The sequence below is a fragment of the Streptomyces aurantiacus genome (genome assembly GCF_001418335.1).
Taxonomy (GTDB): Bacteria; Actinomycetota; Actinomycetes; order Streptomycetales; family Streptomycetaceae; genus Streptomyces; species Streptomyces aurantiacus.
In genome coordinates this window covers 1-49777 of record NZ_LIPP01000258.1, presented here as the reverse complement: position 1 = coordinate 49777, position 49777 = coordinate 1, and the positions used below count along the sequence as shown (strand labels likewise).

General features: G+C 69.5%; 48 protein-coding genes and 1 tRNA gene. 18 read left to right on the top strand and 31 right to left on the bottom strand.

Going from position 1 to position 49777, the window contains the following annotated elements; all coding sequences use genetic code 11:
- The 4 genes from AOK01_RS29860 to AOK01_RS29845 form a co-directional block, all read right to left on the bottom strand.
- Positions 1 to 513: copper chaperone PCu(A)C (locus AOK01_RS29860; protein WP_063792886.1), on the bottom strand; the 513-nt coding region annotated here is incomplete at its 3' end.
- Positions 510 to 1184: an SCO family protein gene (locus tag AOK01_RS29855; RefSeq protein WP_055517119.1), complete on the bottom strand. Its 675-nt coding sequence runs from the start codon at positions 1182 to 1184 to the stop codon at positions 510 to 512. The genes AOK01_RS29860 and AOK01_RS29855, both read right to left, overlap by 4 nt.
- A gap of 217 nt (positions 1185 to 1401) precedes the next feature.
- A complete protein-coding gene (locus tag AOK01_RS29850) occupies positions 1402 to 2157 on the bottom strand; it encodes a YcnI family copper-binding membrane protein (protein ID WP_055517117.1) in 756 nt (251 codons plus the stop codon).
- A 143-nt stretch (positions 2158 to 2300) separates the two neighbouring features.
- Positions 2301 to 3131: a hypothetical protein gene (locus tag AOK01_RS29845; protein WP_055517116.1), complete on the bottom strand. Its 831-nt coding sequence runs from the start codon at positions 3129 to 3131 to the stop codon at positions 2301 to 2303.
- Positions 3132 to 3355: 224 nt separating this feature from the next.
- On the opposite strand from AOK01_RS29845, the gene AOK01_RS29840 reads away from it, so the two are divergent.
- Together AOK01_RS29840 and AOK01_RS29835 are read left to right on the top strand one after the other, a co-directional pair.
- Positions 3356 to 3811 carry an ATP-binding protein gene (locus AOK01_RS29840; RefSeq protein WP_055517114.1) on the top strand — a complete coding sequence of 152 codons (456 nt, stop codon included), beginning with the start codon at positions 3356 to 3358 and terminating at the stop codon, positions 3809 to 3811.
- 82 nt (positions 3812 to 3893) lie between these two features.
- Positions 3894 to 4787 carry a triphosphoribosyl-dephospho-CoA synthase gene (locus tag AOK01_RS29835; RefSeq protein WP_079103867.1) on the top strand — a complete coding sequence of 298 codons (894 nt, stop codon included), beginning with the start codon at positions 3894 to 3896 and terminating at the stop codon, positions 4785 to 4787.
- 140 nt (positions 4788 to 4927) lie between these two features.
- Here AOK01_RS29835 and AOK01_RS29830 read toward each other — a convergent pair whose 3' ends face one another.
- Together AOK01_RS29830 and AOK01_RS29825 are read right to left on the bottom strand one after the other, a co-directional pair.
- Entirely contained in the window at positions 4928 to 6415 is a 1488-nt protein-coding gene (locus tag AOK01_RS29830) for an aminopeptidase P family protein (RefSeq protein WP_055517112.1), read from the bottom strand.
- Between the two features lie 133 nt (positions 6416 to 6548).
- Positions 6549 to 7997 carry a PP2C family protein-serine/threonine phosphatase gene (locus tag AOK01_RS29825; protein ID WP_079103866.1) on the bottom strand — a complete coding sequence of 483 codons (1449 nt, stop codon included), beginning with the start codon at positions 7995 to 7997 and terminating at the stop codon, positions 6549 to 6551.
- Positions 7998 to 8556: 559 nt separating this feature from the next.
- On the opposite strand from AOK01_RS29825, the gene AOK01_RS29820 reads away from it, so the two are divergent.
- Both AOK01_RS29820 and AOK01_RS29815 read left to right on the top strand, forming a co-directional pair.
- Entirely contained in the window at positions 8557 to 9222 is a 666-nt protein-coding gene (locus AOK01_RS29820) for a bifunctional DNA primase/polymerase (RefSeq protein WP_055517109.1), read from the top strand.
- Between the two features lie 170 nt (positions 9223 to 9392).
- The gene (locus AOK01_RS29815) at positions 9393 to 9950 is read left to right on the top strand and encodes a hypothetical protein (RefSeq protein ID WP_055517107.1); all 558 of its coding nucleotides are present in this window, start codon (positions 9393 to 9395) and stop codon (positions 9948 to 9950) included.
- Positions 9951 to 10205: 255 nt separating this feature from the next.
- Here AOK01_RS29815 and AOK01_RS29810 read toward each other — a convergent pair whose 3' ends face one another.
- The 3 genes from AOK01_RS29810 to AOK01_RS29800 all read right to left on the bottom strand — a co-directional run bounded on the left by AOK01_RS29810 (position 10206) and on the right by AOK01_RS29800 (position 13063).
- Entirely contained in the window at positions 10206 to 11192 is a 987-nt protein-coding gene (locus tag AOK01_RS29810; protein WP_055517105.1) for a DUF5926 family protein, read from the bottom strand.
- A 282-nt stretch (positions 11193 to 11474) separates the two neighbouring features.
- Positions 11475 to 12113 carry an ATP-binding protein gene (locus AOK01_RS29805; protein ID WP_079103865.1) on the bottom strand — a complete coding sequence of 213 codons (639 nt, stop codon included), beginning with the start codon at positions 12111 to 12113 and terminating at the stop codon, positions 11475 to 11477.
- 137 nt (positions 12114 to 12250) lie between these two features.
- Positions 12251 to 13063 (bottom strand): glycerophosphodiester phosphodiesterase, encoded by an 813-nt coding sequence (locus AOK01_RS29800; RefSeq protein WP_055517127.1) that lies wholly within the window; start codon positions 13061 to 13063, stop codon positions 12251 to 12253.
- Positions 13064 to 13376: 313 nt separating this feature from the next.
- Between AOK01_RS29800 and AOK01_RS29795 the strand changes: the two genes are divergently transcribed.
- Positions 13377 to 14972 carry a S1C family serine protease gene (locus tag AOK01_RS29795; RefSeq protein WP_055517102.1) on the top strand — a complete coding sequence of 532 codons (1596 nt, stop codon included), beginning with the start codon at positions 13377 to 13379 and terminating at the stop codon, positions 14970 to 14972.
- A gap of 53 nt (positions 14973 to 15025) precedes the next feature.
- Positions 15026 to 15112 (top strand) — tRNA-Ser (locus AOK01_RS29790).
- Between the two features lie 155 nt (positions 15113 to 15267).
- Here the strand turns inward: AOK01_RS29790 and AOK01_RS29785 are convergent.
- From AOK01_RS29785 to AOK01_RS29765, 5 genes are all read right to left on the bottom strand, one after another.
- On the bottom strand, positions 15268 to 16581 hold the full coding sequence (locus AOK01_RS29785; RefSeq protein WP_342671073.1) for a tyrosine-type recombinase/integrase: 1314 nt from the start codon (positions 16579 to 16581) through the stop codon (positions 15268 to 15270).
- 150 nt (positions 16582 to 16731) lie between these two features.
- A complete protein-coding gene (locus AOK01_RS29780; protein WP_107099951.1) occupies positions 16732 to 16920 on the bottom strand; it encodes a helix-turn-helix transcriptional regulator in 189 nt (62 codons plus the stop codon).
- Between the two features lie 193 nt (positions 16921 to 17113).
- The gene (locus AOK01_RS29775; RefSeq protein WP_055517098.1) at positions 17114 to 18259 is read right to left on the bottom strand and encodes a DUF3631 domain-containing protein; all 1146 of its coding nucleotides are present in this window, start codon (positions 18257 to 18259) and stop codon (positions 17114 to 17116) included.
- 340 nt (positions 18260 to 18599) lie between these two features.
- Positions 18600 to 19502, bottom strand: coding sequence for a bifunctional DNA primase/polymerase (locus AOK01_RS29770; RefSeq protein ID WP_055517097.1), 903 nt, complete (start codon positions 19500 to 19502; stop codon positions 18600 to 18602).
- Positions 19499 to 20758, bottom strand: a complete 1260-nt coding sequence (locus tag AOK01_RS29765; protein ID WP_055517095.1) for a DNA cytosine methyltransferase — start codon at positions 20756 to 20758, stop codon at positions 19499 to 19501. Before AOK01_RS29765 ends, AOK01_RS29770 begins: the two co-directional genes overlap by 4 nt.
- Before the next feature lie 152 nt (positions 20759 to 20910).
- Between AOK01_RS29765 and AOK01_RS29760 the strand changes: the two genes are divergently transcribed.
- Positions 20911 to 21561, top strand: a complete 651-nt coding sequence (locus AOK01_RS29760) for a hypothetical protein (RefSeq protein ID WP_055517093.1) — start codon at positions 20911 to 20913, stop codon at positions 21559 to 21561.
- A 50-nt stretch (positions 21562 to 21611) separates the two neighbouring features.
- Here AOK01_RS29760 and AOK01_RS29755 read toward each other — a convergent pair whose 3' ends face one another.
- From AOK01_RS29755 to AOK01_RS29720, 8 genes are all read right to left on the bottom strand, one after another.
- Positions 21612 to 22076 (bottom strand): hypothetical protein, encoded by a 465-nt coding sequence (locus tag AOK01_RS29755; RefSeq protein WP_055517092.1) that lies wholly within the window; start codon positions 22074 to 22076, stop codon positions 21612 to 21614.
- 204 nt (positions 22077 to 22280) lie between these two features.
- Positions 22281 to 24407, bottom strand: coding sequence for an FtsK/SpoIIIE domain-containing protein (locus tag AOK01_RS29750; RefSeq protein WP_055517091.1), 2127 nt, complete (start codon positions 24405 to 24407; stop codon positions 22281 to 22283).
- Between the two features lie 96 nt (positions 24408 to 24503).
- Entirely contained in the window at positions 24504 to 24743 is a 240-nt protein-coding gene (locus AOK01_RS29745) for a hypothetical protein (RefSeq protein WP_245702467.1), read from the bottom strand.
- 65 nt (positions 24744 to 24808) lie between these two features.
- On the bottom strand, positions 24809 to 25126 hold the full coding sequence (locus tag AOK01_RS29740; protein WP_055517089.1) for a hypothetical protein: 318 nt from the start codon (positions 25124 to 25126) through the stop codon (positions 24809 to 24811).
- Positions 25126 to 25518 carry an RRQRL motif-containing zinc-binding protein gene (locus tag AOK01_RS29735; RefSeq protein ID WP_055517087.1) on the bottom strand — a complete coding sequence of 131 codons (393 nt, stop codon included), beginning with the start codon at positions 25516 to 25518 and terminating at the stop codon, positions 25126 to 25128. The genes AOK01_RS29740 and AOK01_RS29735 overlap by 1 nt, the downstream gene beginning before the upstream one ends.
- A complete protein-coding gene (locus AOK01_RS29730) occupies positions 25515 to 26405 on the bottom strand; it encodes a DUF2637 domain-containing protein (protein ID WP_055517086.1) in 891 nt (296 codons plus the stop codon). Before AOK01_RS29730 ends, AOK01_RS29735 begins: the two co-directional genes overlap by 4 nt.
- Entirely contained in the window at positions 26402 to 26695 is a 294-nt protein-coding gene (locus tag AOK01_RS29725; RefSeq protein ID WP_157871536.1) for a hypothetical protein, read from the bottom strand. Before AOK01_RS29725 ends, AOK01_RS29730 begins: the two co-directional genes overlap by 4 nt.
- Positions 26692 to 26958, bottom strand: a complete 267-nt coding sequence (locus tag AOK01_RS29720) for a DUF6284 family protein (RefSeq protein ID WP_055517082.1) — start codon at positions 26956 to 26958, stop codon at positions 26692 to 26694. The genes AOK01_RS29725 and AOK01_RS29720 overlap by 4 nt, the downstream gene beginning before the upstream one ends.
- 740 nt (positions 26959 to 27698) lie before the next feature.
- On the opposite strand from AOK01_RS29720, the gene AOK01_RS29715 reads away from it, so the two are divergent.
- Together AOK01_RS29715 and AOK01_RS29710 are read left to right on the top strand one after the other, a co-directional pair.
- Positions 27699 to 28493: a GntR family transcriptional regulator gene (locus tag AOK01_RS29715; RefSeq protein ID WP_055517080.1), complete on the top strand. Its 795-nt coding sequence runs from the start codon at positions 27699 to 27701 to the stop codon at positions 28491 to 28493.
- Positions 28490 to 29155 carry a YdcF family protein gene (locus AOK01_RS29710; RefSeq protein WP_055517079.1) on the top strand — a complete coding sequence of 222 codons (666 nt, stop codon included), beginning with the start codon at positions 28490 to 28492 and terminating at the stop codon, positions 29153 to 29155. The genes AOK01_RS29715 and AOK01_RS29710 overlap by 4 nt, the downstream gene beginning before the upstream one ends.
- Positions 29156 to 29467: 312 nt before the next feature.
- On the opposite strand, the gene AOK01_RS29705 is transcribed toward AOK01_RS29710, so the two are convergent.
- The 8 genes from AOK01_RS29705 to AOK01_RS29670 form a co-directional block, all read right to left on the bottom strand.
- The gene (locus AOK01_RS29705; RefSeq protein WP_055517077.1) at positions 29468 to 30877 is read right to left on the bottom strand and encodes a tyrosine-type recombinase/integrase; all 1410 of its coding nucleotides are present in this window, start codon (positions 30875 to 30877) and stop codon (positions 29468 to 29470) included.
- Between the two features lie 64 nt (positions 30878 to 30941).
- Positions 30942 to 31130 carry a helix-turn-helix transcriptional regulator gene (locus AOK01_RS29700; protein WP_055517075.1) on the bottom strand — a complete coding sequence of 63 codons (189 nt, stop codon included), beginning with the start codon at positions 31128 to 31130 and terminating at the stop codon, positions 30942 to 30944.
- Positions 31131 to 31580: 450 nt separating this feature from the next.
- The gene (locus AOK01_RS29695) at positions 31581 to 33053 is read right to left on the bottom strand and encodes a hypothetical protein (protein ID WP_055517073.1); all 1473 of its coding nucleotides are present in this window, start codon (positions 33051 to 33053) and stop codon (positions 31581 to 31583) included.
- Positions 33054 to 33055: 2 nt separating this feature from the next.
- Entirely contained in the window at positions 33056 to 33943 is an 888-nt protein-coding gene (locus AOK01_RS29690; protein ID WP_382033192.1) for a bifunctional DNA primase/polymerase, read from the bottom strand.
- 87 nt (positions 33944 to 34030) lie between these two features.
- Positions 34031 to 34510: a hypothetical protein gene (locus AOK01_RS29685; protein ID WP_107099950.1), complete on the bottom strand. Its 480-nt coding sequence runs from the start codon at positions 34508 to 34510 to the stop codon at positions 34031 to 34033.
- 499 nt (positions 34511 to 35009) lie between these two features.
- A complete protein-coding gene (locus AOK01_RS43760) occupies positions 35010 to 36179 on the bottom strand; it encodes a hypothetical protein (protein ID WP_157871534.1) in 1170 nt (389 codons plus the stop codon).
- A gap of 1047 nt (positions 36180 to 37226) precedes the next feature.
- Positions 37227 to 37775, bottom strand: coding sequence for a hypothetical protein (locus AOK01_RS29675; RefSeq protein ID WP_055517069.1), 549 nt, complete (start codon positions 37773 to 37775; stop codon positions 37227 to 37229).
- Between the two features lie 51 nt (positions 37776 to 37826).
- Complete coding sequence (locus AOK01_RS29670) at positions 37827 to 38693, bottom strand: bifunctional DNA primase/polymerase (RefSeq protein WP_055517068.1); 867 nt, start codon at positions 38691 to 38693, stop codon at positions 37827 to 37829.
- 386 nt (positions 38694 to 39079) lie between these two features.
- Here AOK01_RS29670 and AOK01_RS29665 point away from each other — a divergent pair, with 386 nt between their 5' ends.
- The 9 genes from AOK01_RS29665 (at position 39080) to AOK01_RS29625 (ending at position 48382) form a co-directional block, all read left to right on the top strand.
- A complete protein-coding gene (locus tag AOK01_RS29665; protein ID WP_055517066.1) occupies positions 39080 to 39391 on the top strand; it encodes a hypothetical protein in 312 nt (103 codons plus the stop codon).
- A 242-nt stretch (positions 39392 to 39633) separates the two neighbouring features.
- Positions 39634 to 40923, top strand: a complete 1290-nt coding sequence (locus AOK01_RS29660; protein ID WP_055517122.1) for an acyl-CoA dehydrogenase family protein — start codon at positions 39634 to 39636, stop codon at positions 40921 to 40923.
- A gap of 33 nt (positions 40924 to 40956) precedes the next feature.
- Positions 40957 to 41937, top strand: coding sequence for a bifunctional MaoC family dehydratase N-terminal/OB-fold nucleic acid binding domain-containing protein (locus AOK01_RS29655; RefSeq protein WP_055517064.1), 981 nt, complete (start codon positions 40957 to 40959; stop codon positions 41935 to 41937).
- Position 41938: 1 nt separating this feature from the next.
- A complete protein-coding gene (locus tag AOK01_RS29650; protein WP_055517062.1) occupies positions 41939 to 43054 on the top strand; it encodes an acyl-CoA dehydrogenase family protein in 1116 nt (371 codons plus the stop codon).
- Positions 43055 to 43116: 62 nt separating this feature from the next.
- Positions 43117 to 43545 (top strand): MaoC family dehydratase, encoded by a 429-nt coding sequence (locus tag AOK01_RS29645; protein ID WP_213862170.1) that lies wholly within the window; start codon positions 43117 to 43119, stop codon positions 43543 to 43545.
- Complete coding sequence (locus AOK01_RS29640) at positions 43542 to 44714, top strand: lipid-transfer protein (protein ID WP_055517059.1); 1173 nt, start codon at positions 43542 to 43544, stop codon at positions 44712 to 44714. The genes AOK01_RS29645 and AOK01_RS29640 overlap by 4 nt, the downstream gene beginning before the upstream one ends.
- 97 nt (positions 44715 to 44811) lie before the next feature.
- On the top strand, positions 44812 to 45723 hold the full coding sequence (locus AOK01_RS29635) for a DUF1906 domain-containing protein (protein WP_245702466.1): 912 nt from the start codon (positions 44812 to 44814) through the stop codon (positions 45721 to 45723).
- 259 nt (positions 45724 to 45982) lie between these two features.
- On the top strand, positions 45983 to 46528 hold the full coding sequence (locus AOK01_RS29630; RefSeq protein ID WP_063792885.1) for a SigE family RNA polymerase sigma factor: 546 nt from the start codon (positions 45983 to 45985) through the stop codon (positions 46526 to 46528).
- Between the two features lie 195 nt (positions 46529 to 46723).
- Entirely contained in the window at positions 46724 to 48382 is a 1659-nt protein-coding gene (locus AOK01_RS29625) for a long-chain fatty acid--CoA ligase (protein WP_055517055.1), read from the top strand.
- 77 nt (positions 48383 to 48459) lie between these two features.
- Here AOK01_RS29625 and AOK01_RS29620 read toward each other — a convergent pair.
- Positions 48460 to 49777 (bottom strand): response regulator (locus tag AOK01_RS29620; protein ID WP_483855252.1); only part of this gene is annotated, 1318 nt, incomplete at its 5' end.

Sequence of the window (49777 nt, the reverse complement as noted above, 5' to 3'; positions counted from 1 at the left end):
CCCCGACCCCGAGGACGACCCTGCCCCCGAGGACGATCCCGAGGAGGACTCGTTCGTCGTCGTCGGCTGGTAGGTGGCGGACTTCACCGGCATCTCGACCTTGATCGGCCCGGACTTCGCGAAGCGCAGCTCAAGGGACACGGTGTCGCCTTCCTTCGGTGTGCGCTTCAGCTTCTCGAACATGAGGTGGTTGCCACCGCTCCTGAGGACGAGCTTGCCGTGGGCGGGGATGTCGAAATCCTTCACCTCCTCCATCGACTGCCCGACGGTCGTGTGGATGGTGACCGCGCCGGCGACGTCGCTGGTGACGGAGGACAGCCGGTCGCCCGTGCCGCCGTCGTTGGCGATGACCAGGAAGCCGGCCGCCATGGAGTCCGAGACCGGCTGCGGCATGTAGGCGGAGCCCACCGACAGTCCGTCCCCCGACTCGTCGGAGTCCGAGTCCCCGCAGCCCGCCAGGGTCAGGGCGGCGGCCAGCGCGAGGGCCGCCGCGGACGCCGTACGACGGGTCACGGTGTCTCGCCCTTGATCAGCGCGGGGAGGTCCTTGGTGTAGTCGTCGACGGTGGCGTCCTCGCCGTACAGCACGTAACCGCCGTCGGTCTTCGGGGAGAAGGCGATGACCTGCGTGCCGTGCATGGAGATGACCTTGCCGTCCTTGTCCTTCGTCGGCGCCTCGATGGAGATGCCGAGCGTCCGGGCACCCGCCTGGATCGTGTCGAAGGAACCGGTCAGACCGACCACGTCCGGGTCGATGCCCTTGAGCCACTTGCCGAGCGCCGCGGAGGTGTCCCGCTCCGGGTCGGTCGTGACGAACACGACGCGGAGCGAGTCCTTCTGGGCCTGGGACACCTGCTTGTCCTGGGCCAGTTCCTTCTTGGCGACGGCGATGTTGTTCATCGTCAGGGGGCAGACGTCGGGGCAGTTGGTGTAGCCGAAGTAGACCAGCGTCGGCTTGCCCTTGGTCGCCTCGCGGAGGTCGTACTTCTTGCCGTGGGTGTCGGTGAGGACGAGGTCCGGCTTCTCGAACGGCTTGTCGAGGACCGTGGCGGCCTTGTCCGAGCCGGCCTCGGTGGACACGTCGGCGACAGCGTTGCCACTGTCGCTGTCACCGCTGCCGCAGGCCGTGAGGGTCAGAGCGGCCGCGGCGAACAGAGCGGCCACGGCGTACGTCTTCTTGCGCATAGTGCATTCTCCCGGGGACGCCGCACCGGATTGCCGGTGCACGGGCCCGATGTTCGACGGGCCCGAGGTTCGGGCCCGGAGCCCCGGCCGGTAAACGACAGGCCGGGGATCTCGATGGGGCGTCCGACGCCGGGTCGGGTCGGACCGGGTCGGACTGGGTCTGCTGGGGCCGGCAGGCGAATGGAGGGCGGTGCCGCGCCCCATGCGCAGGTCGGTCCTACGCGTTGGTACGCCGGCGGCCGGCGAGAACGCCGAACGCCACGCCCGCCACGCCGACGACGATGCCCACGACGCCCAGTACTCGGGCCGTGGTGTCGCTGCTGTCGGAGGAGGCGGCCTCGGTGGTCGAGGTGCTGGCGGCGGCCTTCGCGTCGTCGTTCTTCTCGGTGTCGTCGGCGGCGTCGTCGTCGGACGCGGCGGAGCCGTGGTGGTCGTCGGTGGCGGCGGACAACGCGAGTACCGGAGCCGGCGCCTCGGGCTCCTCCTCGCCGTCCTTCTGGGTCTCGATCCAGCGCACGACCTCGTTGTTGGAGTACGTCTGGATCGCCTTGAACACCAGTTCGTCGGTGTCCTCGGGCAGCGCGCCGATGGAGAGCGGGAACTTCTGGAAGTAGCCGGGCTGGATGCCCTTGCCGTCCGCGGTCCAGGTGACCTTGGTGATGGCTTCGTTGATCTTCTCGCCGTGCAGTTCGAGCGGCTTGTCGAGCTTGGCCTTGGTGACCTTGACGTTCCAGCCGTCGACGGGCTGCGGCATGACCGAGGCGAGCGGGTGGTCGGCCGGGAAGTTGACCTCCAGCTTGGTGGTCGAGGCCTTGTCGCGCTCGTTCGGCACCTTGAAGTCGACCGTCGCGTAACCGCCCTTGGCGGCCGTGCCCTCGGGCTGCACGCTGACGTGCGCGAACGCTGGGCCGGACAGTACGAGGACGGCGGAGGCGGCGACGACACCGGTCGCGGCGATACGGGAAGCCTTCATGGCAGGAAACACTTCGCTTTCAGCACTGGTTCGGTGAAGAACTGGGGATTGCGCGTGTGAAGGAACGGGCACGCGCGCGTGCCGCACGACGGCACCCCTGGAGTGGTACGTACGAAGTGGTACGTCCGAAGTGGTGTGTCGTGTCAGGCGGCGAGGAGAAACGCCTCGCCGGCCGGCGGACCGCGCCGGACGACCGAGTGCTGAAGAGCGGTCGTACGCGGGACCGGTGACGCGTATCCCCACGCGCGCGGTGCGTCCGGCACCGCCGGGGTCGCGCCGGGCAGGCCCGCCAGCAGGGCGCGTACGAGCGCCAGTGCTCCACGCAGGGAGACGAACGCGCCTTCCGCCATCCCTTCCGCCACTCCGTGCGCCGAGAGCCGCAGAAGGCGCCGCAGGGCGATGTCGCCGCGGCGCAGCAACCAGCCGGCTCCGACGGCGGCGAGCACGTGAGCGAGGAGCATCGGCAGCGACGGCAGCACCGACGCGGGCGCTCCGACGGCGGCCGACATGGCGCCGCCCTGCTCGTGCAGGGAGTGAGCGCTGCCACCGCCCGTGCCGAGTTGTGCGTCGGCGAGGATCCGCTGGGCCCGGGCGGGGCTGAGTGTCGCGACGGACGCGCCGCACACCAGCCGGGCGGCCCGGGCCACGAGTGAGGCGTCCACGCCCGTGGTCGCGGCGGACGCGGTGGTGGCCGTGCCGTGCTGCCCGAGTCCGAAGAGCATGTGCAGCACCGTCTGGCCGGCCGCGAGGAGCACGGCGATGCCCGGCAGTGAACGCTCGCGCCCGGCGAGCGGTGCCGCGACGGCGAAGACGACGACGCATCCCGCGCCGAGCGACCACAGCGGAACCGTCGCGCAGGAGGCGATGGCATGACCGGCCGCGGCCAGCACGACGCAGACCGCGGTGAACACCGCGGCCCTGAGGACCCGGAGATCACCTCCGGTGCGTGCGGCGCGCTGGTGGTGAGCAGTCATGGCGGGGTCATCATCGCACTGGCCTTACCCGCTCCATACGGCAGGTCCACAAGATGACGTAGGGTCCGGAACACCACCTTCTGGGCCGAGTCGCCCGCACATACACCGGCAGATGGCTCCGGTACATCCCCCGTATGGGCGGCATCACGTGACGGGCACGCTTACATCCGGCCCCGCGCGGCAATACGTATCGGTATGTCGAGCCGCGGCCAGGAGGCTGGAGCATGAGCATCTGGTGGTCCCTCCATCTCCGGCGTGAGGCGGCGAGTGTTCCGCTCGCCCGGCGCCTGCTGATCGGCACGATGGAGTCGGCGGGGGTGGATCCCGACATTTCCTACGACATTTCCGTCGCGCTGAGCGAGGCCTGCGCCAACGCTGTCGAACACGGGGGCGATGTCGTTCAGGGGGAACGGACCGAGGCCTACCGGGTCACGGCCTATCTGGACGGCGAGAAGTGCCGGATCGAAGTGGCCGACTCGGGCCCGGGGTTCCCGTCGGGGCGAGAGCGCGCACCCCTGCGACCCTCCCCCGCCGACGCCGAGAACGGCCGGGGGCTGTGTCTGATCCAGGAGCTCGCCGACCACGTCCACATCGGCAACAGCTCCGTCAGGGGCGGCGCCGTGGTCAGCTTCGACAAGATCCTCAAGTGGCGCGAGGGCACGCCGCTGCTGGCCATCTGAGGCACGCTCAAGGACGGCATTCTCAGGGCGCTCACAGCCTTCACCCAGGTTCCTGACGGGCAGTCTCCCTAGCTTTTCCGCCATGACGGGACCAGCCGAAGGAACGAGCAGCACGCGACGCCGCGCGCACGAGACGGGCGGGACGCACGAGACGGACGAGACGCTGGCGCGGGCCGCCGTGACCGCGCTCACCGTTCAGTTGGCGCTGGCACCCAAACCGGGGCTGCCCGACCCGCGTGATCTCGGCGCCCGGGTGGCCGGAGAGGACCACTGTTCGCTGCGCTGGTCGGCCAAGGCGCTGGAGCCGGGCCTCGCGGCGATGGCGGCCGCCGCCCGCCGCACCGGCTCGGCGACCCCCGAACTCCGGGCGGAACTCGGCGCGATCGGGCGTTCCACCGAGCACTCGGTGGCCCTGGCGGGCGGCGGGCACCGCGGAGCGCTGTGGGTGCTCGGCCTGCTGGTCGCCGCAGCGGCCCTGGAGCCCCGGGCCACGGGACGGGACCTGGCGGCGACCGCCAAGCGGATCGCGGCGCACTCCGACCGGCGGGCGCCACGGCGGCCCTCCCGGGGTTCGTCGGTCTCCGCGACGTACGGCGCGGCCGGTGCGCGGGGCGAGGCGAAGGCCGGATTCCCGCATATGCGCCGGGCGTTGGGGACACTGGCCGCGGCCCGTACCGCGGGCGCCCCCGAGCCGTACGCGCGACTCGACGCCCTGCTGACCGTCATGTCGACGCTCCAGGACACGGAGTTGCTGTACACGGCGGGACCGCACGGCCTGCGTCATGTCCAGGCCGGCGCCCGCGCGGTCATCGAGGCGGGCAGCACGTCCACCGAGGCGGGCCGCGCGGCCCTGGCCGCCTTCGACGCGGACCTCCGCACGCGCGCGTGGAGCCCCCGCGGAAGCAGCGGTCTGCTCGCGGGGGCCCTGTTCGCGGACTCGCTCCCGTTACGGGCCGTCACCCACCGCGCCCTTTGAGGGGCGCGGGGAAGCGCGCGACAAGCTACAGGTCACCTTGAGGGGCACGGGGAACCGCGCGACAAGCCACAGATCACCCGCAGACGAAGTGAACGAGGCAGACGAAGTGGCCGAGGCAGGCGAAGCCGCCAAGGCCGGCGTCAGCCTTTCAGCGCGGCCATCCACGCCTCGACCTCGTCCGACCGGCGGGGCAGCCCGGCCGACAGGTTCCGGTTGCCGTCCTCCGTGACGAGGATGTCGTCCTCGATGCGGACGCCGATGCCCCGGTACTCCTGGGGCACGGTCAGGTCGTCCGCCTGGAAGTAGAGCCCGGGCTCGACGGTCAGGCACATGCCCGGCTCCAGCGTGCCGTCCACGTACGTCTCCGTCCGCGCGGTCGCGCAGTCGTGGACGTCCAGGCCGAGCATGTGACCGGTGCCGTGCAGCGTCCAGCGGCGCTGCAGCCCCAGCTCCAGGACCCGCTCGACCGGGCCCTCGACGAGACCCCACTCGACGATCTTCTCGGCCAGCACACGCTGGGAGGCGTCGTGGAAGTCCCGGTACTTGGCGCCCGGCCGCACGGCGGCGATGCCGGCCTCCTGGGCCTCGTACACGGCGTCGTAGATCTTCTTCTGGATCTCCGTGTACGTGCCGTTGATCGGCAGTGTGCGCGTGACGTCGGCCGTGTAGAGCGTGTGGGTCTCCACGCCCGCGTCCAGCAGAAGCAGCTCCCCGGAGCGCACCGGACCGTCGTTGCGCACCCAGTGCAGCGTGCACGCGTGCGGCCCCGCCGCGCAGATCGAGCCGTAGCCGATGTCGTTGCCCTCGACCCGCGCGCGCAGGAAGAACGTTCCCTCGATGTAGCGCTCGCTGGTCGCCTCGGCCCGGTCCAGGACCCGTACGACGTCCTCGAAGCCGCGCACGGTCGAGTCGACCGCCTTCTGCAGCTCGCCGGTCTCGAACTCGTCCTTGACCAGCCGCGTCTCGGAGAGGAAGACCCGCAGTTCGGCGTCGCGCTCGGCGGTGACCTTGTCGGTGAGCGCCGACTCGACACCGGCGTCGTATCCGCGTACGACCCGGACGGGTCCCGTCGCCTCGCGCAGCTTGGCGGTGAGTTCGCGGACGTCCGAGGCGGGGATGCCGTACAACTGCTCGGCCTCGGACAGGGAGTGGCGGCGGCCCACCCACAGCTCGCCCTGGCCGGAGAGCCAGAACTCGCCGTTCTCCCGGTCGGAGCGCGGCAGCAGGTAGATCGTGGCCCGGTGGCCGTCCGCGGCCGGCTCAAGCACCAGGACGCCGTCCTCGGTGAGGTTGCCGGTCAGGTACGCGTACTCGACGGAGGCACGGAAGGGGTACTCCGTGTCGTTCGAACGGGTCTTCAGGTTCCCCGCGGGGACGACGAGGCGCTCGCCCGGGAAGCGTGCGGAGAGCGCGGCACGGCGGGCGGCGGTGTGCGCGGCCTGCGTGATCGGCTCCAGACCGTGCAGTGCCGTATCGGCCCAGCCGGACTTCATGCTCTCGGCCAGTTCGTCCGACACGCCCGGGTACAGGCTGTTCTTGCGCTGCTTGATGGGCTTTTCTTCGTCCGCCTGGTCGGCGGCATCGTCAAGCACGGCTTCCGGGGTCTCCGGATTGAGCGCCTCCGACACGATCTGCCTCCTCGATACGACTTTGGACGCCCTCCATCGTACGGTCGTACGGAAGGACGCCCAGGGCCGGAAGGCCTGATGGCGTGCGGCTCGGCCGTAAGGCGCGCGGTTCATCGGCCGTAGGGCGCGTGGCTCACTCGAAGCGGGCCGCGAGGAGCACCACGTCCTCCTCGCTGTCCGGGTCGTCGAGGCCGTCCGGCAGCATGCTTCGCAGGACGTGGTCGGCGACGGCGCCCGGGTCCGCGCGCAGCGCCCTGGGCACGCTCGCGGCGGCCGCGTGCAGCCGCGTGAAGGCCCGGTCCATGGGGTCGCCGGTACGGTGCAGCAGCCCGTCCGTGTAGAGCAGAACCGTCTCCGAGGCCTCCGCCTGGAACTCCACGCTGGGTGCTTCCCAGCAGGCGAGCATCCCCAGGGGCGCGGAGAGCGACGTCTCCACGTACTCGGTGCGCCGCTCGCCGATCACCAGTGGCGGGCTGTGCCCGGCCCCGGCCAGCGTGATCTTGCGCAGAGCGGGCTCGCAGTACGCGAAGAGGGCGGTGGCGGAGCGGGCCGGTTCGGTGAGCCGCAGCAGCAGTTCGAGGTCGGACAGGACGGCGACCGGGTCCTCGCCCTCCATCACCGCGTACGCCCGCAGGGAGGCCCTCAGCCGGCCCATCGCGGCGACGGCGCTGGGGCCCGACCCGGTGACGGAGCCGACGGCGAGGCCGAGCGCGGCGTCGGGCAGCGGCAGCGCGTCGTACCAGTCGCCGCCGCCGCGCGGTCCCGTGCGGTGCCGGGCGGCGAGCTGGACCCCGGAGACGCGGGGCAGCCGGGAGGGGAGCAGTTCCTCCGAGATGATCGTCATGCACGCGCGCGTGCGCTCCAGTTCCACTTGGCGGGCCAGGTGCTCGGCCGCGTACCCCGTGTAGAGACCGATCAGATGGCGCTGGCGCTCGACCGGCTCGGCGGGCTCGTCGTACAGCCACACGGCGGCGCCCATGCGGCCCGCCGACTCGGCGGACAACGGCAGGGCGTAACTGGCGGCGTAGCCCAGCCGGGCGGCCACCTCGCGGTGCCGCGGATCGAGCTCGTCCTCGGAGAGCAGGTCGGGCCGGGCGATCTCACCCTCGCCCCCGGGAAGTCCGTCGAGGATCCTGCCGTACGACATGGAGCTGCGCGGGACCGTCTCGATGTGCCCGAGATCGGCTCGGGCGAGTCCCAGGCCGATCGTCGTGTCCGGGCCGAGGCCGTCGCCCGGTTCCAGCACCAGGAGACCGCGGCGGGCGCCGACGAGGGCGGCTCCGGCGCGCAGTACTTCCTGGAGTGCGTCCGTCAGTGAGGTGGTGCGTGCCAGCCGCTCGGTGAGTTCGTGCAGGGTGGTGAGATCGGAGACCCAGCCTGCGAGTCTGTCCTGGAGAACGGCGCCGGGGGCGTGTGAAGAAGCGGCCGGCGTGGAACCCGTGGTGGCACGTGTCGGCGCGACAGTGTGTGTGGGTGACGGAACCGTGGAATCGATTCCAGCCACTTTCGGGAGGTGAGGGGCGTTCATGGCGTCCGGCTTTCCGACCGGTGCGTATTGCTCGATAGCATCGCAAACCCCCATGTCATTCTGCGCCGCAGCAGTGTCTCCACATGTACACGCACTCGTAAGGGGATGTCCAGCATTGTCCTGCCGGGTTTCCTGGTGTCCATGGGACTGTTGCGGAATAGTAAAGTTGGCTTAAAACTGACTCCAGTGGCGGGGTATTGCGGTCGACTGGCCTTGCTCCACGGAGCGTCACAGCGGTCTTGATGGGTACGTACTCGGTGAAGGCCAGGTGTGGTTGGGATTCTCCCGGAACCTGGCGACGGACCCGGGCGTCTTAACCACCGACGACCGTGTCCCATCCTCCCGTGGCGGAGGCGGCAAGAACTACGCGGGACAGCAAACGCCAGGCGCCGCCACCCCACGCCATACCCGTGCTTCAGCCCGACGCAGTATGGACGCGGACGCAACACGCAACCAACGCTCGGCCAACAGGGGTTCCCCTTGTCTGTTCGTCTGTGACGTGTGACGAGGGTGTGATGCGCCAGTAGGTACGCACAGTAAGTACGCACAGTGAAGTGATCGACACATGGTGTGATGTGGTTCCTCGGCGTTCAACGGAAAGGAACGAGCGCACATGCGCGAGATCCTCGGAAGACGACGCAGGCTCCTGTCCAGGCGAAATGGCGGGAGGCCTGAGATGCTCAGCGCGGCCCTGACCTTCGCGACCGCTTGGCAGTGGCCCGTACTCCCCGGTGTGGCCCCGGACCCGCAGGGGCGGGCCCGATGCGGGTGTCCAGACCCCGAGTGCACGGTGCCAGGCGCCCATCCCTTCGACCCCGGCCTGCTCGCGGCCACCACCGACGAGCGCATGGCGCGCTGGTGGTGGACGAACCGGCCGACGGCCCCGATCATCCTCGCCACCGGAGGCAAGGCTCCGTGCGCGGTGAGCCTGCCGGCGCCGGCGGCCGCCCGCGCGCTCGCGGCGCTCGACCACATGGGGATGCGCCTCGGCCCCGTGATCGCGTCCCCGACGCGGTGGGCGCTGCTGGTGAAGCCGTACTCCCTGGAGCAGCTGGGTGAGCTGCTCTACGCCAAGGACTTCGTGCCGGGCTCGCTGCGTTTCCACGGCGAGGGCGGCTACGTGGCCCTGCCGCCGTCCGAGACCGGCCAGGGCGGAATCCGCTGGGAGCGCGCTCCGCTGCCCGGCTCGGCCGCGCCATGGGTGCCCGACGTGGAGGCCGTGGTGGACGCGGTGGTGGAGGCGCTCACTCGTACGGGTGTGAGCGCCCCCGAGTTGTAGGGAAACCGGGCGCGCGGCGAACCGCGCGCCCGCCCTCGCTCGTTATCGTCCCTTTTATGCTGCGTCAATCCGGGGGACGGCCCCTGGACCCCCGAAGTGTCCGTCCGGACCCCCGAAGCGCCCATCCGGACCATCGACGTGTCCGTCCGGACTCCCGACCTGTTCGCCTGATGGTGCTGGCGGGCATCGTCGTGCTCACGGTCACGCTGCCGCTGGCCGTGGCCTCCGCGGGACCGGTGGGCGGCGAGGCTTCCGGCTCCGGGTCCGGCTCCGGGTCCGCGTCCGCGTCCGGTGCGGCGCCCGTCTCCGGTCGCGGCGACGGCGGGGCGTCCGAGACGCGGTCCGCCGGGCCCAGGAGCCCCCTCACGCTCGGTGTGGGGCTCGCCACCGCCGCCCGCTGCGGACCCGAACTCGCCTCCCCCGACGGCATCGAGGCACAGACGTGCGTGCTGACGCAGGGGCGGGAGACCTGGGCGCGCACCTACTACCGCAACGCCACCGGTGACGATCTCGCGTCCGTGCTGACGCTCATGACGCCCGGCGGCCGCACCGTGCGCATGCACTGTGCGGTGGGCGCCGACGACGAGCCCGAGGTGTGCGAGACGCCCCGGGAGCGGACGGCCGACGACGCGTCCGCGTACATGGCGGTCGCCGAGTTCGCGAAGGGTGCCGACGGGCCGCTGCTGCTGCGCTCGGGAAGCAACTCACCTGCGCAGGCCGGGCGTTGAGGACTTCGCCGACGGCGGCCTCGTACCCGGACATGAAAAGACCCGGTTGCTGGCGACGGGGGATGCACCAGCAACCGGGCAACTCAAACGGTAACAAGAGATCGGCTGTTCGCAAATTCGATCTCGGTTATATCTCGGCTATTCAGACACCGATCCGCTTGACACGACCGGGAGTTGTGACAGGAGTCACCCGCTCCACGCACCTGTCTTCCCGGCTGACCGACCGGTCAGCCGGGACGGGGTGTCCCGCTGGTTTCAGCTGAGCGTGACCTGGCGGTTGGTGAGGCCGCCGCGCGCCCGGCGCTCGTCCCCGGTGAGCGGTGCGTCCGTGGCCAGCGCGGCGGCGAGCCGCTCGGCGAACTCGGACGCGGGCTTCTCGATGTCCTCCGCCGTGACGCCCGTCGGCAGGTCCCAGACCGGGACGGTGAGGCCGTGGGCACGGAAGGAGCCCACCAGACGGGTGCCCTCCCCGAGGCTCGACCGGCTGGCCGCGTGCAACCGCGCGAGCGCGTCCAGAAGCTGCTCCTCGGGATGCGGCATGACCCAGCGCAGGTGGTTCTTGTCGGGGGTCTCGCACCAGTACGCCGCGTCGACGCCGGTGAGCTTCACCGTCGGGATGGCGGCGGCGTTGGCACGCTCCAGGGAGGCGGTCACCTCCGTGGTCGCGTTCTGCGCGTCCGGAACCCAGAATTCGAACCCCGCGTGCACAACTGGCTCGAACGCGCCTTCCGGGTCGAGGAGGTCCTGGAGGCGTACCCCGTCGCCCGGAGCGCGGCGGCCCTGGACCGGAGTGCCGGGCTCCGCGGTGAGCGCGCGCTGGAGCGTGTCGGCCAGGTCGCGGCTGATGTCACCGGACGCCGTGTCGTTCTGCAGACCGATGAGGATCGAGCCGTCCTCGCGGCGCAGGGCCGGCCATGCCATCGGCAGGACCGTCGCGAGCGTGACCGACGGGACGCCCTCCGGGAGGGGCTCCTTCAGGTGCAGCTCGACGGTGGCCGCGGGGACCAGCTCGCGCAGCGCGATCCAGTCACCTTCGCTCGGCAGGCCCTCGAAGGGTCGCTGCACCAGTTCGGTCACGGCGTGCGCGGCGGCGCGTCCGTGGCAGGCCTTGTAACGGCGGCCGCTGCCGCAGGGGCAGGGCTCACGTGCTCCGACAACCGGCACGTCTCCGTCAGCGGCGGCGCGGGCCCCACCCTGCGGCTGCGGCTGCTTGGCCTTCGTCTGGGGTCGCTTCTTGGCCATTGTGGATGTCTCCCGGTTACGGCTCGACTCGTACGGGCGCGAGCCTAGCCGCTCGTACGAGGACCCACGGGACCCTGTGGACAACGTGCCGGGCCGCGCTCGGCAGAGCATTCCGGTTCGTCCCGGAACCAGCGCTTCCGTCTAGTTTCGGTCCTCGGTCGGTCCTCGGCCCTGGCTGCGTCGCCCCGGACGCCGTTGTCCGAATGCCGTTGTTCGAATGCCGTTGTCCCGGACTCCGTGCCCCGAACCTCATCGTCCTGGGCTCCGCTGTCATGGGCGGCTTCAGTCCAGGCCGTCGAAGGCGTCCCTGAAGGTCAGGTCGGATATCGCGGGGACCGCGGAGACCGCGGGGGCCGTGACCCGGGCGGCGAAGTCGTCGCGGCGGCGCACCGCGCAAGCGTCTTTGTGTACGACCACCCACACCGTGACCTCACCGCGGGCGTCGTCCCGGACGCCCCAGTCCTCGGCCAGGGCCGTGATGATGTTCAGCCCGCGACCGCCGTGCGCGGTGACCGAGGGCGTGGCCGGAGCCGGCCGGGTCGGACCACCGCCGTCCGTCACCTCCACGGTGAGCCTGCCGGTGTGTTCGACCCGCCACGCGACCCGGACGTCACCGTCTCCGGCCAGCGCGTCGCCCAACGGCCTGCCGTGCCGGCAGGCGTTGCTCAGTAGTTCGGAAAGGATCAGTACGGCGTCATCGATGACCGCTTCCGCCACACCGCCGGTACGCAGTTGGTCCCGCATCCGGTGTCTCGCTTCTCCCACGCCCGCAGGGCCATGAGGTACGGCCATGCTCGACGACGTGGGCACCTCTTGTGCCACCACCAACGCCACCCCCGAGACCTCCTTTGCCCCACGCCACGGTGTGGATGCCCTCCACGGCTGGACCGGAAACCGGCCAATGCACGTGCAGTGACGCACTCGTAACGATCGAATACGCACCGAACGCGCCGGAGCACTCCCTGTGACCAAGGTGCCTGAATTGGGCAGCCCGGCCCGGAATATGGGAGTCGTGAGCGGAACGTGTGGGACCTGCGAGGGCCTTGAGGCGGGTGGTTTCAGCGGCCCAGCCGGTGCAGCACCGCGCGCGGGCGATTGGTGATGATGGCGTCGACGCCCAGCCCGACACAGAGGTCGACGTCCTGCGAGTCGTTCACCGTCCATACGTGGACCTGGTTGCCCGCCCGCTTCAGACGCTCGATGTACGCCGGGTGATTGCGCACGATCCGCAGGGAGGGGCCGGCGATCCGGACGCCCGGGGGCAGTCGTCCGTCGCGCAGCCGGGGTGAGACGAACTGCATCAGGTAGACCGTCGGCAGCGTCGGGGACGCGGCGCGGACGCGTTGCAGGGAGCGCGCCGAGAAACTCATGATCCGTACCGGTGACTCGGCGGGCGAGGGCGGTGCGTCGAGGCCGAAGCGCTTCAGGAGGAGCAGCAGGCGTTCCTCGACCTGGCCGGCCCAGCGCGTGGGGTGTTTCGTCTCGATGGCGAGCCGTACGGGGCGGCCGGCGTCGGCCACGAGTTCGAGCAGGCGTTCCAGCGTGAGGACGGACTGCTGCTCCCATGAGGGGGGCCGCTGCTGTTCCCAGTCGGGCGCCTCGTCGCGGTTCTTCCAGGAGCCGAAGTCCAGGGCGGCGAGATCGGAGAGCTCCAGGGCCGAGACGGCGCCGCGGCCGTTGGAGGTGCGGTTGACGCGACGGTCGTGGACGCAGACGAGATGCCCGTCCGCGGTCAGCCGTACATCGCACTCAAGGGCGTCGGCCCCGTCCTCGATCGCCTTCTCGTACGCGGCCAGGGTGTGCTCGGGGGCCTCTTCGGAGGCACCGCGGTGAGCGACGACCTGGGTCAGGTGCTGTCGTGCGTGGGTCACCGCGTCATGGTGCCACCGCAAGTGGGTACGCGTGGGGTCGACGACGCGGGACATGCGGTTGTTTTGTCAGACGTGTCCTATATAAGTGAAGATCTCGGAGTCACAGGTGCCGCTTATGGCGCCCTGACGTCCCGTGGGAAAAGCTGACGGCATACAAAAGCACATGCACAGCTGCATCGTGCCGGTTCCCGAACACGCGTGAGTGAAGTCCTGAACACACGCGACTGATCGTGACCGGATATGAACTGCCGGATGCTGCCAGATGCCGCCGGACATGAACTGACTGAACAGCCGTGGATCGAGAGGAAGAGCTGTGAGCACCGAGAACGAGGGCACCGCAGTACCCCCGGCCCCGTCTGCACCTCCTGTGCCGGTGGACACTCCCGCTGCTTCCGTGCCTCCAGAGCAGGCGGTTTCGCCGGGAGCGGGCCCCGCGGGCACCCATCAGGGCACGGCTCACCCTCAGGGGCCGGGCCCCTTCCAGGGGGACCCGCCGACGGCCACGTTGCCTCCGGTGCCTTCAGGGGCTCCTCAGGGCGCCGTCCCGGCTCCCGAGGCAGACGCCTGGCCGCCGCCGCCTGCGCCAGCCACACCCTCGTACGCGGGCGCGAGCGAAGGCGGACACGCCTCGTACGCGAGCGGGGGCGCGGGTGACGGCGGCTCCGCCGCGTTCGGGAGCGGTGGGGAAGGCGGCTCAGGCCCGTACGGAGGCGGCGGCGGTGGCGGGGGCGAAGGCGGTTCCGGCGACGCCTGGGGCTCCTCGTACCAGCAGCCCACGCCCGGGCCGAAGTCCGGCGGACGCGGCGGTCTGGTCGCCGCGGTCCTGGTGGCCGCGCTGGTCGCGGGCGGCGTGGGCGGAGGCATCGGCTACTGGGCGGCGGACCGCAACGACGACTCCTCGGGCTCGACGACGGTCTCCGCGTCCCAGAGCGGCGGCGACCTCAAGCGCGACGCGGGCACGGTCGCGAGCGTGGCCGCCACGGCGCTGCCGAGCACGGTCACCATCGAGGCCGAGGGCAGCAACGGCGAGGGCGGCACGGGCACCGGCTTCGTCTTCGACACCCAGGGCCACATCCTCACCAACAACCACGTGGTGGCCGAGGCGGTCGACAGCGGCAAGCTGTCGGCGACCTTCTCGAACGGGAAGAAGTACGACGCCGAGGTGGTCGGCCACGCCCAGGGGTACGACGTCGCGGTCATCAAGCTCAAGAACGCGCCGGACAACCTCAAGCCGCTGCCGCTCGGCGACTCGGAGAAGATCGCCGTCGGCGACTCGACCATCGCGATCGGCGCCCCGTTCGGGCTCTCGAACACGGTGACCACGGGCATCATCAGCGCCAAGAACCGCCCGGTGGCCTCCAGCGACGGCAGCTCCAGCAGCAAGGCCTCGTACATGAGCGCCCTGCAGACCGATGCCTCGATCAACCCGGGCAACTCCGGCGGCCCGCTCCTGGACGCCAAGGGCGCGGTGATCGGCATCAACTCCGCGATCCAGTCCACGAGCGGCGGCTTGGGCGGTACGAGCCAGTCCGGCTCCATCGGCCTGGGCTTCGCGATCCCGATCAACCAGGCGAAGAACGTCGCCCAGCAGCTCATCAAGACCGGCAAGCCCGTCTACCCGGTCATCGGTGCCTCCGTCACCCTGGAGGAGGGCACGGGCGCGAAGATCACCGAAGAGGGCGCGAGCGGCTCCGAGGCGGTCACGCCGAACGGTCCCGCCGCCAAGGCCGGCCTCAAGCCCGGCGACGTCATCACCAAGCTCGACGACCGCGTGATCGACAGCGGCCCCACCCTCATCGGCGAGATCTGGACGCACCAGCCCGGCGACACCGTCAAGCTCACCTACACCCGCGACGGCAAGCAGCGAACGGCCGAAGTCACCCTGGGCCAGCGAGAGGGCGACAGCTGACCCGCCGAAGGACCCGTTAGTCTTGGTCCCGCGCCGATCTCTCAGCGGCGCGGGGTGGGTTGCCCGAGCGGCCTAAGGGAACGGTCTTGAAAACCGTCGTCGCAGCGATGTGACCGTGGGTTCAAATCCCACACCCACCGCGCAGGTCAGACGTTGTGCAGGTCAGAAGGGGTGCCACTCTCCGGAGGGGCACCCCTTCTGTGTTCAGCCTGTCTCACCCTGACTCGGGTTGTCCCACCCTTGACCAGTGCGTACGGCCAACCTGTGGCCAAGCGGGAGGTTCCAAAAGGCCTGGTCAGGCACCGTCGGCCAAAGCGGCGTCAATCATCTGGTTCGACACTGCCTGTTGGCCGCGAAGGATCTTTGCGTAGAACCGCCACAGCACGGCTGGACTGTGCCCGGCACGCCGTGCGACTTCCACCGGATCGACCCCCGCTTTGATCCACAGCGAGACTCCGGCATGCCGGAGTGAGTACGGGACGTCCGCGAGGGGCGTGGCCGCTTCCTCCGGTGTGAGCGCGGCCTTTCGAGCTTGCTGCCACAGGTCGGTGTACTCGTTGGACCCGATACGACCGCCACGGGCAGCGCGGAAGAGCCGGCCGTCCTCTGCCGTACCGAACTGATCCAGGTGCGCGCGCAGCATCGCGACCAGCGTGGGCGGGATCGGCACGGGGCGCGTGGCCTTGCGTGCCCGCCGCTTCAACCCCCGTTCCTCGAACGAGCGGCCGTCATCGGTCCAGCCTGAACCGACTTCCGGGCGACTCTGTGTGAGTACCAGTTCGCCCCACCCCTCGGCAGGAAGCTTGCAGTTCCTCCTCATGAGCGACGCCACCTCGGACGGGCGCATAGCGGCGTAGTAGAGGCAGCCAAAGAACGCGTGCAGGTGGGGACCGCGCACGTCGGCATCCCGTACCGCGTCGATCAGCCGCCGTGTCTGCTGTGGGTCGGGCACGTACTGGAAGTCCACTTCATCCGTGGTGTCCGGCGCGGCCCAGTCGATCCGCCCGAGGGGATTCGCGGGAAGCACCTCCCGTTCGACCGCGTACCGCATGGCGTTGCTGAACACCATCCGCTTACGCCTCATGGTGTTGTCCGCCGCACGCTTCCCGTCCAGCCGCTTGGACAGGGCTGTCAGGGCACGGCGGATGTTGTCCGACTCGGCCACCTCGATCACTTTGAGCGAGGCGCCGGCCACCCAGTCGAGGGCGCGGCGGACGTCGTGCGGAACGTCGTCCCCGGCATCCTTCAGCGCCCGATGTTCCCCGTCGTCTCCGAGGGTGACCCTGAACGCCCATCCCTGAAGAGCGCGGCGAAGGAGCGCTGAATCCGGGGCCCCGCGGGAAGTGGAGACGAGCGCGACTGTCAGGGCCGTCAGGGCTTCCGCGATGCCGGCGCGATGCTTGGCGGACGCGTTGGGCCACTTCATGAGCGCGTACGCACACGCGTGCTCGTACCAGGTCGGAGACGTCGCTTCCCGCAGCTCCGAAGCGGGGAGCCCTGTAGCGACGTCGAACGCTTCACCAGCGCCAACCGCTGTGACGAGTTTCGAACGACGCGCGTCCGCGAGTGTCTTCGTGGCAAAGGGCTCTTGGCAGACCTTGCCCGCCACGGTCCAACGAACCTGGAAGGGAGCCGACTTGCTAGCGCGTCGGCGGATACCCCAGATCCGCACGTTGTGACTCTTCATTGATCACCTCATGACGGAGGGGACCGCCGGAAGCGGTCCCCTCAACGGACATTCGGATGGTGTGGCGCTGATTCAGGCGGCGCGCTGGTCGCAGCTCTCCCACCACGCGTCCAAGTCCGCGCGGTTCACGCGGATCTCGCCGTTGGGGAGTTTCTGAAGGTGGGGGGCTTGGCCGCGAGCGCGCATGCGGTAGAACGCCGCTCGGCTCATGCGGATCTCTGCGAGGACTTCACTGAGCTTGAGCTTCTGGGGGCGGGCCACGGCATGACTCCTTGAGACAGAGGGAGGGGGAGGACCTTGCGGCCCTGCCCTCTGAGGGGCGCTACTTCCGCTACCGCCGCTACCTCGCAGGTCAGGGGCCTGTTCGAGGTAGCGGGAAGGGGTAGCGGTAGCGGACGGGTAGCGGCGCGGTAGCGGCAACCGGGGCCGGTTGCCGCTACCGCGTTGCTGCTGGTCAGGCCACGTTTTCCGTGCCGGGTAGCGGAGGTAGCGGACTTTCCGGGGGTGGGGGGCAGTAGCGGCCCCATGCGTCGTGCAGATCGGTGGCGTAGTAGCCCTTGAGGACGCTTCCGGCGGTCTTGATGTTGCGGGAGGTGATCGGCTCGGTGTCCACCGTCATGTACTCCGCGAGCATCTTGGAGAGGCGCCGGCTGTCGAGCGGCTTGCCGTTCAGGTCGGCCCATGGCGCGTCGTCGAGGGAGTTGAGCCGGTCGAGAATGGCGATGGTGGGCAGGCGGTCGATGCCGGCCATGACGTGGTCGCGCAGGTCGGTCAGCAGCCGGACCCCGAGACTGCCTTTGTCGTTGGCCCGTGAGGCGGTCACCAGCGTCACGCACGCCGCGCGGGCCCGCTCGGGCCAGTCTCCGCCGGCCGCGTCGGCGATGGCGAGCAGGGATTCCCACACGTCCGCCGGCCGGTCGGAGACCCCGTCGGGCATCTCCGGCCATGCCCCCATGACGAACCCCCGTGCGTGCTCGGCCCACTTGGCGAGCCGGTCACGCAACGCGTGCCCCTCCGCCTCGTGCAGACGGGCACGGAAAGGTTCGATGCGCTCGTTACGGGCCCTCCGGCGCATGCGGATGATGATGGAACGGGTCATGATCGTGTCCGGCAGGTTGCCCAGTCCGGCGACCGCGACCCCGCAGTACGAGGGGAACGCCTGAACGGTCTGGTTACCCCCGTCCCCGATACACCGGTAGGTGACCCCGGTACGGCGGTGACCTGCATTGAGGAACCCGCGCAGTTCCTCGTTGTCGCCTGCCTTCGGCCCAAAAATGGTGTCGATCTCGTCGAACAGGATCGTGGGCCGCCCGTTCGGGTTGGACACCGACCGGAACAGAGCAGCGGCGGACGCGTTCACCGCCGTCATCGGCTCCGGCACGAGGGTTTCCACGATCTCCAGCGCCCGCGACTTCCCCGACCCCGGCTCCGGGGAGAGGAACGCCAGACGCGGGGTGGAGTCGAAGCAGTCGAGCAGGTGAGCGTGAGCGTCCCACAGCGCCACGGCCACGTAAGCGGCCTCGTGCGGGAAGACGTTGAACCGGCGGTGGAAGGCTTCCACCTCATTGAGCAGCGTCGCGCCGTCGATGGTGTCGCTCATGCGGCGGCCCTCCCTTCCTGGGTGGTGCGGAGCGGGCAGGTGTCGCGGTGCGCTTCGTGGTCTGCGATCAGGGCAAGCACCCGTGCGTGACCAACCGCGCTGCGGTCGCGTCCGCACAGGCACTTCGACATGGCCGTCGGCACCGCGCCGCGCGGAGCGCAGATGGTCAGCCACGCGACGGGATACCGGCCGTCTCCGGCCTGCGGGTCAGGACGAACAGCAGTGGGGACGCCTTCGGCGACGCCCTGCGAGGCGCCTACGGCCGTCCGGGGCCCGGCGGGTCCGGCGACCTGCGGACCGGTGCGGTGCCGGGTGAGGCTCTTAGAGGCAGGAGGGTTCGTCATGCGGCCCTGCCCCGGGCCGGGTTGTGGGTGATCGACCAGTCCAGTGCGCGGCGGATCACGTCGTCGTAGTAGCGCTGAGGCTGTGTGGCGTTGGCCCCCGCCGCTCCCCTAAGAGCCTGCTCAACCACGGTTCGGGGGAGGTCGCCGGACGCGATGAACCGTCCCAGGGCCCGTGCGGCCCTGAGCAGGGTGGCGTTGCGGGTGCCGTCCGCGGCGGTGACCACGTTCCGCACCTCACAGTCGAGCGCTACATCCGCGTATCGCCTAGATTGCCCCGCTACGACCCCTGTAGGGGCCTGTACGGGCTTGGGGGTGGGTTGAAGGATGCTCAGCAGCCATGCGGGCACAGGGGCCGCCACAGCGCCGCCTACGGCTTCGTACGGACCGGCGGGGGTGAGGCTGCCCGCGGCGACGACGTACCCGCCCCGGGCGCGGGTGTCGACCAACGGCGCGATGCTGCCTGCCGTGTTGGACAGCCGCACCCCGTCCGGGGCGGTGAAGTACAGGTGTGCTCCGCCGCTCGCGGTCCGGGTGCGGTAGGTGTCGGGGACGGGGTGCCCGGTGCGCTCGCAGAGCGCCTCAAAGGTCGCCACGCCGCTAGGCGTGCCCTCATTGCCCTTGTCCTGGTTCTTGGGCATGTCCAGGTCGACGACGACCAGGCCGGAAGGACCGGTGGCGATACCGACATTGAACGGCCCGTGCGACCAGGCCGCACGGATACGGTCCGGATCGGTCGTGGCGCGCTGTTCCCATTTGGCGTGGCCGCTCACACACGGGCCTGTACCGGGGCAGGAGGTTTCGCCGTGCAGCGCCGGCCGCTTGCTGCCGGCCCGGAGCGGGAAGACGTACCAGCCGCGCTCAGCGGCGCTCAGGGCGGCGTTCAGGAGGTGGGTGTTCATGCGGCGGCCTCCCATTCGAGGCGTGCGGCGTTGCGGGCCCCGAGGAGCAGGCCGTAGGCGTGGTGGGCCTGTTGGGGCACCACGCCGTTGCCGAGGATCTTGAGTTGTTCCTTGCGGGGGATGCCGGGGACTGCGGTAACCCATCCGGTCGGGAGGCCCATGAGCCATTCGACGAAGACGGGTGAGAGGCGGCGGTTGCCGCGGGTGCCGGGCTCGGTCGGGCACGGTGCTGGCCGTCCCGTGACGTGTTCCCACCGGCGGATGGCGGGTCCGTAGTCGGTGCCGTCGGTGGCCACCCATGCCGCGTCGAGGCGGACGGCCTGGCCGGGCAGGTACCGGCCGGAGGTGTCGCGCTGGTTGGGTCCGCCGTGCGGTCCGTCGGATGCTTTCGGGGTGGGAAGAAGGTCGCGGACCAGGTACTCGATCGAGGGGCGCGAGCTCGCACCCGGCGACGCGGACCGGTTGCGGCCGTACCGGCGCGCGGTCGGGGTGGGAAGGAGGTTCACCACGAACTCGTTGAGCGGGCGCGCGTTGCGGTCCATCAGGTTCGAGGCGCCCGACTTCCAGTCCCGCGCGGCCGGCGTCGGGAGCAGGCTCAGCCCTCCGGCGGCGCCGGCAGCTTCGTCACCGCGGTGCGCAGGTTCAGCCCGCCCTTGCGCTTGGGGGAGGTGCCGGGGCCGCCAGTGCCGTCCGAGGTGGTCGGGGTGGGCATCAGCGGGATGGGCAATTGCGAACCAGCGGTCCCGCGGGTGGGGGGCTCCGATTTCGGGGTCACCAGCTCGTACACATGTCCACCGGACGTCATACCCGAGCGCGGCCAGGTCTGCGGCGACGACGTCCAGGCCCCGCCCCCGCGAGCGGAGCGCCGCCACATTTTCCAGGAACACGAGACGCGGTCGAAGGATGCCCACAGCCTGAGCGACGTTTTTCCAGACCCGAGACCACTGCCCATTGATTCCGTCCCTTCGTCCAGCGTTCGAGATGTTGCGGCAGGGGAATCCCGCGGCGACCACGTCCGGCCGGTACAGGTCCCGGACCGTGCGCCAGTCCACGGCGGTGATGTCCCCGAGGTTCGGCACCCCGGGGTGGTGCGCGGCGAACACGGCCGCGGCGTGCGGGTCGTTCTCCGCGAACGCGGCGACCTGGCCGCCGACGCCCGCACGGATCGCTTCTTCGAGTCCGCCGTAGCCGGCGCACAGGGCGACGATCGTCGGTGGCGAGCCGGGGGCTCGCCGGATGTCGGTGGGTTGCGTCATGCTGGGAGACCTCCAACAGGTCTGTAGAGGACGGGTTGGAACAGGAGCGGCCCCGGATTCATTGGCGTGAGGTTGGGGCCGCTCTTGGCGTGGCTAGAGGTGGGCGTTTCGACGTGCACCGGGGGTGTTCCAGCAGCCATCAGGAGGTTTTCGTGATCCCACGCATCGACGTGAAGGTCGATCCGTCATTCCCGGAGGGTGTGCCCATGGGCATGCCTGCGGAGGACGAGATCAGCGAGGAGGGATACGGCTTCTTCCGAGGCGTATGGGACATCAGCGGTGTCACCCATGAGGAGGCCCGCGCGATCGTGGAAGAAGAGCGGGACTTGGCTCACCTGGTAGATCAAGTGAGCGCGACGCCTGAGGAGTTCGAGGCCGTCGCTGGCGCGGTGGAGAGCGGTGATCCCGACTCCCTGCCGGCCGGCTTCGCGGAGCGGCACCCGGGCAGCGAGGTTTTGGAAATCGTCGGAGACGGTGACCGTGAGGAAGGCGTCCTGGACGGCTTGGAGATCGGGGTGGCGGGACTGTCTTTTGCGCTCTCCTCCATCGGGTGTTTTCCAGCGGCGAGCTGCCGGAGTCATACCTCGGGCGGTTCGTGGTCCGATCGGCCGGTCGTCTACTTCGCGGCTGAACGCCTGACCGTTCACTGGCTGACGCCTCTGGTCCGTGACAGCGGCTGCGGGTTCGGGAACGGGAGCGATCGCGGCGAGCTGCTGTTCGTGGAAGCGCCGTCGATCAGCAGTCTCATGGAGCTGGCCAACCAGGTCCTCAACCAGGTCGAACGGCAATCGTTCAACCGCTGATCGAGGTTCGAACTCGGCAACCCAGCGTTGTGGAGCCGCCCTTGGCGTAGCTAGCTGTGGAAGTGGTTGCGCTTGAAGATCGCTTTGCGGATGTTGACCGTGGTCCCGCCGCGGTGGCCGCTCGTGCCGAGGATCTGTACGGCGATCCAGCCGCCGAAGATGACCGCGGCGAGGGTGATCAGTTGGGTGATGAACGCGGTCAATGCGGCGATGAACGACGTGAGGAGCAACAGGCCGCCGCACACGGCGAGGAATCCGACCCCGCCCAACGCGACGTTGACCGCCGTCCGCGAGACAGCCGGCTTGGCCGCGAGGGGTTGAGGCTGTACGGGGCTGATGGCGTAGCCGGTGACGACCCGTCCGTCGGGCAGGACGATGCTCGCGACCGCCGGCACCGTGCCCGGCTGGACGGGCACGAGGGGCGCCGGCGTGTGGACGGCGGGCGGCATGGGGGTGGGCTGGTGGACGGTCACGGCCCGTTCAGCGGGCAGCGGTCCGAGGTATTCGGGGTTCATGCGGAATCCCTTCCGGCAGTAGGCCAGGGAGGCTGAGGTACCCCCTTGGGGGTGGGCTGTGGAGGGGGTTTCCCGGGGTTGACCTGGGGTGCCTCCCTGCCTCCCTGAACGATCATTTGTGCAGGTCAGGTGGAGGGAGGCGAGTCAGGGAGGGAGGCAGGGAGTTCTCCCTGCCTCCCTGACCCGCCACCGGTCGGCTCCCTGTCATCCTTCGGCGGAAGCGAAACCCTCGCCATCACGGTTGGCGAGCGCGCGGGCGAGGCGGTCACGGCCGACGACCATGACGCCGTCGGACTTGTAGGGCTCGGCTCCGGTGCCGTCGAGAACGCGCTTGAGGTCGATGAACGACCAGCCGCCGTAAGCGTCGCCGTTGAGCGTGCCGAGCCGGGCGAGGACGTCCTTCGTGCGGACCCGCTCCGCCGTGCCGACCACGGACGCAATGTCCGCGAGCGGGTCACGGCCGTCGTCGCTGCGGTCGATGGCGTGCAGGGTGGTGACACCGTCGCGCAAGGCCTTGGCCCGCTCGATGATGGCCTTGGCGTCGTCGTCGTCGATGTAGTGCGTGCGGATCGTGAGGGACGCCTGCCCGGCGGGGATGGCGATGCCGTCGGACGCGACGACCAGGGTCCCTTTGTCCAGGCCCTGACGGAGCAGGTGCGGGGCGGCCCCGCCTTCCACGGCCTTGTCACCGAGCGCCATCTTGGCCTGTGACTCGGTGCCCAGGACCAGTGAGGCGCGGGTGTGGGCACCCTCGCGGACCAGCTTGGGAAGGTTCTGGTCGGTGGGGTCCTGGGTGCCCTCCCACAGCGTCACGTTCACGGCGCGACCCTGGTTGTGGACCTTGCGGACGGCCATGAAGTAGCGGGAGGTGGCCTTGGACCCGCCGTAGGGGTTCTTGTCGGCGTCCTTGAGCGGGCACATGAACGCGACCTGCGCCTCGTCCACGATGCCGACCAGCGGCAGGAACACGGTTCCGGGAGGCGCCTGGAGACGCCGTTCCATCTCCGTGACCAGACCTTCCACCATCTCGGTCGCCTGGATGACGTGGTCATCGGTCGGCCCCTGGATGAGCAGGGAGGCAAGTCCGTCGAACATGGCCCAGTCGCCGGCGCCCTTCAGGTCGGCGATCCGGAACTCGACCGACTTGTCGAGTGCGAGCCACAGGGCGAGTGCGCGCAGGGCGGCGGTCTTGCCCTGGTTCGACAATCCCGTGATCAACAGGTGGCGCTGGTAGACGCTCAGCGCGGCGGCGTCCCCGCGTAGATCCTGGCCCCAGGGGGCGCGGCCCTTGGTGTAGTCGGCGGTCATCGTCTCGTCCGTGACCAGCGGAGACGGACCGATCGGCTCGTCCAGCGCCCCGGAATCGGCTACCCACAGCCGGACCGTGCGGGCGGCTTCGGGGATGGTGATGAACACCTCGTGCTCGTGCCTCGTGAGGTTCTCCGCGAGCTTGCGCCGCCGCTGCTGCACCTCGATCGTGGAGACCCCGGAGGGAAGGGTGACGTCGACTTCGACACCGCATCCGGCGATCCGGATCGGACCCAGCATCGACGCGCCGGCGTCCCCCATCTCCTTGATCGCACTGCGCAGGGCAGGCACCCCCAGGTCGCGCAGGGCCTTGACCACGATAGACGGGGTGATCGGCTCACCCTCGCTCGACCGGATGTTGTCGGGCAGCGCCCATGCGGGGGCGGCTTGCTGCTTGCTGCCGACGGCCCACAAGGCGAGCAGCGCGAGGAACGGGCCGATCGTCAGGGCCGGGCCCCACACGACTTGCACGATCCGGATGAGGAGCGCGATGAAGTCTACGGTGGCCGCGAGCGGGGTGAGCACGTCCTTCACCTCGCCGTTGTTGATGGCCATCACGACTCCGAGCGCGACCAGCGCACCGATCCCCATCCCGGTCCCCACAGCGACGCCCTTGGCGGCTTCCACGGGCGAGTGGAGGAGGTCCATGCGGCGGCGGTGGCGTGCCTCGCGAAAGCGCTGCAACCGCTCCTCCCACTCCTCGGCCACCTCGAAGTTCCCGGCGGCCTCCGCGGCGCGGAGCATGCGTTCGTAGCGGGCCCCGGTCTTGCCGTCCCAGGTGCGGCGGGCCACGATCCGCCCCCCGTTGAACGTGTAGAGGCCGTGCCGGGCGAGAGCGCGCACGGTCGCCTTCGTGGACTCGTGCGTGACTGCGGTCTTCACCGCGCGGCCGGAGCGCACCCACAACGGCACGAGCGGCGCCGGAGCCGGGTCGGGCACCACGGTCAACGTGGTCACGGTGGCCGGGTCGACAGACGGTGCGGGTTCGGTGTTCTTGTGCAGGTGAACGACGTTCTCGGACATGCTGGGAAGTCCCCTGACTGCCCCTTGCGGGGGCGGGAGTTGAGAGGGTGTGCAGCCACCCCGCCCGGCAGGTGGCACGGGCGGGGGTCGCGCTGGTCAGCGGCGGTACCGGGCGCGGTTCTCGATGTGGCTGAGCTGGGACGACTCGGTACGCGGGGCGTCGAGCCAGCAGAACGGGCGGATGCCGTCAGCGGCCTTGAACACGCGGATCGCGGCACCCTGCGGGGCGTCGGGCAGGGCGTAGACGCGGCCCTGGTCGAGGGAGGCCAGCAGCCGGGCGTCGTGGTGCTCACACCCGTTGGCCCCGCCGCCCACGGCGTCCAGCACGCTCACCACGACCGGACCCACACACGGCGTCGGGTCATCAGGATGAGCGGCAGGGCAACGCCCCGCCGCCCGGGTCACCACCATCCCGCCGCCTTCTTCTTGGCCTTGGCACGCGCGGTCTCGGTGACGATCCGCTGCCGCTCGCCGTGCAGCGCGGTGAGTTCCGCGGTGAGGCGCATCTCCGCGGCGGACCCGGTGGAGTCCATCCGTTCCTCGGCACGGCCCGGACTCCGGTGCCGGGCGACCTGGTAGGCGCCGCCGGCGAGCGAGCGGGCCATGGCGCGGCGTTCGCGGCCGTTCAGCGGCCACCACTCGCCCCGCCGTACGGCGTCCAGCTTCTTGGCCGTCTGCCGGATCTCCCGGTCCAGACGGCGCAGGTCGGCGTTACCCATCAGGTAGTCCCTTCGCAGTGGGGAGGGTCGGGGTAGGCGCACGGCACGCACATGCCGAGCGAGAGCGGGATCACGTATCCGGCATCGCGCCGGCAGACCGGGCAGCACCTGCGCGCGGCATTCGCCTTGGCCAGGGCCGCCCAACGGGCCGGCGTCATCGGGCGGACGGGCTTGGCGGCGTCGAGGCGGTAGAGGTAGGCGACCAGCGGGCCCCGCCGGTAGCGGGGCCTGAGCACCTGCGCGGCGACCGGTTGCCCGCCGGGGCGCAGTCCGCGCGCCCTGAGCTGCCGGAAGGTGGCGTAGCCGTCAGGCGCCATGCGCCACGGGAAGGTGGGGATGCCGTGGCGGGCGCCGTTCGGGTCGAAGCACTTGGCGAACGCCCCGCCGCTCATGCGGGCGGGGTGGCGCGTTCAGCGAGCAGGGTGTCACGCAGCATCCGGGCGTTGGCCGGGGAGGTGTGGACCTCCCGGCGGATACCCTCAGCCGTCACCTTGACGTCCGGCCAACCCGCCGTCACCTTCCGCGCCTCGCTCAGCAGTTGAGCCGGAGTCCGCTTCGGGCGAGGCGATCGAGCAACCTGCGGGAGTCGACCGGTGGCCCGACGGGGCGGGGTCGACACGGCCGCTACCGGGCGCGGTGCGATCGAGGCGACCGGAGCCGGAGCCACGGCGGGAACCGGCTTGAGCGGCACGGTCGACTTCAGGAACGCGACCGTCACCGGATCGGGCATCCGCAGGGGTGCTGCGGTGATCGGTGCGGGGGTCGATTCTCCGAGGTCAGCCGTAGACCGAATCCTCTCGGTCTCGGTAGATTCCTCCGCATTCGCGACCGGGGTCGGGATCGGGGTGGGTTGGTGGTGCAGGACCTTGGCGACCAGGTCGGAACCGAAGTAGATCGAGCCGACCGGAAGCGACGTGGCGAGCAGCACGAGAGCCCAGTTCGCCGGATTCCAGTCGGCGAGGCGCGTCCAGTCGACCGTCCCGCCGTCGGCGTGCAGTGCGGGCACGAGCCCGTGCACGTAGTTGAGGACCAAGGAGGCGAGGGTGTAGGTGCCCAGCACCTTCAGCGCGAACTTCCGCGCGTCGTCGGTGAGTACGAGGGTGGCGATGAGCGCGAGGGCCATCAGGCCGTCGACCACGAACGGGTACAGCGTCGCGGCCGTCTCATCCGCGCCGACCGCGCTCGCGATGTCGCGCAGTGCGTTCCAGGAGACCCGGAACGCCATGGTGACGACCGCGACCAGCGCGGCCACCAACAGGACTTTCCCCTTGCGGTTCATCGGCCGGCCCTCCCGTGCTCGTCACGGTCGCCCGGCTCCCAGATGAACCGCTCACCCATCCATTCGTCCGCATCGCCGTTGTCCGGACCGATCTCCCACACGGCCGATGGCCGGGGCCGCCGCAGGTGCAGCAGCCATCCGGGGACCTGGACGGCCCCGCCCGCGACGACCACGAACCGCAAGAGCGGCTCGTGCGTCACGAGCAGAACGGCGGTGGCGGCCATCGCGATCAGCGCACCCGACACGATCAGCACCAGGGCGACACCCTGACGGGAGGGAGTGGCACTCATGCGCCCACCCCCGCCGTGTGCGTCGCGGCGGTGTTCGCCAGCGTCCGGCGAGCGGCGAGCACCTTGCGGTGGGCCCGGCGGATACGCCGCGCGTCCAGCTCCGTCGGCGTCCGGTCGATCGCGATGATCTGCGCGTCCAACAGCTCGATGCTCGCCTTAATGACGGGCATCTCCATGTTGATCGCGGCGAGCTCCGCAGCCGTCGGCTCACGGTCAAACAGGTCGGCGGTAACAACCACCTGATCAGCAACGATGTGCTTCATGGGTCGTGGTTCCTCTCGCAAGGTGGAACGGCCCGAAGCGGCGTCCGGGGGGCAACCCGGGCGCCGCGTGCCGTTGGAGTCACTTCCGGCTCCCCGCGCTCTCACCCGTACGGCCACCGCAGCAAGGCGGACCCGGACGGGTGAGAGAGGCAGCCGGCCGCGGCATGAGGCGCCGCGAGGCCAGGAAGGGGACCCAGATCGTTCCGGCGCCGGCCGCGGGTCCGAGCGGCGGCGCCTACAGATGTCGTCGGTTCACACCGAACTCCCGCAGAGAGCAGGGACACACGGCTTCACCGGTCCGCCGTTGCGCGGCGGACCGGTCCCGAGCCGGGGGAATCGGGTGCGTCATCGTCACTGCTCTGACGCCAGCAGGGCGGCGCGTACCGGGTGGCACCCGACGGGCTGACCTCCCGTGAGGAAGGGATGATCCCGAAGGCTGTTCTCCAGAGCCGGTACGCAGAAGATCGGCCACCATCGGTCATCACCCGGACCGAAGCGGGGACGGGGACTCTCACCCCGTCATCTAGGCACGCTGTTCAGTTCTCAAGGAACGACCAGCAGGGGGCCCCATGAACCCGAGCAATCCCGAACCGGCACGGCCTTGAAGCAGCCCAAAAAAGGCCCTTCCGGCTCGTTGTCCTAGGACTGCGAGCGGCCTGAGACGACTATGCACCGCAGTCCCAGGACTGTCAACAGTCCTGGGACTGTGCTTCACTGGGACGCGTCGAGAGGAGTGCCGCGTGGCACCGAAGTGGCGGGAACTGGCAGACAGATTCGCCGAACAGATCAGGAGCGGTGAGTACGAGCCGGGCGCCCAGTTGCCCCAGATCAGGGACTTGGTGAAGGCAGGCGAGGGCTCAAAGGACACCGTCCACAAGGCGTACAAGGCACTGGAAGCCCAGGGACTCGTGACGTCTTCGCGTGGCCACGGCACCGTGGTGCGTCAGCAGACGCCACTCAAGCGGCTCGGTATCGCGCGGTACGACAAGGCGAAGTGGCGCGACGGTGACGAGGTGGCGTTCATCGCTGACCGCGTGGCGTCGGGGCGCCCGTACCGTCGGAATGAGCAGACTCAGAACGTAAGCCGTGTCGTGGCGCCGCCGCTGGTGGCAGAAGCTCACGGCCTGCCCGAGGGCGCGGAGGTGTACGCGCGGGCGCGTCTCGTGAAAGAGGGAACGCAGCCTACACACACGTTGACCAGCTACTACAGGCCTGAGCATGTCGAAGGCACGCGCATCGTGGATCCGAGCCCGGGGCCCGCCGGCCGTGGCGGTGGCTTCCGCGTCCTGTACGACGCCGGATACGAGATCGACCACATGAAAGAGGAGATCTTCGCGCGGGTCCCCAGCGAGGAGGAAGCCCAGCTCTTGCAGCTCTCCCCCGGGGAGTGGGTGGTGGAACTGCACCGCACCACGTACACCGCCGACGGGACCGTGGTGGAGTTCGCCATCGGGGTTCACGCGGCCACGCGCTTCGCGTGGGCCTACGACTTCAAGGTGCCCGACTCGGCGAACACGGAAGGAGAGAGCAAGTGATTTCTACGCAAGCTTGGGCGGACGCACAACAGCTCTGGGACTTCCAGCAGATGGGCCATGAGCCGCGCCCTTGCTCCGTGGCAATCGGGCTCGGCAGTCACGACCTGGGGGTGGCAGACACGACGGTCGACCTGTATCAGCGCGGGATGATGTCGCTCATCGTCTTCACCGGGGCGACCAGCCGTACGACACGCGAGCGCATGCCCCGCGGTGAAGCCGAGCACTACCGCGAGCGCGCGATTGATCTCGGAGTCCCGGCGGACGCCATCCTCGTCGAGCCGCGGGCCCGGAACACGGGCGAGAACATCCGCTTCTCCCGTGACCTGATCGAAGACCGGGGCGTTCCCGTGTCCTCGGTCCTGTTGGTCAGCAAGCCGTACGAGGAACGACGGGCGTACGCCACGGCACGGAAGCTCTGGCCGGATGTCGAGTGGGTGAGCGCATCCACTCCCATGACGTTCCCTGAGTACGTCGATTCGATCCAGGACGCGCGCCTCGTCATCGACATGTTGGTCGGAGCCCAGCAGCGGCTCACGGTGTACCCCCGGCAGGGATTCATGATCGATCAGACGATCCCCGACGACGTGGCGGCGGCGTACGAACGGTTGTGTGCCGAGGGCTTCACCAGTCGCCTTCTGACGGATGAGGCGACGCGGGGCTGACAGGGTTCTGAACCCTCCTGTGGCCAACCTCCGGCCAGAGTCGCCCCTTTGAGGCGAGCGCAACCAGGGAACGCGCTGGTCAGGGGTAGTTGAGGTTCGTGTCAGTGAACGCTCTTGAAAACCGTCGTCGCAGCGATGTGACCGTGGGTTCAAATCCCACACCCACCGCGCAGGTCAGACGTTGTGCAGGTCAGAAGGGGTGCCACTCTCCGGAGGGGCACCCCTTCTGTGTTCAGCCTGTCTCACCCTGACCCGCCTCTGTCCCACGTCTGACCAGTGCGTATGGGCCACCTGTGGGCCAGAATGGGCCCGCTACCCGCCCTTGCTCAGCTCCTCCGCGATGAGCTGGTTGGAGCGCGACTGCTCGCCCCGCAGGATCTTGGCGTAGAAGCGGAACAGCACGGCGATGCTGTGGCCGGCGCGACGGGCGACTTCCACGGGGTCCACCCCCGACTTGATCCACAGGGACACTCCGGCGTGACGGAGCGAGTACGGCACTCGCGCGAGAGGTGTTGCCGCGTCCGTCTTCGACAGCACCGCGGTACGGGCCGCGCCCCACAGGTTGCAGTACTCGGTTGACCGAACCCGACCACCCTTCGCCGCGCGGAACAGACGACCGTCAGGGGCCGTCCCGTAGGCCGCGATGTGGTCCCGCAGCATCCGTACGAGGATCGGCGGAATTGGCACGGACCGTGTCGCCCCGCGGGCCCGACGCTTGAGGCCGCGCGCCTCATAGGACGCACCGTCATCCGTCCAGCCTCCCCCAACTTCGGGGCGGCTTTCCCCCAACAGCAGCTCTCCCCACTGCTCGGCAGCCTTCTCGGTGTCCGGGGGGAGCGTGCAGTCTGAGGCTTTGAGCGAGGCGATTTCGGCGGGACGCATCGCGGCGTAGTACAGGCACCCGAAGAATGCTTCGAGGTGCTGTCCACGCGTCCCGGAATCCCGCACGGCGGTGATGAACGAGCGGGCCATCGTCGGACCGGGCACATACCGGAAGTCGATCTCGTCATCCGTCTCCGGTGGCGTCCAGTCGACACGGAGAAGAGGGTTGGCGGACAGGAGCCCTTTCTCTTCCACTGTGTACCGAAGGAAGTTGCTCAGCACCATGCGCTTGCGGCGAGCTGTGTTCTCCACGGCCTTCTTGCCGTCCATGCGGCGTGAGAGAGCTTCGAGGGCGGGGCGCAGGAGCGCGGGATCTTCGAGTGCCTTGACCTGCATCGAATGCTTTGAGATCCAGGACAGGGCCGATCGGATCTCTTGCGGTGGCTCCTCCATGACATGCCGAGAGGCCAACTGCCCGTCAGGCCCCGGAACTGCGCGAAAGGCCCACTGGTAGAGCGCTGCTCGCAGGACCGTGGAATCCGGGGCGCCCCGGGTCGTCGTGACCAGCATCGGGGTGACGACCGCGAGTGCTTCGGCGATGCCGGCACGGTGCTTGGCCGCCGCGCGCGTCCACTTCATGAGCACGTACGCGGTGGCGTGGTCGTACCAGGTCGGGGAGGTTCGCACGGCCAACTCGCGCGCCGGTACGCCCGTGTCCTCGTCGAACTGCTCGCGCTCCCGAAGCGCGGTCATCAGCTCGGAGCGGCGACCGTCCGCCTGTGGCTTGAGCTTGAAGCTCTTGGAATGAGGGCGCGAACCGACGCGCCACCGCAGTTCGTAGGGCTTCTGACGTCCTGCTCGCTTGCGGATGGACCAGATGTCGACGTCGTACGTGAGCATTTCTCTCCCAAAGGAGAGGGGCCCGCTGGATCAGCGGGCCCCTCAATCGGTCGTTGGCGGTGAACTACGCGGCGTTCTCCTCGCAGCGGTCCCACCAGGCGTCCAGGTCGCGACGGCTCACGCGCACCTGACCGTTGGGCAGCTTGCGGAGCCGGGGCGCCTGACCGCGGGTGCGCAAGCGGTAGAAGGCGGCGCGGCTCATGCCGATCTCTTCGAGGACTTCCGGGAGTTTGAGCATCTGGGGGCGAGCCATCGTTGCCACTCCTCGTTCGGGCTGGTCTCAGGTTGAGGGTGCGTGTGTCCGAGGTGGGGATTTCTGCGTCACCCGCGTCATCTGCGTCACGCACGCGTCTGACCTGCTGTTTCGGGGTGACGCAGAAGGTTGGGTGTGCGTCATCGGTGACGCAGACGTCCGTCATCGGTGACGCAGGTGACGCACGATGACGCAGAGGTATGCCGTCTGCGTCACCCGTGTTCGTGCAGGTCACCCGCCGTTTTGTGGGGCCGGGTGACGCAGGTGACGCAGCACTCCCTTACTTAGGAAAAAAGAGGGGCTGTCTGTGGTCGTGCGGTGCGTCTCAGAGCGTGAAGAAGGAGCCGCTTCGCGGCACGTCCTTAGGGGCGCCGCGCGGCGGCGAACAGCAAGAGGAGCACGCGGCGCCGGGCCCGGGTGCTCCTCTTGCTGTTCGCGTAGGTGGCGCGGTCAGAACGCCGCTTCCTGCTCGTGTGCGGGCGGGGCGAGCCGGGTGATCTCGATGTAGCGGCCTTCTTTGGTGCGGCCGGAGTCGATGATCACGCCCCGGGCGGCGAGGGTGGGCTGGAGACGCTTGAGCCGGTCGGACAGGACCTTGCCCGTGGTCGGCCATCCCTTGGGCAGGGCGCGCAGGTCCTCGCCGGCGTAGAGGCGGCTGAGGCAGTGCAGCCACTGCGTGGACGTCATTCGCTCTTCCGCGCCCGCCGCCATGCCGGCCGCGTGCTCGATGACGGTCTGCGCCAACAGATCGCCCTCGATCACGTCGTCGTTCAGATCGTCCAGACTGGCCCGGTAGGCGGCGAGAGCTCCCAGACCGGTGGCCGCGTCGAGTTGCGCGCACAGGTGCGCGAAGTCCGCCATACGCAGATCCGTGGGGGTTTCCGCTTCCACGGCGCGGACCTTGACCGTCAGGTCGAGCAGCGAGCCGAGGACGACGGGCAGTACCTGCGCGTACTCCGTCCACAGCTCATCTTCGGTACGCCGTACCCGGGGCCGTTCGAGACGCAGGGGAAGCAGCCGTTCGGCGAGGTCGGGCCGGATGACTCCCACGTCGATACCGGTCAGCAGGAGGGGGCGGCGGTAGCCGACGCGGAACACGTCCCCGTCGGTGAACAGAGCCCGCTTGACGCTCTCGGCTCCGGTGACGATGCAGCACATGGCATCGGACAGGTCCGGCGTCATGTGCGACAGGTTGTCCAGCGCGGTCACCCAACCGGCCGCCACCGCCGCGATGAGGTTTTCCTCGTCCTTCGGTGCGCGGCGCAGGTCGCCGGTCATGCCCTCGATGATCCGCACGAGCATCCGGCCACCCGTGGACTTGCCCGCGCCCTGCGGGCCGGTGAGGAACGGCGCAGGGACGGGCACGGACGGACCGAGACAGCCGATGAGCCACGCGATGGCCAGGCACTCGGTCTCCGCGGTGGCGAAGTTGCACAGCCTCATCAGCAGGTCGATGCCCTTGCCGTCGGTGTCCTGGACCGGCAGCGGCAGTTCCCCGGTGAGCTGAGTACGCCGCCAGCACACTTCCCGCGGGTCGGGGACGGTGATGTCCCATCCGGTGGGGTGGATGCGGACGGACTGTCCGTCGTCGCGGCCCAGGTCCAGCCACGTCGCCCCGTCGAACCCGGGGGCAACCCGGATATGGACGGGCTGTACGTGCTCGGTCAGGGCGAGTGCTTCGATCAAGTCCAACGCCTCCTTGAGCGCGGTTCCGTTGAACACGCCGGCTCCGTCGTGGAAGAGGCCCACCATGAGTTCCTGCCGGTGGCTTCCTGTAGTGCCCTGCGAGCGGATCGGACGGGCCACGGGGTGGGCGTTCTTCTGCGCGTACACGGTTCCGTCGCCGGTGCGGAAGTACCGGAAGTGCGCTTGCGCGTAGTCGGTGATGACCTTGGGAGCCGGGTTCTTTTCGTCCTCAGCCATGGCTACAGCCCCAATGCGGTGCGGGCGTTGGTCCACGCGTCGGTGCAGTGCCGGACGGTTTCGCCCTTGGCCTGCGCGGCGGTGAACAGGCGCGCGGTGTGGGTGTCGGTGAGGCAGCCGCACCGGCCGTGCGTGGACAGCACGGCGAGGAACGTCCGGTAGACGGTCGCGTGCACCGCACTGGACGCCTCCGTGATGCGCTGCACCACCATGGCGATGCCACGATCCAGGTAGGTGGGCGTGCGGTGCGGGCATTCTCCGCTTTGCCCCCTTATGGGCACCGTGAGGTCCTGTGGCGCCCTGCGGGCGGTCGACGGCTGCTTTACTGCCAGCGCGCGGACAACGGCGGGGAGAGCTGCTGTGGTGCCCGTGCCGGGTCCGAGCCAACGGGCGTACGACATGGCCGACTTGATGTCCACGCTCGGCCGGACTGCGTTGGCGGACTGCATGGTGCCGTGGTAGATCCAGTGTTCCCCGCGGGTGGTCGGCACGGTCCGCGTCGCGGGTAGGGCCGACCGGGCCCATGCGACCGCGTCCGGGTTGTCGAGGTCCACGACCGTCAGGCCGGCGCCGCCGGGGTGGTAGGCAACGGCCGTGGCCTGTCGCCATGCCGTAGCCCATGCGGGCGAGGTGATGACGCTCGGGTCGGTGGTCGCGGCGGCCCACGCGTGGCACACCGCCGGGCAGCGGCAGATGCCCGCGCTCTTCATGTTCGGCCGCCCGCCGCAAGCGTTCTTGGCGCACGCGCGGCAGTTGCCGAACGGCAGTTTCCCGTGCCGTAGCGGAAGTGCTGGCACACCGGCCGCGGCGAGGTTCAGGGCCGTGCCGAGGTGGGGGTTCCCGGACGGATACATGTCGAGGGGCGGCATGGTGGTGTGGTCAGGTGTCATGCTGGGGGTTCTCCTGTGTTCTGTTGGAGGGACAGGGAGAACCGGGCGGGCGCGGTCTTGTGGTGAGAGGCGCCCGCCCGGGCACGTCTAGCTGTGGAAGTGGTTGCGCTTGATGACGGCCTTGCGGATGTTGACCGTGGTCCCGCCGCGGTGGCCGCTCGCGCTGAAGATCTGTACGGCGATCCATCCGCCGAAGACGACCGCGGCGAGGGTGATCAGTTGGGTGATGAACGCGGTCAACGCTGCGATGAACGACGTGAGCAGCAGCAGTCCGCCGCACACGGCGAGGAAGCCGATCCCGCCCAACGCGACGTTGACCGCCGTACGCGAGACGGCCGCCGGTTTGGCCGCGAGGGGTTCGGGCTGTACGGGGTTGATGGCGTAGCCGGTGACGACGCGGCCGTCCGGCAGGACGATGCTCGCCACCGCCGGGATGCCCGGCACTGCCAGTCGTAGGGCATGGTGGGGTCGTTCATGGTGAGGTCTCCTGTCAGTCGAGGTCGTTGAGGGCGTCGGCGCACGCCTGCACGACGTGGTGGATGGGCTCGTAGGCGCCGGTGCCCGCAAGCTCCGCGACGCGCTGAAGACCGAGCGTGCCGACGGCCGCCCGCTGCACTCCGTGGACGACCCGGAGGGCGAGACGCCGACGGCTGAGGCCGCCTGATGTGCAAAAGCCCGATCGCTGCGGGCCCCACCGGGCGACCTCCGCGCTACTGCTCACCGGCCTGCCGCCAACGCGCTTACCGACGCCGTACTACCCGGACCGCATCCCCGAGGAGTGCCCTCACATGATCCTCAGCATTTCCGCCGTGCTGCTGTTCGGCGCCGCCTCAGCCCTCGCCGTAGAGGCAGCGCTACAGCACCGAACCCGCTGCACAGGACTACCTGAACCACTTGCAAGACCTGGGCAGGGAGAAGCCGGGATTCCTGCCTTCGTGATCGCTCGAACGCACTTGGGCGCAACCACAATTCGAGGTTGCGCCCAAGTGCGTTTAACATCCCCGCTCGCCACTCGCGGGAACTGGCGACGTTCAGATCACCGAGTAGCCCCCGGTTCGACTTTTGTTCAATTTACGGCTTTTGTTGCGGCATCATCCTTCGGAGCGTTGCGCCGCCGAGGAAGCGCCACTTTAGCTTCGGGCGGCTCGCCACTTGCGCCAACGAGCCCACTAATAGAGGTCTCGACATCGGGAGCTTCAGGCAGGTCTATGTATTCGTTTGACGGTTGCGAAGCTCCACGCTTTCGATGGCGCCCCTTACGGGTTTCAGAATCAGGCATGTTATTTATTCCAAGGTCCTGCAAGAGAAGATCAAGCATTCCGGAGTGCTTCATCTCCCCAGCCTTAGCCAAAGCCTGTTGAGCCTCCATAATCACCTGTGCTAGGTCGAGTTTTGCTCTAAGTTTCATTCCCTCTACAAGCGCGCCACCTTTTTGTCTTTCCAATTCAGCCTGCAGTCGCTCGGCTCTGGCGTTTTCGATATATTGCTCCGCTTCCGCGAGAAGCTGATCAACGATACGCCCCGTGTCGGCACGAATCCTTCGACTATCGGATCCAGCTTTATCGATAATCTCGTTCGCTTCAGATTCCGCTCGACCTACTAACCTAGCAAAGCTGGCCTGAGCCTGTTCAATCCTGGTTTGCGCCTCAAGACTCGCAGAAAGCTCAATATTCCGGGCTGCCTCTCTGGCCTGATCAACCAAAGCCTGAGCCTCTTGCTGGGCAGTCGGAACTAGCCCCTGAGCTTCATTCAATTGGGCATCGACAGCGTGAAGCATTCCACTCAATTTAGATTCCAACTCAAGGGCAAAGTTAATTCTCTTTTGAGCATCTTCTTGCGCTCGCGCCGCCTGACCGAAGACCGATGCAGGGTCGCCAGCAATGACGCGATAACCCTCTAGCTCGACCTTCAGGCCTTCCATTTCTGCAAACAGGTTGCTTTGGGCACCGCTGTCCCGATCCCATATCTCCAAGGCCGCAGCGGCATCCGCGAGACGACGGGACCATTCGCGAGTATCACCCTTCAGATACCCCACGAGGTCGATTAGTTGTACTTCTTCGGGTAGGACGTACCCGTTGAAGATCGATGTGTAGGTGGCGAGGGTATAGCCAACCTTCTCCGACAGGGTCCGGTACGAGGGAGTCCCGGCCCCGTCTCGCAGCTCTCGAAGCGCTTGAGCAAACTGCGTACGAGGGTGATCGTCATCGGGCAGGGGCTTGAGCTTGCGGCCAACCACGGGAGCTCCCATTGTTCAGACAGGCTTCAACGTGGTGGCGATTGTTCAGCTTCTCGCGCCTCATCGCCACCAGAATCGCGAAACCCACCTCTCAGACGACACCCAATGCCGATTGTTCGCGATTGTTCGGGCAGTGCGCTCACAGTTTGCCGAGAACAATTGGCCCAGGGTGTACTGATGTGGCGCTGCACTACGTCGACGCTCGTACAGAGCAAAACGGCCCTCCCGTTGCACCGGGAGAGCCGTTCGAGAGTGCCCCAGCTTGGAGAGGAACACATGAAGAGGGTACGGCTTTTCGCGGTGTTGGTGAAGTCGCTTCAGTCTCGTGCGACGGATCCCACCGCGTGGCAGAAACTTGTCGTGGGTGTGACCTGCGCCTCCGTGGGATTGGCCATCGCCGTGGGTTCGGATGTCGGTGCCGGCGCTCAGACCGCCATCGCTCTGGCGTCCCTCTGGCGGGAGGAGAGGAGGGCCCATCCCCTCTAGGGCGCAGGTCAGGAGCATTTGGGCGCTCGAATCCGGCACGCCTTGAGACCGTGTCAGCCTGAGTCTCATTGCGCTACTCGTGGTCCTGGTTCTTGTCCAGTGCGCTGACGGCCGCCACCGTTCACCGTCGTACGCGTACCCCGTCTGAGCTGCTCGGCGAACCTCTACGGACACCCCTGAACGGCCGCGCGGACAGTTGGAAAGCGTGTTGGGGGCGGCTGCGCTCGCAAAGAAGTGACCGTCGGCGAGGGCCATGCGCGAACCTCCTGGGCCATCTGTGGGCCAGGAGGCCAGCCGAGCCCGTCTACGGCGGCATTCGGGCAGGTCACATGCGCTGTGACGGTGGTCAGAGTGACGGGCTTGAAAACCGTCGTCGCAGCGATGTGACCGTGGGTTCAAATCCCACACCCACCGCGCAGGTCAGACGTTGTGCAGGTCAGAAGGGGTGCCACTCTCCGGAGCGGCATCCCTTCTGTGTTCAGCCTGTCTCACCCCGGCTCACCCGTATCCCACTGCTGGCCAGTGTGGGCAATGGCCAGCAGTCGACTTCGTGTCGCCCTCTCAGGTGTCCGCGCCGGCGGTGGCCGGCTGGAGCGCGGCCAGTTCGGCGTCGTCCGGGCGGTGGGCCGCCTGGGCCGCCTTACGCAGAATGGCGCGGTCGACCTTGTCCGCGTCGGCTATGAGACGAATCACCACGCCGTCGTCGTCAGGCACCGCGTATTCGTGGCTGTCACCGGCCTTGCGGTACCAGGCGTCGCCGTCGTGCTCACAGGTGACCTGCTTGTCCGATGCCTCGCCGAGCGGCTGTTCGGGGCAGCTCTCCGCTGTCATCGTGCCGTGCCCTACGAAGAGGCCGAACTTGGTGGAGCTCTTCTCGGACCGATACGCGACGACGAACTCGCCGTCGTACTCGCCGGCCGACTGCTGGAATGCGGTGTAGCCGGAGACCTTGGTGACATAGACGAGTTCCGGCGCGATGCCCCAGTCGCGCGCGGCGGCGTTGAGGTCGGCGCTGTCGGCGGCCGTTCCGCCGTTCTTGTCCGTGCCGCACCCTGCGAGGAGAACCGGCAGTAGGAGAAGAGGGAGCAGCGCAGGTGGCGGTCGCATCATGCGCACATCCTTTCGCATGGACGTGCCACAGGGGCAATCGCTTTCCCGGGGTTACGGGTGGTGGTTCGTCATGCGGGAGGCCGAGGTGATCGTTGAGCGGGCCTCTCGTTCGGTGAGGCCCGTGTGGACTGCCGCCTCTACGAGTGCCCCGGTCAGTTGCGGGCCCAGGCCGTTCTCGTACGCGCGGCACGCTGCCCAGAACAGGCGGGTGTTGCGCTGGCCCTCATGGGCGGCGAGGACGAACTGGACCAGGCCATGGCCCTGTTGGCTCGGCGTGGCGGACGTGGCGGCGTGGGTGCGGGGCGGGGGCATGAGGAGGCGCAGCAGCGAGGCCGGGCAGGGAGCCGGTGCCAGGTGGGCGGTGCCCGGGGCCGTGTCGTAGACGCCGTGTTCGGTGCGTGAGCCGGGGCCGACGAGGTACCCGCCGGCGCCGCGGATGTCGATGCCCGGGGCCAGGCGGCTCGCGGAGTTGGGGACGACGAGGTCGGGCGGGCCGCTCAGCCAGAGGTGGCGGCCGCCGCTGGGGGTCAGTACGACGACCGTCTCGGGGATCGTGAACAGGTGGCGCAGCGCCAGTTCCCGAAGAGCCGCGGACGAGTCCGTACCCGACTTGGTGTCCAGGTCGATGCCGATGAGGTGGTGCGGGTCCAGGCCGCAGGCGATGCCGTAGCCGGTGGCCCAGGGGGCGGCGGCGAAGAGTTCGCGGATGCGGCGGGGGTCGGTCGAGGCGTCGTACACACCGTGTCCGAAGCGGCCGCACTCGCCGTGGCAGGGCGGTGCCGTCGGGTCGTCGCGGTGGGGCGAGCGCAGCGCCGGAAGCTTGGTTCGGGACAGCGGGATGACGGCCAGTCCGCGTTCGGCGGCTGACAGGGCGTGGGCGAGGGCCAGCGTCGTGGCCTGCCGGTCGATGGTGGCCATGCCTCCATGTTCGTACGAGTGTTCGAAAAAAGGAAGGGGTGGGTGACGGGGCGCGGGGTGCGGGAAGCCGCCCCGGGGAACTTGGCTGAAAAGGTGGCGGAACGCTTCGTCCCTTGCGGTGTAAGGGATGGAGCGGTCCACGAGATGCCCAGAGATGTCCGCGCCATCCTGAACTGCGGTTTTGGGGGCGTGAAAGGGGTTTATCGACATGTCCTCACGCTTGCGAGCGAATGGCGGCTATGGGGGTGGTTCGCCGGGGATTCGGTGGGCAATTCTGATCTCGCGGCGTCGTGAACGAACACCGAGGCGGTCGGCCAACTGCCCCGGAATCAGCCGTACCAGCCGGGCCTGACCGGCACGTACTTCTCGCTTCTGGAGGAACAGACATGGCAAGCATCCGTACCGCCCGCGTTCTCGCCGCCGTGGCGGCCCTGCCGCTCGCCGCAGCCCTCTTCTCGGGAGTGGCGGTGGCCGACAACGGCTCCTTCGCGGGCGACGGATCGAACGCCGCCGTGGCGACCATCGGCGCCAGCGGTGTCGGTGATGACAACTACGGCACCTCGTCCACGACACAGCAGCAGGCCGTCGGCTCGGGCGCCTCGAACCAGAACAACACCGCCCAGGTGAACGGTTCCGCGTTCACGGCCATCGACCAGTCGAACGAGAACGTCGCCATCAACTTCACCCCCCTCTGGTGAGCCGGCGGCCGTCCGGGACTGGAGACCCCCGACGGCCGTAAGCCTCCTTGGTGGGGTGCTTTGTGGGGTGGTAACACGTCTGCGCGGCGGTGCTTCGGCATCGCCGCGCAGACGTTTTTCCGTATCGCCGCACAGCCGGTGGGCGGGCTGCGCGATCTCCGGCCTTGACAGTGACATGCATCTGACGGACAGTCAGAAACTCAGCAGCCCTTGTTCGCATGAGGTCCCGGAGGGTCGTCGTCGTGCATCTCGCCCCGACCGAGCGCCAGCGACGACTGCGCGCCGAACTCCGTACGTACTTCCGCGACCTGATGCCGGACGGTCCTCCCTCTGCCGGTTCCGGCGAACAGCGGGCGCTGCTGCGGCGGATCGGCGCCGACGGGTGGCTCGGGCTCGGCTGGCCCGAGGTCTACGGAGGGCAAGGGCGGGGCGCCGACGAGCAGTTCGTCTTCTTCGACGAGGCCCACCGGGCGGGTGCCCCGGTCTCCATGGTCACGCTGAACACAGTCGGGCCGACACTCATGAAGTACGGGACCGAGGAGCAGAAGGACTTCTTCCTGCCGCGGATTCTGCGCGGGGAGGTCGTATTCGCGATCGGGTACAGCGAGCCGTCGGCGGGGACCGATCTGGCGTCTCTGAAGACGCGCGCCGTGTGGGTCGGCCGCGGGACCGGTGGCGCCGACGCCCGTGATGGCGATGGCGATGGCGATGGCGATGGCGATGGCGGCATCGGCGCCGGCACCGATGCCGGTGCCGATGTTGGGGTTGGGGTTGGTGAGGAGCGGCGTGGCGGTGAGTGGCTTGTCGACGGGCAGAAGGTGTTCACCTCCAACGCCCAGCACGCCGACTGGATCTGGCTCGCCTGCCGCACGGACCCCGACGCGCCCAAACACAAGGGCATCTCGGTCCTGCTGGTTCCCACGGACGCACCCGGGTTCTCGTGGACGCCGATCGAAACGGTGGGCGGGCTGACCACGACAGCCACGTACTACGACGGAATCCGCGTCCCTGCCATCCGGCTCGTCGGCGAGGAGAACGGCGGCTGGGAGCTCATCACCAACCAGCTCAACCACGAGCGGGTCGCCCTCGCGGCCATCGGCATGCAGGCCGAGGACTTCTACGCGGCCGTGCTGGCCGCCGCTCGCACGCCCGATCCGGTGACCGGGCGGCGCAGGGTTGACCAGCCGTGGGTGCGTTCGAGGCTGGCCGAGGTGCATGCCCGACTGGCCGCGACCCGCCTGCTCAACTGGCGCCTGGTGGGCGATGTGGGGGCCGGTCGGCTGGCACCCGGCGACGCCAGTGGCGTGAAGGTCGCGGGCACCGAGTCGGCCGTCGCGGTGTACCGCATGTGCCAGGAGGTTCTCGGACCGGCCGCGCTGGTCCGTGCCGGTTCGCCGGGCGTCTTCGAGGACGGCGAACTGGAGCGGATGAACAGAGCGGCGCAGATCAACACGTTCGGGGGCGGCGTGAGCGAGGTGCAGCGGGAGATCGTGGCGACGATGCGGCTCGGCATGACCAGGGGACGGCGATGACCAAGGGGCGGCGATGACCAGGGGGCGGCGGCGATGAGCGGGAAGGCCGCGTCCGGCGGTGACGGGCCGGAGGACGTCTTTGCGCTGCTGAAGGCGTACGTGGGGCGGGCGGCCGTCGGAGGCGTGGGCAAGGATCTGGTCAACGAACCGATGATCCGGCACTGGTGCGAGGCGATGGGGGACACGAACCCGGCGTACGCCGGAGCGGACGCCATCGCGCCGCCCACCATGCTTCAGGCGTGGACGATGGGGGGCCTGTCCGGGCACGGGGGGCGCTCGGAGGCGTACGTCGAACTGCTCGCGCTGCTCGACGACGCCGGTTACGTCTCGGTGGTGGCCACCGACTGCGAGCAGGAGTACCTGCGGCCACTGCGGCCAGGGGACCGGATCACCTTCGACTCGGTGATCGAGTCGGTCTCCGAGCGCAAGACGACCAAGCTGGGCACCGGGTACTTCGTCACGACGCGGATGGACGTACGGGCAGGGGACGAGCCGGCAGGGACGCATCGGTTCCGGATCCTCAAGTACGTACCCGCCGCGGGGCAGCGACGGAGAGGCGGCGCGGCGGGCGCGACGGCCACCGGGGAGAGCGTGGCGGCTCCCCGGCCCCAGCGGCCTCGGCCCGTCGTCAATCGAGACAACGCCGGTTTCTGGGAAGGCGTGTCCCGGCACCGGCTGCTCATCCAGCGGTGCCTGAAATGCGGGACGCTGCGTTTCCCCTGGCTGCCGGGGTGCAACTCCTGCGGGTGCCTGGAGTGGGACACGGTCGAGGCGGCCGGCGAGGGGACCGTCTACTCGTACGTGGTGATGCATCACCCGCCCTTCCCCGCCTTCGACCCGCCGTATGCCGTCGGGCTGGTCGAACTCGCCGAGGGCGTGCGGATGATCAGCAACGTGGTGGGGGTGCCGTACGACCGCGTGCGGATCGGGATGCCGGTGCGGCTGGAGTTCGAGCGGGTGGACGAGGACCTGGAGCTGCCGGTCTTCCGGGCCGTCGGAAGGGGCGGAGGCTGACATGGACTTCACGCCGACGGAGGAGCAGGCGGCAGCCCGCGAGCTGGCCGCGCGGATCTTCGGCGACCTGTCCACGCACGAGCGGCTGACAGCCGCCGGGACGGGCAGCGACGGTGAGTTGTGGAAGGCGTTGTGCGCGGCGGGGCTGCCGGCCGCCGTCGCGGAGACCGGGCTGCTCGGACTGGTGCTCGTCCTGGAGGAGCAGGGGCGGACGACGGCCCAGGTGCCCTTCGCCGCGAGCTGTGTCTACGGGCTGCTGGCGGTGTCGGCGCACGGCTCGGCGCAGCAGCGGGAGCGGTTGCTGCCGGGGATCGCGGACGGGTCGGTCGTGGTGACCGGAGCCCTGACCGACTCCACCGTACGGGCTGACTCCGCTGTGCGAGCCGACCCGGCTGTACGAGCCGACCCGGCCGTGCGAGCCGACCCCGCCGTACGAGGGGGGCGGCCGGGGCGGTTGAGTGGGGTGGCTCCCGTGGTGCCGTGGCTCCGCGACGCCACGTACGTACTGGTCGCCGACGCCGAACACCGGCTCTGGCTCGTACGAACCGTCGACGCGCGGTGCGATCCCGTCGAGTTGACCGCGCCGTGGTCGGCCGGACGGCTGACCCTGGACGCCACACCGGCCGAGCGGCTCGGCGCCCCGGACGAGGGTCGTTTCGATGCGTACGACGACGTGCTCGCCACCGCGCGTACCGCCTTCGCGGGGCTGCAGGCCGGGGTGTGCGCGGGCTCGGTCGCCAGGGCCGTGGCGTACACCAACACCCGCGAGCAGTTCGGGCGGCCGCTCGCGGCCAAGCAGGGCGTCCAACTCCGGGCGGCCGACGCGCACATGGACACCGAAGCGATACGGGTCACGGCGTACGAGGCCGCGTGGCGGAGGGACGAGGGGCTGGACTACGCCGCGCACGCGCTGACCGCCGCCTGGTGGGCTTCGGAGGCGGGGCACCGGGTGGTCCACGCCGGGCAGCATCTGCACGGCGGTACGGGAGCGGACCTTGAGCATCCCGTGCACCGGCACTTCCTGTGGGGGCGGCAGTTGGAGGCGTACCTGGGGTGCGGGAGCGAACTGCTGCAGGAGCTGGGCGAGTCGATCGTGCACGGTGAGGGGAACGCATGACCGGCGTGAACGGCGAGAACGGCGAGAATGGCGAGAATGGTGTGACCGCCGATGCCGGGTCGGTGCGGGCCGGTGACGCGCTGCCGCCGCTGGAGATCGCGATCACTCGCACGCTCGTCGTCGCCGGGGCGATCGCCTCGCGGGACTACCAGGACGTGCACCACGACGCGGAGTTGGCGCGGCAGAAGGGTGCGCCGGACATCTTCATGAACATCCTGACGACCAACGGGCTGGTCGGACGCTACGTCACGGACCACTTCGGGCCCGCGGCCGTGCTGCGCAGGGTGGCGATCAGACTGGGCGCGCCCAACCATCCGGGCGACACCATGGTGCTGACCGGTGTGGTGGAAGACGTCCGGGGTGACACGGCGACGGTGCGGGTCGTCGGTGCCAACGGCCTCGGCAACCACGTCACGGGGACGGTCACGGTCACGCTGCCCGTCACGCTGCCCGTCACGATGCCGGGGAAGAACGCGGAGGGCCCGGCATGAGCGTACGGACGAGGGACCGTCTCGGCGGGCGGGCCGCCGTCGTCGGCATCGGCGCCACCGAGTTCTCCAAGGACTCGGGCCGCAGCGAACTGCGGCTCGCGGTGGAGGCGGTGCGGGCCGCGCTGGACGACGCGGGGCTCACGCCGGGCGATGTGGACGGCCTGGTGACGTTCACGATGGACACGAGCCCCGAGATCACCGTCGCGCAGGCGGCCGGCATGGGCGAGCTGTCCTTCTTCTCCCGGGTCCACTACGGCGGCGGGGCGGCCTGCGCGACCGTCCAGCAGGCGGCGCTCGCGGTGGCCGCGGGCGTGGCCGACGTGGTGGTCTGCTATCGGGCGTTCAACGAGCGGTCGGGGCGGCGGTTCGGTTCCGGGGTCCAGCGCCGGGAGCCGTCGGCCGAGGGTGCCGCGCTGGGCTGGGCGCTGCCCTTCGGACTGCTCACGCCCGCGTCCTGGGTGGCGATGGCGGCCCAGCGCTATCTGTACACGTACGGGCTGACGGCCGAGGCGTTCGGGCAGGTCGCGGTCGTCGACCGGAAGCACGCGGCGACCAATCCGGCGGCGTACTTCCACGGCAGGCCGATCACGCTCGCGGACCATGCCGCGTCGCGCCGGATCGTCGAGCCGTTGCGGCTGCTCGACTGCTGTCAGGAGACCGACGGCGGTCAGGCCCTGGTCGTCACCTCGGTGGAGCGGGCCCGCGACCTGCCGCATCCGCCGGCCGTGATCGTCGCGGCCGCTCAGGGCGCGGGCCGGGCGCAGGAGCAGATGACCAGCTTCTACCGGGACGACCTGACGGGCCTGCCGGAGATGGGCGTGGTGGCGCGGCAGCTGTGGCGTACGTCGGGGCTGACGCCGGCCGGGATCGACGTGGGGATCCTGTACGACCACTTCACGCCGTTCGTGCTGACGCAGCTGGAGGAGTTCGGGTTCTGCGAGCCGGGTGAGGCCGCGGACTTCGTGGCGGCGGAGCGGCTGCCGCTGAACACCCACGGAGGACAGCTCGGGGAGGCGTACCTGCACGGGATGAACGGGGTGGCGGAGGGAGTACGGCAACTGCGCGGGTCATCCGTGAACCAGGTACCGGGAGCGGGGCGCGTGCTGGTGACCGCCGGTACGGGGGTTCCGACGTCGGGACTGATTCTGGGTTCGGACGATCGGGGCTGATCCGGGGTTGGGACGATCGGGGCTGATTGCGGGGCGGACGGATGAATGTGGCGCGTGTTTGAGCCTGACAGCGAGGGCGGGGCCATTGACTCGGCCCATGCATTGGCTGCGTTGTCACAAGATGATCGTCGGATTCGGGTTCGTGCTGCTCCTGCTGGGGCTCACGGCGGCACCACCGGCGGCGGCCGGGCCATCGGTGGCGGCCGGGCCATCAGGGGTGGCGGGATCATGGTCGTCGGGCGCCGCCGTGCCGGAGGGAGCCCGGGGCCGGGAGTCCGGCGCGGGACCGAAGGCGGTCACGTTCAAGGGCCGTGCGTTCGACACCTGCCGGGCGCCGTCCGCGGACACCATGCGGCGGTGGCGGGCCTCCCCGTACCGGGCCGTGGGTGTCTACTTCGGCGGTCGAGGGCGGGCCTGCCGGTCACAGCCCCATCTGAGTCACGGCTGGATGCGGACGGTGCAGGGCCAGGGCTGGCGGGTGCTGCCGCTGTACGTGGGCTCGCAGTCGACCTGTGTGCTCTCGCGGCACAAGAAGAACGTACGCATCGGACGGCACCCCTGGAACCAGGGGACGGCGGAGGCCCGCGACGCCGTGCAGAGGGCGACCGCGCTCGGAATCCGGCCCGGCAGCCCGCTCTTCCTGGACATGGAGGCCTACGCGTACTGGAACGAGAAATGTGGCCGCTCCACACTCCTGTTCGTGCGGGGATGGGACCGTGAGGTGTCGCGCCAGGGGTATCTGCCCGGGTTCTACAGCAGCGCCGAGTCGGGCGTCCGCCACATGGAGCGCTCGCGGCGGGCCGGTGTGGCGGATCTGCCCAAGGTGGTGTGGTTCGCGCGGTGGGGCGTGAAGAACGGGCTGCACAGCGAGCCCGTACTGCGGAAGAACGCGTGGATGCCCGCGCGGCGCGTCCACCAGTACGCGGGGAACGTACGGGAACGGCACGGCGGCCGTACGCTGCTCATCGACCGCAATCTGATGCACGCGCCGGTCGCCCGCATCGGCTGAGCTGCCGGTGGTGCGGTGGTGGTGGTGCGATGGCGCTCAGGAGGAGTACGGCCGTACTCCTCCTGCATCACGCCGGGATCGGGGCTACTGCCGGAAGAGTGTGCCGGGAGCGGTCTCTCAGGGCCGAACCCTCAGGGGTCCGCACCCTCACGTCCACCTTCAGGAGGTGGGGCCCGCCCCCCTCCTACAACCTGAGGCGGACACGGCTTCGGGACCTGCGGCCGATCCGCTGGAGCAGGGGCGATCCTAGCGTGGAGCCATGACCACATCCGTCTGCACCAGCGCTTCGAACGTAGCGACGCGGACCCATGCGTACCCGTCGTTCTCCTCGTACATGAGGGCTCGCCAACCCGTGCTGCTGCGTACCGCGCGCTCGCTGACCGCGAACCCGTGCGACGCGGAGGACCTGCTGCAGACCGCCCTCACCAAGACGTACGTCGCGTGGGAGCGGATCGAGGACCACCGGGCGCTCGACGGCTATGTGCGGCGGGCGCTGGTGAATACGCGGACATCGCAGTGGCGCAAGCGGAAGGTCGACGAGTTCGCGTGCGACGAACTGCCGGAGCCCGCCGCCCCGCCGGCCGGGGACCCGGCGGAGCAGCAGGCGCTGCACGACGCGATGTGGCGCGCGATCGCGAAGCTGCCCGCGCGGCAGCGGGCGATGGTAGTACTGCGGTACTACGAGGACCTGAGCGAGGCGCAGACGGCGGAGGTGCTGGGCGTGTCGGTCGGCACGGTGAAGTCGGCCGTGTCGCGCGCGCTGGGCAAGCTCCGTGAGGACCCTGAGCTGGGCCCCGTGCGCTGAACTGCCTGGCGCGGGCTGACCTGCGAGGCGCGGCGTAAGCACAGGACGCAGGGCGAACAGAGCACGGGGCCGGGCAAGCAGTACTTGCCGTGATGTGATCGATCCCCCTGGAGTAGTGACATACCGCGCGGTACGTGAGCAGAATCAGCCCAACCTTTACTACCGCGTAGGCAATGTCGCCCCCGGGAGGACGCCGTGCTGAGCACGATGCAGGACGTACCGCTGCTGATCTCAAGGATCCTGACCCATGGGTCGACGATCCACGGCTCATCTCAGGTGATCACCTGGACCGGTGAGGGCGAGCCACAGCGGCGCTCGTTCGCCGAGATCGGGGCACGGGCGGCCCGGCTGGCGCACGCGCTGCGCGACGACCTCGGAGTCCGCGACGACGACCGGGTCGGCACCCTGATGTGGAACAACGCCGAGCACGTCGAGGCGTACTACGCGATCCCCGCCATGGGCGCCGTCCTCCACACGCTGAACCTCCGGTTGCCCCCCGAGCAGCTCGTCTGGGTCGTCAACCACGCCGCCGACCGCGTCATCGTGGCCAACGGTTCGCTGCTCCCGCTGCTCGCACCGCTGCTCCCGCACCTCACGTCGGTCGAGCACGTGGTCGTCTCCGGACCCGGCGACCGCTCGCTGCTCGACGGGGCGAGCGTCCCGGTGCACGAGTACGAGGACCTGATCGCGGACAAGCCGGACAGCTACGACTGGCCCGCGCTGGACGAACGCCAGGCCGCGGCCATGTGCTACACCTCCGGCACGACCGGTGACCCCAAGGGCGTCATCTACTCGCACCGCTCCATCTACCTGCACTCGATGCAGATCAACATGGCGCAGTCCATGGGCCTCACCGACGAGGACACCTCCCTCGTCGTGGTGCCGCAGTTCCATGTGAACGCCTGGGGTCTGCCGCACGCGGTGTTCATGACCGGCGTGAACCTGCTGATGCCGGACCGCTTCCTGCAGCCCGCACCGCTCGCCGAGATGATCGAGAGCGAGCGTCCGACCCACGCGGCGGCCGTCCCCACCATCTGGCAGGGCCTGCTCGCGGAGCTGAAGGCCACACCGCGTGACGTGAGTTCGCTGAACCAGGTCACCATCGGCGGCGCCGCCTGTCCGCCCGCCCTCATGCAGGCGTTCGACGAGCTGGGCATGCGGGTCTGCCACGCCTGGGGCATGACGGAGACCTCGCCGCTCGGCACGATCGCGCGGCCTCCGGCCCATGTGCGGGCGGGTTCGGACGAGGAGTTCGCGTACCGGGTCACCCAGGGCCGTTTCCCGGCCGGTGTCGAGGCCCGGCTGACCGGCCCGGGCGGCGAGCGGCTGTCCTGGGACGGCGAGTCCGCGGGTGAGCTGGAAGTACGGGGCCCCTGGATCGCGGGCGCGTACTACGGTGGACAGGGCGCCGAAGTCCTGCGTCCCGACGACAAGTTCAGCGAGGACGGCTGGCTCAAGACCGGTGACGTCGGCACCATCAGCTCCGAGGGCTTCCTGACCCTCACCGACCGCGCCAAGGACGTCATCAAGTCCGGCGGAGAGTGGATCTCCTCGGTCGACCTGGAGAACGCCCTCATGGCCCACCCGGATGTCGCCGAGGCCGCGGTCGTCGCCGTACCGGACGACAAGTGGGGCGAACGTCCGCTCGCGACCGTCGTGTTGAAGGAAGGCGCCGCCGCGGACTTCGACTCCCTGCGGTCCTTCCTCGCCGACGACGGCAAGATCGCCAAGTGGCAGCTCCCCGAGCGCTGGACGATCATCGAGGCGGTGCCGAAGACGAGCGTCGGCAAGTTCGACAAGAAGGTGCTGCGCAGGCAGTACGCGGCGGGCGAGCTGGACGTCACCCAGCTCTGACGGGTGCTCTTGGCGCATTCCTGCGACTGGGGCGTTGTTTCACGTGAAACAACGCCCCAACCTCTATGCGCTGACGTTCAGTTCGTGCCGATCCTGGCCAGCAGGTCCACGAGCCGGTCCTGCACCTCGGCGCTCGTCGATCGCTCGGCCAGGAACAGCACTGTCTCCCCCGCGGCAAGCCGCGGCAGTTCGGCCGGGTCGACGGCCGCGGTGTAGACGACGAGAGGCGTGCGGTTGAGCTGGCCGTTCGCGCGCAGCCAGTCGACGATCCCGGCGCGCCGGCGGCGTACCTGCAGCAGGTCCATCACCACCAGGTTCGGCCGCATCTGCCCGGCCAGCGTGACCGCGTCCTCGTCGGACGAGGCCCGCGCGACCTGCATTCCGCGCCGCTCCAGCGTCGAGGTCAGCGCGAGCGCGATCTCGGCGTGCTCCTCGATGAGGAGGACGCGCGGCGGGTGCTGCTCGCTGTCGCGCGGCGCCAGTGCCTTGAGGAGTACGGCGGGGTCGGCCCCGTACGCCGCCTCGCGTGTCGCCTGGCCGAGACCCGCCGTCACCAGGACCGGCACCTCGGCGGCCACAGCGGCCTGCCGCAGCGACTGGAGCGCCGTGCGGGTGATCGGGCCGGTGAGCGGGTCGACGAACAGCGCGGCCGGGAAGGCGGCGATCTGCGCGTCGACCTCCTCGCGGGAGTGGACGATGACGGGCCGGTAGCCTCGGTCGCTCAGCGCCTGCTGCGTGGTGATGTCCGGCGCGGGCCAGACCAGCAGTCGGCGCGGGTTGTCCAGCGGCTCCGGTGGCAGCTCGTCGTCCATCGGCTGCGGGTGGGTCTGGTTCGCGACCTCCACCGCGCCGCCGGGGCCGTCGAGCGGCTCGGGCCCTTCATCGGCGTTTACGTCCGGTGCTCCTATGGCGTACGAGCGACCGGTGCCCTCGGTGGTGTGGGCGAGCCGGGACTGCTGCCCCCCGCTCCCCGGGTGCGAGCGCGCCGCCGCGTCCGGCTGCTCGGTGACCGGATCGGGGCGGGTGCCGAGCTTGCGGCGCCGCCCGGAACCGTTGGTCGCGTGCGGGGGAGGCGTGGGCGCCTGGGGCTGCGGCGCGGTTCCCGCGGCGGGCGCCGCGGGCTGTGCATGCGCCTGTGCCTGTGCCTGTGCTTGGTTCTGTGCCTGATTCTGAGGTGCGGGAGACGCCCCCCGGCCGGGCTTGGGCTGCTGGGCGTCGATCATGCGGCGGCCGAACGGGACACCCTGCCCGAGCGTACGGACGCTGATCGCCCGGCCCTGGGTCGAGTTGGGGTCGACGGGCGGCGCCGCGGCCTCGGCGGGCAGGGGCTGCGCGGCGCGCGGCTGCGCCGGGGCAGTGGTCGGCACCGGGGCCGGGGCCGCTGGGGGCTCCGGG

Bases quoted from the DNA above. Each gene is read 5' to 3' on its own strand.
- AOK01_RS29855 (WP_055517119.1), bottom strand. From the start codon at position 1,184: ATGCGCAAGAAGACGTACGCCGTGGCCGCTCTGTTCGCCGCGGCCGCT.
- AOK01_RS29850 (WP_055517117.1), bottom strand. From the start codon at position 2,157: ATGAAGGCTTCCCGTATCGCCGCGACCGGTGTCGTCGCCGCCTCCGCC.
- AOK01_RS29845 (WP_055517116.1), bottom strand. From the start codon at position 3,131: ATGACTGCTCACCACCAGCGCGCCGCACGCACCGGAGGTGATCTCCGG.
- AOK01_RS29840 (WP_055517114.1), top strand. From the start codon at position 3,356: ATGAGCATCTGGTGGTCCCTCCATCTCCGGCGTGAGGCGGCGAGTGTT.
- AOK01_RS29835 (WP_079103867.1), top strand. From the start codon at position 3,894: ATGACGGGACCAGCCGAAGGAACGAGCAGCACGCGACGCCGCGCGCAC.
- AOK01_RS29825 (WP_079103866.1), bottom strand. From the start codon at position 7,997: ATGGGGGTTTGCGATGCTATCGAGCAATACGCACCGGTCGGAAAGCCG.
- AOK01_RS29820 (WP_055517109.1), top strand. From the start codon at position 8,557: ATGCGCGAGATCCTCGGAAGACGACGCAGGCTCCTGTCCAGGCGAAAT.
- AOK01_RS29815 (WP_055517107.1), top strand. From the start codon at position 9,393: ATGGTGCTGGCGGGCATCGTCGTGCTCACGGTCACGCTGCCGCTGGCC.
- AOK01_RS29810 (WP_055517105.1), bottom strand. From the start codon at position 11,192: ATGGCCAAGAAGCGACCCCAGACGAAGGCCAAGCAGCCGCAGCCGCAG.
- AOK01_RS29775 (WP_055517098.1), bottom strand. From the start codon at position 18,259: ATGAGCGACACCATCGACGGCGCGACGCTGCTCAATGAGGTGGAAGCC.
- AOK01_RS29770 (WP_055517097.1), bottom strand. From the start codon at position 19,502: ATGAACACCCACCTCCTGAACGCCGCCCTGAGCGCCGCTGAGCGCGGC.
- AOK01_RS29765 (WP_055517095.1), bottom strand. From the start codon at position 20,758: ATGACGCAACCCACCGACATCCGGCGAGCCCCCGGCTCGCCACCGACG.
- AOK01_RS29755 (WP_055517092.1), bottom strand. From the start codon at position 22,076: ATGAACCCCGAATACCTCGGACCGCTGCCCGCTGAACGGGCCGTGACC.
- AOK01_RS29750 (WP_055517091.1), bottom strand. From the start codon at position 24,407: ATGTCCGAGAACGTCGTTCACCTGCACAAGAACACCGAACCCGCACCG.
- AOK01_RS29740 (WP_055517089.1), bottom strand. From the start codon at position 25,126: ATGGGTAACGCCGACCTGCGCCGTCTGGACCGGGAGATCCGGCAGACG.
- AOK01_RS29735 (WP_055517087.1), bottom strand. From the start codon at position 25,518: ATGAGCGGCGGGGCGTTCGCCAAGTGCTTCGACCCGAACGGCGCCCGC.
- AOK01_RS29730 (WP_055517086.1), bottom strand. From the start codon at position 26,405: ATGAACCGCAAGGGGAAAGTCCTGTTGGTGGCCGCGCTGGTCGCGGTC.
- AOK01_RS29725 (WP_157871536.1), bottom strand. From the start codon at position 26,695: ATGAGTGCCACTCCCTCCCGTCAGGGTGTCGCCCTGGTGCTGATCGTG.
- AOK01_RS29720 (WP_055517082.1), bottom strand. From the start codon at position 26,958: ATGAAGCACATCGTTGCTGATCAGGTGGTTGTTACCGCCGACCTGTTT.
- AOK01_RS29705 (WP_055517077.1), bottom strand. From the start codon at position 30,877: ATGCTCACGTACGACGTCGACATCTGGTCCATCCGCAAGCGAGCAGGA.
- AOK01_RS29700 (WP_055517075.1), bottom strand. From the start codon at position 31,130: ATGGCTCGCCCCCAGATGCTCAAACTCCCGGAAGTCCTCGAAGAGATC.
- AOK01_RS29695 (WP_055517073.1), bottom strand. From the start codon at position 33,053: ATGGCTGAGGACGAAAAGAACCCGGCTCCCAAGGTCATCACCGACTAC.
- AOK01_RS29690 (WP_382033192.1), bottom strand. From the start codon at position 33,943: ATGACACCTGACCACACCACCATGCCGCCCCTCGACATGTATCCGTCC.
- AOK01_RS29675 (WP_055517069.1), bottom strand. From the start codon at position 37,775: ATGATGCGACCGCCACCTGCGCTGCTCCCTCTTCTCCTACTGCCGGTT.
- AOK01_RS29670 (WP_055517068.1), bottom strand. From the start codon at position 38,693: ATGGCCACCATCGACCGGCAGGCCACGACGCTGGCCCTCGCCCACGCC.
- AOK01_RS29665 (WP_055517066.1), top strand. From the start codon at position 39,080: ATGGCAAGCATCCGTACCGCCCGCGTTCTCGCCGCCGTGGCGGCCCTG.
- AOK01_RS29655 (WP_055517064.1), top strand. From the start codon at position 40,957: ATGAGCGGGAAGGCCGCGTCCGGCGGTGACGGGCCGGAGGACGTCTTT.
- AOK01_RS29650 (WP_055517062.1), top strand. From the start codon at position 41,939: ATGGACTTCACGCCGACGGAGGAGCAGGCGGCAGCCCGCGAGCTGGCC.
- AOK01_RS29640 (WP_055517059.1), top strand. From the start codon at position 43,542: ATGAGCGTACGGACGAGGGACCGTCTCGGCGGGCGGGCCGCCGTCGTC.
- AOK01_RS29635 (WP_245702466.1), top strand. From the start codon at position 44,812: ATGCATTGGCTGCGTTGTCACAAGATGATCGTCGGATTCGGGTTCGTG.
- AOK01_RS29630 (WP_063792885.1), top strand. From the start codon at position 45,983: ATGACCACATCCGTCTGCACCAGCGCTTCGAACGTAGCGACGCGGACC.